Origin of the sequence: Crossiella cryophila, from assembly GCF_014204915.1 — a bacterium.
Classification (GTDB): Bacteria; Actinomycetota; Actinomycetes; order Mycobacteriales; family Pseudonocardiaceae; genus Crossiella; species Crossiella cryophila.
The window spans coordinates 1,137,277-1,193,951 of sequence record NZ_JACHMH010000001.1 but is presented as its reverse complement, the minus strand read 5'-3'; the positions used below and the strand labels follow the sequence as shown (position 1 = coordinate 1,193,951).

Genomic DNA, 56,675 nt, shown 5'->3' with positions numbered 1-56,675 from the left:
CACCGGGTGCGCCAGCAGGTGGAACACCGCGTTGTTGACAAAACGGATCAGCCGCGCGCCTGCCGGGTCCAGCCCGGCGGCGTCGCAGATCTCCCCGAGGGCGGTCCGGAGCTTGGTACGGCTGTACCGTCCGTCCGCGTCGGGGCGAACCCGAACGTTCACGTCATGGTCGTTTCTGCGGGGATCCGGTACGAATCCGAAACTGGCGGACCTCCTCGGCCAGGTCCTTGGCCTCGGCGATGTGCTTGTACCGCTCCGACTCCTGCTGGATGTCGATCATGCGGTCGGCCACCCGGACCGAGTTCACGCCCTCGCCCATGGAGTAGGCGACCCGGCCGACCCGCAGGCCCTCGCCGACATCGCCCGCCCGGATGTGGTTGGCCGCGAGCATGCTGAGCCCGAACACGTGCGTGCGCTTCATGTCCGACTCGTAGCCCTGGGTGCACTTGACCAGCTCGGCCACTGCCAGCGGCGCGTGCTTGGCCCGGAAGTCGTCGTTGGCGGCCAGCGAGTGGTGCACCGAGCCGATCATCCCGTGCAGGTCGTTGACGGTGAAGAAGCGCACCCACTCCGGCGCGTGGTCGAAGTCGGCGCGGGCGAACTCGTCCTTGGTCCGGCCGACCATCTTCATCGCCTGCTCGCGCATGCCCATCATCGCGTAGGCCCATGCCTCGTTCGCGCAGAGCACGGCCACCGTCAGCGCGGAACCGGAGTCCTGCGCGGCGAGCTGGCCCAGCTGGAACAGCTTGAGCGCGTCGTTGGGCTCGTCGTAGTGCAGGTAGACCCGGCCCATCCGGTACAGGATGTTGGCCACCAGGTCGTTCTTCTCGCACTGCTTGGCGTACTCCAGCGCCTTGCCGAAGTGGTTGCGCGCCGGGTCGAGCATGCCGGTGTCGAACGAGGTCCAGCCGGCCAGGCTGTGCAGGTCGGCCAGGGCCAGCCGCAGTCGGCGGCGCACCGGGTCGATCGCGTCCGCGCGCAACAGCTGCTCGGCCCAGGACAGCTGGGCGATCACCGCGTCCCGGCAGGTGCCGCCGCCGTACTGGTAGTCCAGTGCGCGCAATGCCTTGGTCGCGGCCTCGACCTGCATCACATCGGTCTTGCCGATCTTCTCCCTGGCCGGGGTCTGCGCCACGGACGTGATCCACTGCCCAGGATCCCCGGGCATGGACACAACGCCCATGGTCACCGAAGCGGCGTGCTGAAGGAACCTCCTCCGCTTCACCGACTCATCCTCCTCGGACAAGGGGTCGTCAGCGACGCCGACCACCCGGACTGCGGTGGCTCCGTCGTAGGCGAGGCCCATGTAGCCGCGCGGAACTTGGAGCCCGTCAGCGATCCGGGCAAGCACGTCATATGCCATGACCTGGCGGCCCTTGAGGATCTCCGACACCTCTGACTGTGACTGCCCGGTGCTGGCCGCGATCTGGCGCTGTGACACCCCCACTCGGCGAAGAAGCCGGTACACCGTGCTGATGTCCCGGGCTGCCAAGGCGTCCCGCATCTCCCGTTGCTCCCACGTGTCTGGAGTAACGAGCGGTGGCTGGGATCCGATGGTGTCCATTGCGCCCCCTTACGGTCCGCTGGGCGTCAACCGCAGAGTAAGGGCAGTTCCCGGCGGTGGTGAAGTCCCCATCGGTGAGGCTGATCGGCCCGACTGAACTTGGCCTACCGCTCACCGTGTCACTTACACCGATCGGCGCTGAAACTCCCCGTTCTGGTTCGACTCGGCCCAATCTTAGTTTCGGTAAGGGATCGAGCACGGAGGGAAGTCGGAACCGTGGCGTTGACCGAGTCACCCAGCGTTGCCTCAGGCGACGGAGCAGCCCCCATCGGGCAGCTCCCGGCGCCGTGGCAGGGCACGGGTGAGCGGCGACGGTGGTGGCGAGTCAGCTGCCGCGACTCGGTGAACCGGCGTCGGTTCCTGACCGTGCTCGTTGACCGAGACAGGGTTCTCCTCGTCGGGCCTCCCGGCGAGACCGCAGTGCTGTCGGCTGGACAGGTTGGCCAGCTCAAGACAGCTCTGCGCGAGGCCGCCGACCAGGCGGGAAGGTGACGGTGACGTCAGGTGGACGAGATTCTGGGTCAGGTGCTGCGCAACGCGGTCTGGGAACGGCTCGACATGCTTACCGAGCTGGCCAACCGCGCTGACGCCCCGTCCCTGCTGTCCGTCGCGCGTTCCGAGCTGCCCAGGCTCACTGAGGGCTGGCGCGCGATGCTCGCTGCTCACGAACCCGATGACCGCGGCAACTGCCCCGAGTGTTCGACCCGCTGGCGCCAGCAGAAGGCACCGTGTTCGGTGTGGCGCGCGGCGTATGAACACCTCGTGGCCGGTGGCCTCGCTCCACGTCCGGCCAGGCATCTTCGTTCCGCGAAGGTGTCCTGACCCGGGACTGACGTCTCTCGCGGCCCTCGGGCTCTTCCCCGAACCGGGTCAGCCGCGGCAGCCGTCATGTGGCCGGTGGTCCGGGCCGGGCGAACCCCCGACCGCTCCGGGCCGGACCGCCGTGCCAGCTCCAATTGAAAATTAAACAGAGACTTCCGCGGGCCGGTGCTGTAGCACTCCCCTCCCCCCGACCGGCACCGGTCCGCGGATTCCAAAGCCACCCCTCGGGTGGTCTGCCCCTCCCGCGCAGACCATCCGAGGGGTTTCGAATTTCCGGACTTTCGCTCTTTTGAGTGAAAGTTGTCAGGCCACCGCGCGAATTTTGAAGATCACGAATGTGCCGATCAACGTCAGCACCGCGGAAACCACGAACAACGCGGGGTATCCGCCGAAGCCGGCCAGGATCGGCGTGGCCACCAGCGGGGCCAGCACCTGCGGCAGGCCGTGGGTGAGGTTGACGATGCCGAGGTCCTTTGCCCGGTCCTCCGCGGCCGGCAGCACCTCGGTGACCAGTGCGGTGGACACCGCGAGGTAGGCGCCGAAGGCCGCGGCCAGGATCACCGAGCTGACCAGCAGCATCGGCCAGTCCAGCAGCGGGACCAGGATGGCCGAGGACACCGCGACCGCCAGACCTGACCAGAAGATGAACTTGCGCCGCCCACCCCTGCGGTCGGACAGACCGCCGAAGTACACCGCGGCCGGCACCATGATCACCGCGTTCAGCACGTTGAGCAGCAACAGGTCCGCGTGCGCGTCCGGCCTGCGGATCGCGTCCTGCAGGATGTAGAGCGTGTAGAGGGTGGCCAGCACGAAGCCGAGGTTCATCAGCAGCCGGTTGAGCATCGCCCAGGCGAAGTCCGGGTGCTGCCGCGGCGAGACGTAGAACCCGCGCAGCACCTGGCCGAGCCCGCTTGCCGGCCGCTGTTCCGGGCGGAGCACCGCCTCGGCGTTGCGCAGCACGAACGGGAGCGTGCAGACCAGCAGCAGACCGGCCAGCGCGAAGTAGCCGGGTGTGGCGGGTTTGACCACGTTCACCAGCAGCACGCCGACCAGGGCGCCGATGGTCTGGCCGAAGCCGACCCAGCCGCCGACCAGCCCGCGCTGGGACACCGGCACCCGGTCGGAGATCGAGGCCAGCAGCGCGGCCAGCATGCCGCCGAAGGCGATCTGCACCCCGCACCAGGCCACGATCATCAGCCCCGGCCCCTCGGCCAGGCCGAGCAGCGCCAGGCTGAGCGCGCCGAGTCCGGCCCCGGCCACCACCCACGGCCGCCGCCGCCCGAAGCGGGAACCGGTCCGGTCGGAGGCGAAGCCGACCAGGATGGTGGTGACCATGCTGACCACCCCGCCGATCGCCGCGGTCAGCCCGAACAACGCCTGTTTGTCCGCCGGCGCGAACTGCTGGGCCTGCACCAGCAGCAGCACCTGCACCGGTCCGAAGTGAACCGCCCACACCCCGAGCACGGCGAGGGTGAGCGCGGCGATCCAGCCGCCGCGCACCCGCTCGACCGGCTCGGCCAGTGCGTCCGGCACCGTCATCGTCATGCGCTCGACGCTAACGAGCCCGCCTCGGCACGGACAGGCATCGACCGCTAACTGACAGTTCGAATCTTGAGAGTGAGCAGGCCGCCGAGCAGGGCACACACCGCGGCCATCAGGAAGATCATCGAGTAGCCGAAGCCGTCCGCGGCGGTGAGCAGCGGCGCGGCCATCACCGGTGCGACGAACTGGGGCAAGGACTTGCTGATGTTGTTCACGCCCAGGTCCTTGGCCCGGTCGTCCGGGCTGGGCAGCACCTCGCTGGCGATGGCCAGGTCCACCGAGTTCGCCATGCCGAGGCCGAGGCCGAGCAGCACCGAGCTGAGCACGTACAGCTCCCAGGTCGGGTCGACCACCAGGATCGCCGAGGACAGCGCCATGACCACCCCGGCAGCCACCGCGAACATCTTGCGCCTGCCGAGCCGGTCGGAGATGTGGCCGAAGACGGCGGCCGCGCACAGGGTGCCGATGGTGGTGATGATGGAGGCCGTCGCGGTGCCGGCCACCGGGTCCTCGTGCCGGATCACGTCGGTGAGATAGAACAGCGTGTAGAGGCTGGCGAGCACGAAGCTGATGGTGATCAGGAACTGGCTGGCGATGGCCCACATGAAGTCGCGGTTCTTCCGCGGCGAGATCCACAGCGACCGCAGCACCGGGCGGCGTCCTGGCGGCAGCACCGGGTCCCGGTTGAGCAGCAGGAACGGCAGCACGGCCAGGATCTGCAGCACCGCGCAGAGCCCGTAGCCGGTGAGCGGGTCGGCGGTGATCGCGATGACCATGCTGCCGACCAGCGAACCACCGGCCTGGGCCAGCCCGACCAGTCCGCTGATCAGGCCGCGCTGGCTGCTGGGCACGTGGTCGGGCATGGCGGCGAGCAGTCCGCAGAAGATCGCGGCCGAGCCGAGCTGCACCAGGCACCAGCCCACCAGCAGGCCGGTGACCGTGTCCTGCTGGCTGAGCAGCAGCATGCTGACGGTGGAGACGGCCACGCCGCCGACGATCCACGGCTTGCGCCGGCCGAACCTGGAGGTGGTGCGGTCGGAGGCCAGCCCGAAGAGGATGTGCGCGACCATCAGCACCAGCGCCCCGACGCCGGTGATCAGCCCGAGGCTGTTCTCCTTGTCCTCCGGCGCGGCGTGCGCGGCCTGGATCGGCAGCAACAGCACGGTCGGTCCGAAGTAGACGATCCACATGCCGAGCGTGGCCGCGGTGAGCGAGCCGATCCAGGCCGGACCGACTCTGCGTTCGGGTTCTACCAAGGATTCCGGTGCGGTGATCGTCATGGGTGGCCCCCCAGTACTAGCTGCGCTGACCGGGGCACACTAAGAGCCCACCAGGCTCGTGAACAGGCAGAACAAGGAATCTGTAGGGCAATGGGCAGAATGGTTACGCAGATGTCACGCCACGCCGCGGATCCGACTCACCAGTAGCCCGCCGACCAGGGTCACCAGGGCGGCCAGCCCGTACAGCGCGGGGTAGCCACCCAGGTAGGCCAGCACCGGCGCGGCCGCCGCCGGGGCCAGCACCTGCGGCAGCGCCGAGGCGATGTTGATCATGCCGAGGTCCTTTGCCCGGTCCTCCTCAGCCGGCAGCACCTCGGTGAGCAGGGCGAAGTCCACCGAGGTGTAGACGCCGAAGCCCAGCCCCAGCACCACCGTGCCGACCAGCACCGCGGGCCACACCGGCCAGAGCATCAGCACCGCCAGCGCGGCGGCCATCACCACCGCGGCCGCGGTGACGAAGACCTTTCGTCGCCCCACCCGGTCCGACCAGCGGCCGGCCAGCACCGTGGTGGCCACCATGCTCACCCCGTAGATCGAGGTCAGGATCAGCACGCCGGTGCTCGGATCGGGGTGCCGGACCGCGTCGGTGAGGAAGAACAGCAGGTAGAGGGTGCCGAAGGCGTTGCCGAGGTTGAGCAGGAACCGGGTCAGCCAGGCCCAGGCGAAGTCCGGGTGCGCCCGCGGCGAGACCCAGAACCGGGCCAGAGTTCGGCCCGGCCGAAGTCTGGGTTTCGCCGCCCCGCCGGGATCCCGGCTGCGCACGACGAACGGCAGCACCGCGGCGACGAGCAACGTCGCACATCCGAGGTAACCCCACTGGATCCCGCCGATCGCGGTGGCCAGCGCGGTACCGCCGAGCACACCCAGCATCTGGGCCAGACCGACCCAGCCACCGACCACGCCGCGCTGGTCCACCGGCACGTGGTCGGGCACCTCGGCGGTCAGCGCGGCCAGCGCCACGTTCACCGCGGCCTGCACCAGGCACCAGCCGATCGCCATGGTCAGCACGCTGTTCGCGCCCGAGAGCAGGACGAGCGCGGCGGCGCCTGCCAGCGCGCCACCCAGGGTCCACGGGTGCCGCCGCCCGAACCGCCCCCTGGTGCGGTCGGACAGTGCCCCGGCCAGTGGGTTGGCCACCACCGACACCGCCGCGCCCAGGCCGGTGACCAGCGCGAGCACGTTCTCCTTGTTGCCGGGTGCGAACAGCGCCGCCTGCTGACCGAGCAGCAGGTTGAGCGGTCCGAAGAAGGCCGCCCACACCCCGACGTTGGCCAGGGTGAGCAGGCCGATCCAGCCGCCGCGCACCCGCCGCCGCGGCGCGAGCGTGGTCATCCGCGCTTCCCGAGCTGCTCCCGCAGCCAGTGGAAGGAGTCCTTGCGGGTGCGCTGCTGGGTGGCGAAGTCCACGTGCACCAGCCCGAACGGCTGGCCGTAGCCCTCGGCCCACTCGAAGTTGTCCAGCAGGCTCCACACGTAATAACCGCGCACGTCCACCCCGGCCTCGATCGCCTGGGACAGGGCGTCGAGGTGCCCGGTCAGGAAATCGATCCGGGGCTGGTCGTGCACCTGGCCGTCGACCAGGTCCTCGGCGAAGCTCGCGCCGTTCTCGGTGATGTAGACCGGCGGCAGCGCGGTGCCGTACCGCTTCCGCAGTTGGACGAGCAGTTCGCGCAGCCCGTCCGGCACGATCGGCGAGCCCATCAGCGTGGCCGGGTGCTCGGGGATCTCGCCAAGGTCGAACGGCAGCGGGTTGCCCGGCGACGGGGCGCCGATCCGGGTGGGGTTGTAGTAGTTGACCCCGTAGAAATCGAGCGGCTCGTTGATGATCCGCAGGTCCTCGGCCGGGATCTCCAGGCCGGGCAGGTGTTCGGGCACGGTGCCGAGCAGGATCGGGTCGGCGAACAGGCCGTTGTGCAGGGCGTCGTAGGCGGCGGCCGCGGCCAGCGTCTCCGGCCGGTCGTCCGCGGCCCACACCGGGGTGTGGTTGTTCGCGGTGCCGATCGAGTTCGCCCCGCCCGCTCGCAGCGCCCGCACCGCGAGCCCGTGCGCGAGCAGCTGGTGGTGCGCGGTGGGCAGCGCGTCGAAGAGCAGGGTCTGGCCGGGCGCGTGCTGGCCCATGCCGTACCCCAGCAGGGTGATCATCGCGGGCTCGTTGAGCGGCACCCACATCGCGACCCGGTCGGCGAATGCCTCGGCCAGCACCGCGGCGTAGTCGGCGAAGCGGGCGGCGATGTCCCGGTTGAGCCAGCCGCCCTCGTCCTCGAGCACCTGCGGGGTGTCCCAGTGGTAGAGCGTGGCCATCGGCGCGATGCCGTGATCGCACAGGGTGTCGATCAGCCGGTCGTAGAAACCGAGGCCCTCCCGGCTGAGCGTGCGGCCGTCCGGCTGGATCCGCGGCCAGGCGAAGGAGAACCGGTAGCTGTCCAGGCCCAGCTCGCGCATGAGCGCGATGTCCTCCGGATACCGGTGGTAGTGGTCGCAGGCCACCTCGCCGGTCTCACCCGACCGGGTCTTTCCGGCCGTCGCGCTGAAGGTGTCCCAGGTGGAGGGCCCACGGCCGCCCGCGGTTACGGCACCCTCGATCTGGTACGCGGAGGTGGCAACCCCCCACACGAAGCCATCGGGAAAGGTCACCGAGCCTCCTCAGGCTAATGTGAATCCGATTCGCATCTTAGGCGTGTCGCGGTTCACACGAAAGAGCATCGCAGTCGATCACGCCAGAATGGACGCCTGTCCGCCGCCGAATGCCCCAGGGAGCCGCCCGTGTCAGCAGATCTCACCCCGCTCCGGCGGCGCCCGGTCCAGCAGCGCAGCGCGCAGCGGGTCGAACGGATGCTGGACGCGTGTGCCGAACTGGTCGCCGAGCTGGGCTACGACGGGGTCACCACCACCCTGATCGCCGAACGCGCGGGCGTCGCGGTCGGCTCGCTCTACCAGTTCTTCCCGGACAAGCGGGCCGTGGTGCAGGCGCTGACCATGCGCAACCTGGACCGCTTCCTCAGCAAGGTGCTCGAACGCCTGGCCGAGGTCGAGCTGGCGCACTGGTGGGATGTGGTCGACCGGGCCTTCGACGTCTACATCGCCATGCACCGCGAGGTGCCCGGCTTCCGCAAGGTGCACTTCGGCGACGCGGTGGACGTGCGGCTGCTCGATGACGGCAAGGACAACAACACGGTGATCGCCGACCGGCTGGCGCAGCTGATCACCGAGCGGTTCGGGCTGCCGCTCAGCGAGGTCCAGCTGCCCATGGCGGTGGCCATCGAGGCCGCGGACGCGGTGCTGCACCTGGCTTTCCGGCACGACCCCGACGGCGACCCGCGAGTCGTCGCCGAGGCCAAGGCGCTGGTCAGGGATTACCTGGGCAGCCGGATCCGCTAGCCGAAAGCCCGGCCCTCGCCGCGGTAGGTCGGCGCGCTCAGGCTGACCTGGTCGCCGTCGATCAGGTGGAACTCGGTGAAGCGCTCGGCCAGCTCCCCCGCCTTGGCGTGCCGGAACCAGACCCGGTCGCCGATGGCCAGCCCGTCGGCTGCCTTGCCGACCAGCGGGGTCTGCACCTCGCCCGCACCCTCCATCGCGTTGAGCTTGAGGCCCCTCGGCAGATAGGGCACCGGCACCCGGTCCGGCCCCACCGGCCCGGAAGCGAGATAGCCGCCGGCGAAGACGGTGGCGGTGTCCCTGGTCGGCCTGCGCACCACCGGCAGCGCGAACAACGCGGCCGGCCGCAGGTGCAGATGCTCGTAGTTGTCGAACAGGGTGGGCGCGAGCAGGCCGGAACCCGCGGTCAGCTCGGTGACCGCGTCCTCGGCCGCGGTCCGCTCCAGGCTGCCGGTGCCGCCGCCGTTGACGAACTCCAGCTCGGCCACCGAACGCACTCCGGCCACCGCCAGCGCCCGCCGCTCGGCCAGTTCGGCCAGCGACTGCTTCTGCATCCAGCGCACCGCGAGCCCGCGCACCGGCCTGCCGATCGGCTTGTCGCCGAGCCCGGCCACCTGGGCCTCGTAGGACATGATCCCGACCAGCGCGAACCCCGGCCTGCGCACGACCTCCACCGCCAGCGACCTGGCCTGCGCCGGAGTGTGCACCGGCGAGCGCCGGACCCCGACGTGCACCGCGCCGGAGAGCGGCCGCCAGGAGGCGTCCAGTTCCAGGCAGACCCGGATCTCCGGGTGTCCCGGCCCGAGCACCTCGGTGATCAGGTCCAGGTGTGCGGGATCATCGATCATCAGCGTGATCGCGGCCCTGGCGCCGTCGTCGGCGGCCAGCTTCTGCAGCGCGGCGCGGTCGACGGTCGGATAACCGATGAGCAGGTCGTCACTCACCCCCGCGCCGTGCAGCCACAGCGCCTCGTTGAGGGAGTAACACATGAGACCGGCGAAGCCCGGATCGGCGAGCGCGAGCTTGAGCAGCTCGCGCACCCGCACCGACTTGCTGGCCAGCCGGATCGGCCTGCCGTGCGCACGGCGGACCAGCTCGGCGGCATTGCTGTGGAACGCCGCGAGGTCGACCGCGGCCAGTGGCGGGTCGAGATGCGCGGTCGCGGCGTCGAAGCGGGACCTGGTCTGCGTGGCTAGCACACTGCAACGGTAAGCCGAAAACCTTGAAAGGTGAAACCTCTTCACGTACGTTCACCAACATCCGCCCCGAAGATTGCGGAGGGTAGCCTTGCCGCGACAGAGTGACACTGGCTCGTGGACCAACTGGGCCCGGACCGCCACCGCGCGGCCGGCCCGCACCGCTCGTCCCAGGGACGTCGAGGAAATCGCCGCCGCGGTGAAGGCCGCGGCCCGGGACGACCTCACGGTGCGCCCCCTGGGCAGTGGCCACTCGTTCAGTGCGGTCGGTTCACCCGAAGGTGGCCTGGCCCTGGACCTGTCCGAGTGGCGCGGGGTGATCGCGGCCGACCACCAGACCGGCCTGGTCACCGTGCGCGCCGGCACTCCGCTGCACCAGCTCAACCGCGAGCTGGACCAGCTCGGCCTGGCCATGACCAACCTGGGCGATATCGACCGGCAGACCGTGGCCGGCGCCATCTCCACCGGCACCCACGGCACCGGCGCGACCTTCGGCGGACTGGCCACCCAGGTCAAGGCACTGGAACTGGTGCTGGCCGACGGTTCGCTGCTGCGCTGCTCGGCGACGGAGAACCCGGCCGAGTTCAGCGCGGCCAGGGTCGGCCTCGGCGCGCTGGGTGTGCTGACCACGGTGACCCTGCAGTGCGAACCGGCGTTCGCGCTGCAGGCCGCGGAGTACCCGGCGGGCCTGGACGAGACGATCGAGTGCTTCGACGAGCTGACCGCGGCCAACGACCACGCCGAGTTCCACTGGTTCGTGCACACCGACCGGGTCATGGTGAAGCGGAACAACCGGCTGCCGGTGGACGCACCCCGGCAGCCACTGCATCCGGTGCGCCGGTTCTTCGAGTACGAGGTGCTGGAGAACGCCGCGCTGGCCGCGGTCTGCCACACCGGCCGGGCGATCCCTGGCCTGGTCCGCCCGCTGAACCGGCTGTGCGCCAAGGTGCTGGGCGAGCGCAGTTACAGCGACGCCTCACATCGGGTGTTCACCACGCCGCGCCGGGTCCGCTTCACCGAGACCGAGTACGCGATCCCGCGGGAGCACCTGCGCGAGGTGCTCACCGAACTCCGCGCCGCCTCCGAGCGCCTTGAGCACCCGGTGAACATCCCGGTCGAGGTCCGGGTGGCCGCCGCCGATGACATCTGGTTGTCCACCGCGACCGGCAGGCCGACCGCGTACCTGGCCATCCACCAGTTCCTCGGCATGCCCTACCGGCACTGGTTCGACACGTTCGAGCAGATCGCCTATGCGGCGGGTGGCCGTCCGCACTGGGGGAAGATGCACAGCCAGACGGAGGAGTCCCTCCGCGGCCGGTATCCGCATTTCGCCGACTTCCAGGCCGTGCGCGCTGCCCTGGACCCGCACGGCCGCTTCCGCAACCGGTACCTGGACCGGGTGCTGGGCACCACTAGCTGACCGTGGTGGCCAGGATCCGGTCGTAGACCACCTCACGCAGCCACCGCACGGTGACCTCCTGCTCGATCGGGAAGTCCTGCGGCGGACGGCCGCGCAGGGTCAGCTCGACCGATCCCTGGTCCTGGGCTGTGGCCACCGACACACCGTAGTGACCGGCCCGCATCAGGCAGTTCGCCAGGAAGTCATCGCCCTCGGCCACCGCCGACGGCACCACGACGGCCGTGTTGGTGAACCGGGAGAAGGGCACCACCGAGGTCAGCGCGGTGCGCCAGTGCCGGGACAACGCGATCGCGCCGACCAGGCGGACCGCGGGGGCGGGCACCATGCCGGCCAGTTCGGGCCAGACCCAGGTGGAGACGGTGGTCCGGTCGGTCACCGGCGGACACCCCAGCGCGAGCCGTTCGGCGTGCGCGTCGGTGATCAGCTCGGCGACCATGACCACCCGGCGGCCCAGCAGGGTCATCGGCGGCAGCATGACCCCGCCCCAGCCCAGCAGGTCGGCGGCCCTGGCGGCCAGATGTTCCGGCGGAGCGGGTAACTCGACCGGGGCGATTGATCGGGCCGGAATGACAGGCAGTCCACCCTGGACTGTCGGCTGGCCCGTGGTGCGGCTCACGATCTTCGCCTCCCTGCGGCTTCACCTCCGTGGTCACCCACAGCGGCGTTCTTGGCGTTCCGGAGCTGGTTCGTTCGCTGACGCCTTAACTGATTTACCAGGTCAGGGCCCTACCGCAGGGAATGCCCATACCCAGTTGCGACCGGCGGCCGAAGTCAGTCGGTAACCGGTCGGTGCACGGTCAAGCACTTCAGCCCGGCAGTGCGGCCGTTCGTGTGAGACCGACACGCTCACCGCTCACCGCGCCCCAAAGCCCGCCAACCGCCCCCAAAGAAGGACCTGAGCCAAGCCTGAAGAATCTTCGCTCTAGGTCACAGAGAAATAGGCCACGGCAAAGGCGGCCATATAAGGCGGCAACAAAGGCAGGTGACCACGCTGGTTCAGCACCAGCCGCACCGTGGGGGTCCGGGGGCTCGGGCCCCCGGTGTGGACGTAAAAGAAGACCCCGGCGCAGCGCGCCGGGGTCTTCTTTTACGTGGGCAAGGAGGGAGTTGAACCCTCACGTCCTTTCGGACACACGGACCTGAACCGTGCGCGTCTGCCATTCCGCCACTTGCCCCTTTCGGGGGCTCCCTTTTGGGGTGCGGCGGAAGCCTAGCACGGTCAGGGGACTGGCTTACAACTCGGCCCCTCCCTTGCCCCCAGACCCGGATACGATCGGGGTGAGCGACCGGACACGGAGCCGAACCAGCTGCACCGCACGACCACGTTCGGTGCCCGGCGCTCACTGGACTGGACCGGAAGCGGAAGGGTGGGACATGAGCCTCGTGCAGCGCTTCGAGCGCAAGCTCGAAGGCCTTGTCGGCAATACTTTCGCGCGCGTGTTCGGTGGCAACGTAGTACCCCAGGAGGTGGCGCAGGCCCTGCAACGAGAGGCCGAACGCAAGGTCAAGGAGCTTGCCGGCGGCCGCCTCCTCGCACCCAACCACTACACCGTGACACTCGGCCCAGCCGACCACGACCGGCTAGCCGGCGACGAGCAGCGGATCACCGATCTGCTCGCCGACTGTGTCGGAGAGCATCTGACCGAGCACGGGTGGGACACATACGGTGACGTCGTAGTCTCCTTGGAGCGCTCTGAGACGCTGCACACCGGACAGTTCCACACGAGCTCGTCAGTCGACCCAGACGCATCGCCGCGCCGACGGCCGGCACCACCTCGCACCGCAGGAGACCGACCCATGAGCCAGCCACCCGGCCAGTACCCCGAGGGAGACCGCTACGCCCAGCAGCAGCAGGGGCAGTACGGCTACGACCAGCAGCAGCAGCCTGGCTACGGCCAGCAGGGCTACGACCCGAACTACGCCCAGCAGCAGCAAGGCGGGTACGGGCAGCAGGGTTACGACCAGGGTTACGCCCAGCAGCCGCAGCAGCCTGGCTACGACCAGCAGGGCTACGGCCAGCAGCCGCAGCAGCCTGGTTATGACCAGCAGGGCTACGCCCAGCAGCCGCAGCAGCCTGGCTACGGGCAGCAGGGTTACGACCAGGGCTACGCCCAGCAGCCCGGTTACGACCAGCAGGGCTATGGCCAGCAGCAGCAGGGTTACGACCAGGGCTACGCCCAGCAGCCCGGCTATGACCAGCAGGGTTACGGCCAGCAGCAGGGTTACGCCCAGCAGGGCTACGACCAGGGTTATGGCCAGCAGGGCTACGCCCAGCAGGGCGGCTACGCCGACCCGAACCAGCAGGGATACGCTCCGCCCGCCGTGCAGACGGGGCCGCGCACACTGACGGCGACCCTCCAGCTCGACGACGGCTCCAACCGGACCTATAGCCTCAAGCAGGGCAGCAACGTGATAGGCCGTGGCCAGGACGCCGATTTCCGCCTGCCGGACACCGGGGTCTCCCGCCGGCACCTGGAAATCACCTGGGACGGTCAGAACGCGATGCTGGCCGACCTGGGCTCGACCAACGGCACGACGGTCAACTCCAACCCGGCCCAGGCCTGGCAGCTCGCCGACGGCGACGCGATCAGGATCGGGCACTCGACGTTGGTGTTCCGGTCCCAGGGCTGACCAGGACGACATCGCAAGGCGGGAGCGGTCACAGCAGGTGCCAGAACTTGTGATGCAGCTAACCAGAGCAGGGTTTCTCGCCCTGCTCTGGTTGTTCGTGCTGGCTGCGCTCCGTGTCGTTCGCTCTGACCTTTACGCGGCCTCCGGGCTGCGGGTCGCCCTACCCGGTTCCCGACGGACCAGTGGGCGGCAGTTGCGGGGCAACAAAGCCGCCCGGCAACTCGTGGTGACCCACGGCGCGCTGGCGGGTACTCGCATCGCGCTGGACGGCCGCCCTATTCTCATCGGCCGTGCCGACGACTCCACCCTCGTGCTCGACGACGACTACGCGTCGACGAGGCACGCCAGACTCTCTCTTCGTGGAACGGACTGGTACGTGGAGGACCTAGGCTCCACCAACGGCAGTTATCTAGACCGGGCGAAGGTCACGGCACCCACCCGGGTCCCGCTCGGCGTTCCGATCCGCATCGGTAAGACGGTGATCGAGCTGCGCTCATGACCCTCGTCCTTCGTTACGCGGCCCGCAGCGACCGGGGCCTGGTACGTGCCAACAACCAGGACTCCGTGTACGCCGGCCCCCGACTGCTCGCGCTCGCCGACGGCATGGGCGGCCATGCCGCCGGTGAAGTCGCCAGCAAGGTGGTCATCGCCGCACTAGCCCCCCTCGACGACGACGAACCCGGGGAGGACCTGCTCAGTGATCTGCGCGGGTCGATGCTCGGCGGCAACTCGGCGATCGCCGAACTCGTCGCGAGCGATCCCGACCTGGAGGGGATGGGCACCACGCTGACCGCGGTGCTCTTCGCCGGCAACAGACTGGGTCTCGTGCACATCGGCGACTCGCGCGCCTACCTGGTCCGGGACGGAAACCTGTCCCAGATCACCCACGACGACACGTTCGTGCAATCCCTGATCGACGAAGGCCGGATCACTCCGGACGAGGCGCTCACCCACCCGCAACGGTCGCTGCTGCTCAAGGCGCTGACCGGGCACGAGGTGGAGCCGAGCCTGGCGATCAGGGAAGCCCGCAACGGCGATCGGTACATGCTGTGCTCGGACGGGCTCTCCGGGGTGGTGTCGGCGGAGACGCTGGCCGAGGCCCTGGCCATCCCCGACCCGAGGACCTGCGCCGACCGGCTGATCGAGCTGGCGCTCAAGGGCGGCGGCCCGGACAACGTGACGGTGATCGTCGCCGATGTGGTGGACGTCGACTTCGGGGAGAACGCCCCGATCGTCGGTGGCGCCGCCGGCGACGGCAGCGCCGATCCGCCACCGCCGGACTCCCCTGCCTCCCGCGCGGGCGCGCTCAACCCTGGCTGGCAGCAACAACAGCAGCCACGCCCGGACCCGACCACCCCACCGCCGGACCCGCCACGGGGCAGGCGCTGGCTGCGCACCCTCTCGGTCGTGCTGCTGGTGCTGGTGCTCTTCGGCGCGGCCGGGTTCTTCACCCGGTACTGGGTGCTGCAGCAGTACTACGTCGGCGCGACCGAGGACGGCCGGGTGGCCGTCTTCCAGGGCGTGCAGGGCAATGTGCTGGGCATCCGGCTGCAGCGTGAGGTCGAGGGTTCCTGCGCGCCGAACTCGGCGAGCTGTGACCCGGAGCCGATCCTGGTCTCCGACCTGACCTCCTCCGGCAAGGAGATCATCACCAACGGGATCACCGGGCTGGACGGGCTGGAGGGCGCGCGCAACGCGATCCGCAGGCTGCGCACCGCCCAGCTGATGCCGCCGTGCCCGCCTGCCACCGGCACTCCTGGTGGCACCGGCACGCCGACGACCAGCACGAGCACGCCGCCCCCTGACCCGAACGCGCCCACGACCTCGGACGTCACGCCGTTGCCGCCGCCGACGCCGAAGCCCGGGGTGGAATGCCGGACGGTGCGCTGATGGCTGAGTCGGCCGCGACGACCACCGGGCCACTGCCCGGGGGGCCGCCAGCTCAGCCGCCACCCACCGCGACCAGGCGCGGCACCGAGTTGATGCTGCTCGCCTTCGCCGCGGTGCTGGTCACCGGTGCGCTGATGCTGGTGGAGATCAACCAGGAGCAGGAGCTGACCAATGCCCTGCTCTACTACGGCGCGGCCTACCTCGGCCTGTTCGGGGTGGCGCACGTCGCGGTGCGGATCTGGGCGCCCTACGCCGATCCGCTGATCCTGCCGTGCGTGGCCCTGCTCAACGGGCTTGGCCTGGTCATGATCCACCGGATCGACCTGGCCGAGGCCGAGCGGGCCGAGCTGACCGGCCGGGTCTTCAGCGCGGACGTGCCCCGCCAGATCATGTGGACCACGATCGCGCTGGTGCTCTTCGTCGCGGTGCTGGTGCTGGTCAAGGACCACCGCACGCTGTCCAAGTACGGCTACACCGCGGGCCTGGCCGGACTGGTCGCGCTGGCGCTGCCGGGCATCCTGCCGAATGTCATCGCACCGGAAATCAACGGTGCGAAGATCTGGCTACGTATACCTGGTGTGTTCTCCATCCAGCCCGGTGAGTTCGCCAAGATCCTGTTGATGGTCTTCTTCGCCGCGTTCCTGGTCTCCAAACGGGACCTGTTCATGGCGGCTGGCCGCAAGGTGCTCGGGATGGAGCTGCCGCGCGCCCGCGACCTGATGCCGATGCTGTTCGCCTGGTTCGCCTCGCTCGGCGTGCTGGTGCTGGAGAAGGACCTCGGCACCTCGCTGCTGTTCTTCGGCATCGTGCTGGTGATGCTCTACGTGGCCACCGAGCGGGTCGCCTGGCTGGTGCTGGGCATGACCTTCTTCATCGGCGGCTGCCTGGTCGCCTATCAGATCTTCGACCACGTGCAGGTCCGGGTGACCACCTGGCTGGACCCGTTCGCGGACTTCTTCAACAAGGGCCGTCAGCTCGGCCAGGCGCTGTTCGGGCTGGGCACCGGCGGGATCGGCGGCACCGGTCTTGGCGCCGGACGGCCCGAGCTGGTGCCGCTGGCCAAGAGCGACTTCATCATCGCCGCGATCGGTGAGGAGCTGGGCTTCGTCGGCCTGGCCGCGCTGCTGATGCTCTACACGCTGCTGGTGATGCGCGGTATGCGCAGTGCGCTGGCGGTGCGCGACACCTTCGGCAAGCTGCTCGCCGGTGGTCTGTCCTTCGCGGTCGGCCTGCAGGTCTTCATCGTGGTCGGCGGCGTCACCAAGCTGATCCCGCTGACCGGTCTGACCGCCCCCTTCCTGTCCCTCGGCGGATCGTCGCTGGTGGCCAACTACGCCCTGGTCGCGCTGTTGCTGCGGATATCCGACGGCGCGCGCAGACCGGCCGTGGCGGCCAAACCAGTGGTGCCGCAGGCGCCGATCGCGGAGGCGCACACCGTGCTTGTGGAGCGGCCCTCATGAACGCACCACTGCGCCGGGTGGCGCTCGCCGTCATGGTGATGGTCCTGATGCTGCTGGCCAACGGCACCTACATCCAGGTGATCAAGGCCGACACCTACCGCAACGACCCGCGCAACAGCCGGGTGCTGCTGGAGGAGTACTCCCGTCAGCGCGGCCAGATCAGCGCGGCGGGCGGTCAGCTGATGGCCACCGTGGAGAACACCACCGGCCGGCTGAAGTACCTGCGCAAGTACCCCGAGGGACCGATCTACGCGCCGATCACCGGCTACTACTCCTCCAACTACGGCGCGACCGGGCTGGAGAAGGCGCAGGACTCGGTGCTCAACGGCTCCGACCCGCTGCTGTTCGGCCGCAGGCTCTCCGACCTGATCACCGGCCGGGACCCGCGTGGCGGCAGCGTGCAGACCACGATCGTGCCCAAGGTCCAGCAGTTCGCCTACAAGGCGATGTCGGACAAGAAGTTCAGCGGTGCCGTGGTGGCGATGGACCCGAAGACCGGCCGGATCCTGGCCATGGTCTCCACCCCGTCCTTCGACCCGAACGTGCTCTCCGCGCACGACACCGAGGCGCAGCAGAAGGCCTGGGGCGAGCTGACCAAGGACCCGAAGAAGCCGTCGATGAACCGGGCCGTCGGGGAGACCTACCCGCCCGGCTCGACCTTCAAGATGGTCACCGCCGCGGCCGCGCTGGAGAACGGGTTCACCAAGGACAGCCCGCTGACCGCGGCGCCCACGATCACCCTGCCTGGCACCAACAACCAGCTGGAGAACTTCAACGGCAACCGCTGCGGCGGCGGCGAGACCGCGCCGTTGATCGAGGCGCTGGCCCGCTCCTGCAACACCGCGTTCGTTGACCTGGCCATCCAGCTCGGCGAGACCAAGCTGCGCCAGCAGGCGGAGAAGTTCGGCATCGGCGAGCAGGGCCAGAAGATCCCGATCGGCGTGGCAGGCTCCTCCCTCGGCGACATCCCGGACAAGGCGGCGCTCGGCCAGAGCGGCATCGGCCAGCGTGACGTCCGGCTGACCCCGCTGCAGGACGCGGTGGTGGCGGCCACCATCGCCAACGGCGGGGTGCGGATGGAACCGCAGCTGGTCAGCCAGATCCTGCGCGATGTCACCGTGCTCCAGGAGAACGACCCGGTCCGCTCGGGCACCGCGATCTCCTCGGCCACCGCGGCCACGCTCAAGGAGATGATGATCCAGTCGGAGTCGCGGACCGCCGGTGGCGGCAAGATCTCCGGCGTCACCATCGCCTCCAAGACCGGCACCGCCGAGCACGGCGCCAACCCCAAGGCGAACAACCCGCACGCCTGGTACGCCGCCTTCGCCCCGGCCGAGGACCCGAAGATCGCGGTCGCGGTGATCGTGGAGAACGGTGGCGACCGCGGGCAGGACGCCACCGGCGGCACGGTGGCCGCGCCGATCGGCCGCGGCGTCATCGGCGCCTTCCTCGGAGGTGGCTGAGCATGCTCACCTCCGGCCAGCTGCTCGCCGACCGCTATCGCCTCGCCAGGCGGATCGCGGTCGGTGGCATGGGCGAGGTGTGGGAGGCCGCCGACACCAGGCTGGACCGGCGGGTCGCGATCAAGGTGCTCAAGCCGGAGCTGACCGGGGACGCGGAGTTCCTGCACCGCTTCCGCACCGAGGCCAGGATGACCGCCTCGCTGAACCACCCGAACATCGCCGCGGTGCACGACTACGGCGAGACGGCCGCCGTGCCCGACGGCCCGCAGGACACCGCTTACCTGGTGATGGAGCTGGTCGAGGGCGATCCACTGGCCGCGATCATCGCCGGGCAGGGCAGGCTCAACGCCGAGCGCACCATGGACGTGCTGGAGCAGGCGGGGCACGCGTTGCAGGCCGCGCACGAGCGCGGGCTGGTGCACCGTGACGTCAAGCCCGGCAACATCCTGGTCACCCCGCACGGCAAGGTGAAGCTGACCGACTTCGGCATCGCCAAGGCCGCGCACGCCGCGCCGGTCACCCGCTCCGGCATGGTGATGGGCACCGCGCACTACATCGCGCCGGAACAGGCGCTGGGTTCGGAGGCGGAGCCGGCCAGCGATGTGTACTCGCTGGCCGTGGTCGGCTACGAGTGCCTGGCCGGGCATCGCCCGTTCCTGTCCGACAACTCGGTGACCGTGGCCATGATGCACATCAGGGATCTCGCCCCGCCGCTGCCGCCGGACGTGCCACCGGGTCCGCGGGCGCTGATCGAGGCGACCCTGATCAAGGACCCGAGACGGCGGTATCGCAGCGGCGGCGAGTTCGCGGTCGCGGTGGCCGCGGTGCGGGCCGGGCACCCGCTGCCGGTGCCCTCCGGACTGACCATGCCGCAGGCGCCGGTCGGCGTTCCGGTCGGCCAGCCCCAGCTGGGTCCGGGCGGACCCATCACCCCCATGTCCTCACCGGGGATCCCGGTGCTCGGACACGGGACGGGGCAGTTCACCCCGGCGGGCATGGGTCACCACCCAGGTCCGGTGCGCACCCGCCGGACCGGCCTGTGGCTGGTGATAGCGGTATTCGCGGTGGCGGCACTGGTTTTGGCAGCATGGGTGATCAGCGAGATCATGCGCACAGCCAGCCAGGGGTCGGTGCAGGTGAATCCGACTGAGTACGTGGGACGGGCGGCTTCGGAGGCGGCCGACCGGCTCACGAAATCCGGTCTGCACAGCGAGGTGTGGACCAAGGACGGCCGACGGCCTGCGGATCCGGCGCGGTGCGTGGTCACCGAGGTGACTCCGGTCGGCGAGCTGTCCGCGGGGTCGGACGTGACCCTGCGCTGCACCCCGCACGAGGACGGTTGACGTGCGGCCGCAGCAGCTACATGACATGAACAGACCACCGTCGACGAGGAGCGGGACAAGGCACCGATGAGCACTCCGCGACTGCTCTCCAACCGCTATGAGCTGGGCGAAACGCTCGGCTATGGCGGTATGTCCGAGGTCCACAAGGGCCGGGACGTTCGTCTGGGTCGCGACGTGGCGGTCAAGGTGCTGCGCGCCGATCTCGCCCGCGACCCGCAGTTCCAGCTGCGCTTCCGCCGGGAAGCGCAGAACGCCGCCTCCTTGAACCATCCCGCGATCGTCGCCGTGTACGACACCGGCGAGACGCAGACCGAGTACGGCCCGCTGCCGTACATCGTGATGGAGTTCGTCGACGGCAAGACGCTGCGCGACATCGTCAAGACCGAGGGCCCGCTGCCCGCGCGCCGGGCCATGGAGGTCATGGCCGACGTCTGCGCGGCACTGGACTTCAGCCACCGGCACGGCATCGTGCACCGGGACGTGAAGCCGGCCAACGTGATGATCACCAAGTCCGGCGCCGTGAAGGTGATGGACTTCGGCATCGCCAGGGCCGTGCACGACGGCCAGGCCGCCGTCACCCAGACCGCCGCGGTGATAGGAACCGCCCAGTACCTCTCCCCGGAGCAGGCCCGCGGCGAGGCGGTGGACGCGCGCAGCGACGTCTACGCCACCGGCTGCGTGCTCTTCGAGCTGATGACCGGCGAGCCGCCGTTCACCGGTGACTCCCCGGTGGCCGTGGCCTACCAGCACGTGCGCGAGGACCCCAAGTCCCCCTCGCAGGTCAACCCGCAGGTGCCCGCGGTGCTGGACGCCATCGTGCTCAAGGCGATGAGCAAGAACCCGGCCAACCGCTACCAGTCCGCCGGCGAGATGCGCGGCGACCTGGTGCGGGTGCTCTCCGGGCAGCGGCCGCTGGCGCCGATGGTGATGTCGGAGGACGAGCGCACCTCGATCGTCGGCGGTGGCGGCGCCACCCAGGTGATCCAGGGCAAGCACCGGCCGGAGGCATTGGCCGACAGCGACGACGAGGAGGAGCGCCGGGAGAAGCGGCGCAAGACCATCTTCGTCTCGGTGGCGGTCGCGCTCGGCGTCGCGCTGCTGATCCTGCTCGCCTTCCTGCTGGGCCCGCTGCTCAGTGGGAACTCCGGCAGCAGCGGCGACACCGCGACGGTCCCGAAGGTCTTCGGCAAGACCGAGGTGCAGGCGCGGCAGGACATCGCCAGCGCCGGGTTCACCAAGACGCCGAACCTGCAGAAGGTCGTCTCCAAGCCGGAAGAGCTGAACCGGGTGGTCTCGGTCAACCCGGCCGAGGGCTCCGCGGTGAAGAAGGACGCGGAGATCACGCTGAACATCGGCAGCGGTCCGGAGGAGGTGACCGTCCCCGACCTCAAGGGCAAGACGCCGAGCGAGGCCGAGACGATGCTCACCGCCGCCGGGCTCAAGCTCAGCGCGAACCCCACCGAGACCACCGTGGATGACACCAAGCAGGTCGGCAAGGTGCAGTCGCAGACGCCGTCGGCCAACAGCAAGGCGCCGAAGGACTCGCTGGTCAGCATCACCGTCGGCAAGGCGCAGGACCGGATCACCGTGCAGAACGTGATCGGCCAGTCCAACAGCGCCGCGCGCGGCAACCTGGAGGGCCTCGGCCTGCGGGTGGAGATCAAGGAAGTCAGCTCCAACAAGCAGCTGAACGAGGTGATCGCGCAGACCCCGGCGGGCGGCACCTCGGTGCGGCCCGGCGCCACGGTGACGCTGAGCATCTCCAAGAACGACCAGTTCACCATGCCCAACATCGAGGGCATGACCGAGACCGAGGCGCGGTCGAAGCTGCAGGAGTTCGGCTGGACCGGCAGCTTCAGCAAGGTCGAGGTGAGCGGCAGCATCAGCGAGTTCGGCCGGATCATGGACTCCAAGCCGGTCGCGGGCGACCCGGTGTCGAAGACGCAGACCATCCAGATCCAGGTCGGCAAACTCGGCGGCGGCGGACCGACCAGCACCACGCCCAGGGGCGGCGGCTGATCCCGTAGCAACGACAACGGCCCGGCACCCCGTCACGGGGGCCGGGCCGTTGTGTGTTCTGGGCTGCTCAGCGAGCGGCGGCCGCGGCCACCTCGCGCATGCCCTTCTCCAGGGCGGCGACAGTGGGTTCGGGCACCGGGTGCCCGGCGATGGCCAGCCAGTTGGCCAGCATCCGGTGGCCACCGTCGGTGAGCACCGACTCGGGGTGGAACTGCACGCCGTGGATGGGCAGCTCGCGGTGCCGCATGGCCATCACCACGCCGGACTCGGTCCGCCCGGTCACCTCGAACTCGGCCGGGATGGTCTCCTCCAGCACGGTCAGCGAGTGGTAGCGGGTGGCGGTGAACGGATCGGGCAGCCCGGCGAGCACGCCCGCACCGGTGTGGTGCACCTGGCTGGTCTTGCCGTGCAGCAGCTCCGGCGCCCGATCCACGGTCGCGCCCCAAGCCACGCCCATGGCCTGGTGGCCAAGGCAGACGCCGAGCGCGGGCTTGGTCAGCTCGGCGCAGCGCCGGATGACCTCGATGGTCCGGCCCGCCCGCTCCGGGGTGCCCGGTCCAGGACTGAGCAGCACACCGTCGGCCTGGTCGACCTCGGCCAGCTCCACCGAGTCGTTGCGCCGGACGACGCACTCGGCCCCGAGCTGGGCCAGGTACTGGACCAGGTTGTAGACGAAGCTGTCGTAGTTGTCGACCACGAGTACCCGCACGCGGCCAGCTTACGGCGCGCGTCGAACGGGATTCACTGCCCGGTGGTGACCTGGTTGAACGGCAGCATCGGTTCGATCCACGGGAACACCACGAACAGCAGCAGTGCGACCACGCCGACGATCAGGACCGCTGCCAGCAGCAGTCGCAGCGGCAACGGCCCAGGCAGGTGCCGCCAGATCCAGCTGTACACGAGGCCAACCGTACCTTTCAGCCGGTCTGGAACTCGGCTGGCACGGCCTTGGGATCCTTCGGATCTTTCGGCTGGCTGCGGACCAGGACACCGTGCACGATGAGCCGCTGCCGGGCGGAGAACCGCGGGTGGCAGGTGGTCAGGGTGATCAGCTTGGCCTGCTGGCCCTGCGGCACGGCGTTGTTGCCCCGCCACGGCACCGGCGCGATGACCTCGCCCTGCTCCGGCCGCACGATCTCCTGGCCGACGGTCTTGGCGTAGGGATCGTCCTTGCCGCCCTTGCCCTGCGGCGCGACGCCCTTGCACTTGGCGTCCTTGCCCTTGCCGGCTGCCCAGTCCTTGACCTCGTCGGACTTGGGCAGCATCCGGTAGACGAACCACTCGTTCTGGGTCTCCACCACGATCGCGTCGCAGGACTCGAGCAGGTCGATGTCGTTGAACGGCGCGCCCTTGCCGACCCGGTGCCCGGCCACGGCGAAGTTGCCCGGCTGGCCGGGGTAGGCGGTGCCCTTGTAGTGCCCCGGCCCGACCTCGAGGATCTTGTCCGTGGTCCCCTCCAGCACGGTGTAGACCCAGTCCGGCCCGAACGCCGGCACGAAGACCTTGGCGAAGCCCTCCCCGTCACCGACCTGGAACTGGTTGGTCCGCTGCGGTTCGTTGTTGTTGACCACGCTGGGGTTCTTCCACCGGTCGTCCATGGCGGTGGTCGCGTTGGCCTGCTTGCCCGCGGAGAGCCAGTCGGTCACGTAGACCTCGTAGACCACGAACAGCAGCACCACCAGCCCGGCGGTGATCAGCAGCTCCCCGAAGGTCCGCACCACGACCCGCCCCGGCTCCCGCCGCTGCGCCGGCACCGCGGCCGCCTCGGCCTCGGGTTCCGGCTCGGGGTCGGCCGCGACCAGGTCCGAGTAGTCCTCGTAGTCCTCGACCCGCGGGATGAGTTCGGTCTCCGGCTCGTCCAGCCGCGGCCGCGCGGGGATGCGCGGGATCGGCATGGTCAGCTCTTCCGGCGTGGGCGGCGGCGCCACGGCTCGCGGGGGCGTGGGCGGCGGGGCGTCCGGCCGGATCGGCGGGATGAGCTGGGTCTGCTCGGCATCCGCTGGCGGCGGCGCGGACGGGCGGGCGCCCCGCGGCGGCTCGGCTCGCGGCGGCTCGGTCCTGGGGCGCATCGGCGGACGGGGCGGCTCGTTCAGCCCCTCCCCCGGCATCCGCGCTTCCTGCGGTGGGCGCGGCGGCTCGAACCGGGCGGCCTCGCTGTGCCCACGCGGATCCTGCGGAGGCTCGAAGCGGGGCGGCTCGAACTGGCCTGGCACGCCCGGTGCCCTCAGGTCCGGGCGCGGCGGCTCGGCAGGCTGGCGGGGCTGGTCGGACCGGGGCGGCTCGCCCTGGAAACGAGGTGCCCCCTGATGCCCTTCGCCGGGCGGGGTGTCACCGGGGGCCACCCACACCTGCGGCGGCTCGGGGCGCCGAGGCGCCTCCGGCGGCAGCTCGGCCCGACGCGGTGCGTCCGGCGGCAGCTCAGCCCTGGGCGGCTCCGCGCGGCGCGGTGCGTCTGGCGGCACCTCCGCCCTCGGCGGTTCCGGGCGCCGCGGCGCCGGGCGGGCTTCCGCGCCCGGCTCCGACCACCACTGCTCCGGGCGCTGGTCCCTGGGCTGGCGGTGGTGGATCTCCTGGGTCGCCTCGGTGCCGTCCTCCGGCTGTGGAGTGCGGGGGTCGGTCATCGGGGCACCTCCTGTGCCTTGTCCAGTCGTAACGCCCCGCCATAGCCGGGCACTCGCACCACATCGGGTCGCTGGACCCGGTAGCCGAGGCCGTAGCTCTGGGCGTACTGCCGGAAGATTCGCACGCCTTCAGCGGCGTCCAAAGCGGAGTTCAGCTTGTCTGGGTCGCCGATGGCGCTGATCACATACGGCGGGGAGTAGGTGCGGCCGTGCAGCAGCAGCGTGTTGCCGATGCAGCGCACGGCCGAGGTGCTGACCAGGCGCTGGTCGGCAACGGCGAGCGCTTCCGCGCCCCCGGCCCACAGCGCGTTCAGCAGGCTTTGCAGGTCCTTCTGGTGCACCACCAGCGCGTCCACCGGGACGTCGGCCGGGTAGCGGCCGTCCGGGCCGCGGGGCGCGTCGCTGATGGTCACCACCAGCCCGGTGCCGCGCAGTGGGTTCAGGCCGGCCGGGTTGGCCAGGTTGGCCGCGGTGCCGCGGGCCTTGCCGACCCGCTCGTCCGAGCTGGCCGCGCCGCGTTCGAGGGCCTCCAGGTCGGTGCGCAGCCGACCGAGCGCGGCTTCGGCCTCGTGTACCCGGCCTTCGGCGTCGCGGACCAAACCGTGCAGTTCGGTGTTGCGGCCGCCACGCAGGTCATGGCCGTCGGCCACGTTGTGGCTGACCGCGAAGATCAGGCCCGCGACCAGGCACATCACCGGCGCGGCCACCCGCCAGCCGTCGAGCCTCCGCACGCCTCGTGTCCTCTCCTACGCCGTCCGTGGGGTAAGCAGGGGTAAGTTGCCTCTCCTCCACACTCTTCGGCTACGTTAACGTGTTCGTCGGGCCGGAGTTTCGTTTTCGCTGTGCCGAACGCGCTCCGCGAACAGACACAGCCATCGGATCCAACGTCAGGCGAGGACAGAATGCCGAAGTCCAAGGTCCGCAAGAAGGACGTTTACACGCCGCCGGCGGACCGGCGCACGCCGGTCAAGCTGAAGGCCAAGGGGCCCTCACACCCGATCTACATCACGGTGATGCTGCTGGTGATGCTGCTCGGACTGGCCTGGCTGGTCGTGTACTACCTCGCGGGCCAGGACATCCAGTTCATGGCCGACCTCGGCTCGTGGAACTTCGCGGTCGGCTTCGCACTGATGATCACTGGTCTGCTGATGACCATGCGCTGGCGCTGACCAGCGCAAACACCCTGAGTATCGCGGCCCGGACGGCACCACACGTCCGGGCCGCACCCTGTTCACCACCCGTTTGGCGGACAGTCACTGAACCACACGGATGTAAGTCATCCCCAGTGGGGACAACTCCTGTGGATAACTTTTTCCACAGGCACCCCATAGCCGGTCTGCGGCCACTGGGGCACACAACATGATGTGGTTGCGCCGCTGGGCGCAGCGGGGCTGACGGAACGCGCTCGAACGGGCAAGCTGGACTGGTGGAAGAACAGATGCCCTGGTCAACGGGTCAGAGTCGACAACTTGCCTGGTCAGCGGACCCCGCGCTGGTGAGTGTCGGCTGGGTGCTGGCCGCCGGTGCGACGGTGTGGCTGGTCTTCACCACGGATCCGGCCGGACGGGTGATCGCGGCGGTCGCCGCACTGGTCCTGGCCTTCGCCGCGTTGTTCGGCAGCATCGCCCGGCCGAGGCTGGCCGCCAGCCCGATGGGGTTGTCCGTCCGTGGCCTGTTCCGGACCGAGGAATGGTCCTGGGCCGAGGTCAGCACCAGGGTCCTGCACACCCAGCGGCTGGGCCGCCGGGTCGCGGTGCTGGAGATCGAGGTCACCAGGGACGAGCTGGAGCGCCTGTTCGTACTGGGCAGGCTGGACCTGGGCGCCGATCCCGAGGACGTGGCCGCGCAACTCGGCGAGTTGCGCGGCCCCGCCTAGTTCGGATCGACCGGCCCGCACAGGATGCGCGCGCCCGGCGGATCGCACTCGTACCGCGGCATCTCGTAGTACTGGAAGATCGCCAGCCCGATGACGGCCGCGGTGATCGCCACCAGGTTGATCGTCTGCCACAGCTTCCGGCTGGCCACCGGCACATAGATCAGCCCGGCCGCCACCAGCGCGCCGACGACCAGGCCGCCACCGTGGCCGACCCAGGACACGTTGCCGATCACCAGGCCGAACACCACGTTGAGGCCGAAGACCATGAGCAGTGGCTGCAGGCTCTGCCGCTTCCGGATGAACACCACCACGACCGCGCCGAGCAGGCCGAAGATCGCGCCGGAGGCGCCGACCGCACCCTCGGAGAAGAGGAACACGGCCACCGAGGCGCCCACCGCGGAGAGCAGGTAGAGCAGCAGGAACCGGATCCGCCCGAACATCGGCTCCAGCTCCTGGCCGAGCATCCACAGCGACAGCATGTTGACCGCGAGGTGCCACGGCGCCACATGCAGGAACTCGCTGGTGATCAACCGCCACCACTGGTCGCCGGCGACGGCGAGGTTCCACATCGCACCGTTGTCATAGACCCAGGAGGCGGCCAGGTCGTTGAAGGTGCCAGCCTGGACCACGGTGATCGCGAACATGACGATGTTCAGTGCGATCAGCACCGGCATCACGATCGGGCGAATGTGCTCGTCCTCGTTGCCGACCAGGTTCACCCCGCGGCGCTGGCTCTTCTTGCCCTGGGCCACGCATTCCGGGCACTGCTTGCCGACCGAGCCATCGGTCAGGCACCGGTAGCAGTACGGCTTCTCACAGCGGATGCAGCTCAGCCCGGTCGGCGTCTCCGGGTGCCTGGTGCAGCCGGGCAGCGTGTGCGGCTGGGTCATCGATGCGGGCTCAGCGCTCGACCGAGACCGAGACGCGCTCGATGGTGATCTCCTTGATCGGCCGGTCCTGCCGGTCGGTCTCGGCCTGCGCGATGGTGTCGATCACCGAGCGGGACGCCTGGTCGGCGACCTCGCCGAAGATGGTGTGCTTCATGTTCAGGTGCGGGGTCTTGCCCACGGTGACGAAGAACTGCGAGCCGTTCGTGCCCGGACCCGCGTTGGCCATGGCCAGCAGGTACGGGCGGTCGAAGCGCAGCTCGGAGTTGAACTCGTCGGCGAAGGTGTAGCCGGGGCCGCCGCGGCCGGTGCCGGTCGGGTCGCCGCCCTGGATCATGAAGCCGGCGATGACCCGGTGGAACACCGAACCGTTGTAGAAGGGCCCGGACCGCTCCCCGGCGGCGTTCTCGGTGGTGTAGGGCTTGGAGCCGTCCGCCAGTCCGACGAAGTTCTTCACCGTCTTGGGTGCGTAGTCCGGGAACAGCTTGATCCGGACCTCGCCTTCGGAGGTGTGCAGGGTCGCGATCACGGTCGCCCCAACGAGCGATTCAGTGCTGTCAGCCACCGAACCATCGTGCCATCCACGGCGGGATCGTGTGAGAAGGGGCAGGATGGGGTAACGCGTTGACGAGGCATTCGTCACGCTCGGGAGGCAGGCATGGACGAGGTACGGACCCTGGCCAGAGCCGGTGAGCAGGTCGGGCGCGCACTGGGCACCGGTATCCACGTGGTGCGCAAGCGCGCTGAACGAGCCGGTGCCGACGGGCTCAAGGCCACCAGGCGAGCGAGCAGGCGAGCGGAGAAGAAGCTGGCCAAGCGTGGACTCACCCCGCACCAGCTGGCCCAGAACGTCGCGGACACCGCCGAGGAGTTCAGCCAGGAGATCGGCAACCGCGGTCGCCGGGCACGCAAGGAGCTGGCCAAGGCCACCAAGCAGGCGCGGAAGGACCTGGGCCGTCGCGGCCGCAAGGCCAAGAAGCGGCTGGCCGACCGGTTGGACCCGAAGCCGAAGCGCCGGAAGTGGCCCTTCGCCGTGCTGCTGCTCGGCGCGGCTGGCGCGGTGGCCGCGGTGCTGCTGGCCAGGCGGCCGCAGGAGGTCAAGCCGGTGGTCGAGGAGACCGAGGACAAGCGCGAGGAGCGCCCGGCAGGCAGCCCCTCCGACAACGGGCACCGGCCGGCGACCGCGCACCAGAAGTGAGCTGAACCGGTGGGGCCGGGCGAGTCTCGCCCGGCCCCACCGTTGTTCACAGCTTCAGATTGCCCGCCGTGACGGTGGCGATCCGCTTGGCCGCGATGGTGCGGTCCTGGTTCGTGGTGACCACGATCGCGTACTCGCCCTTGGCCACCGCGAACACCGCGCCGGTGTCGGTCTTCTTCGACCCGCCCTTCCACCCACCGGGCAGGTCGGCCGGTGACGAACCGGCCACCGGCACCTGGGTGTCGACGAGCAGTTTGGCCACCTCGGCGGATCCGCTGTAGATCCACACCATGGCCTGCACCGACTTGTTGTCGGCGCGGTAGAAGAAGCAGGCCGGGTTCGGCTTGCCCTCGGAGATCCGGACCTTGCCGACCCCCTGGCCGTTGGCCGCCCGCACCTCCTCCTTGTCCAGGTACGGGCACGGGCCGTCCGCGGACGGCTCCGGCACCGGCGGTGGTTTGGCCGGCGCCGCCGAGGTGGGCTCCTGGGCCGGGGCCCCGGAGCTGGTCGGCGGGGTCGAGTCCGCCGGGGCGCCCCCGCAGGCGGAGAGCACCGCGAGCGCGGGCAGCACGAGCAGCAGTGGTCGTCTCATAACGCGGCCCACCCTAGAGCCACTCGCGCCGCCACGTCAGCGCTTGAAGTCGATGATCACCAGGTGTCCCTGGTGCTTGACCGTGTAGCCGGCGTCCCGCTCAAGGCCGATCGAGACCTCCATGCTGCCGCCGTGCCCGGCGTCGTTCACCACCGCGCCGCGCACCAGCGGCAACGGGTAGTTGACCACCCGCTTGCCGATCACCTCGACGTACGGTTCGGCCCCTTCCGGCGAGGGCAGCGCGAGCTTGAGGAACCGGTTGCCCCACAGCTCGGTGACCCGCAGGTCGCTCTGCCCCCAGTACGGCCGCTCCCCGTCCAGCTGCTGGAAGAGCACCGACCCCGGCGCCTTGGCACCCACGAACTCGAAGACCACCCGGTCGAACCCGTCGTGCGAGCCCGCCCGGAACTTGACCCCTGGCGGCGCCGCCACGGCGGCCACCGCGACGGCCGGTGTGATCACCGCCACCACCGCGAACAACGACGTGACAACTACCGCCAACCGGCGGAGAACAGACATCGGTATGCACCCCTGTGAAGATCGTCAATCCCTGACGACTCCCAGACGCGAGATTCACCCACCAGGTTGCACACCGACGAGTGAGGAAGAAACACCCACGGAAACAAAGAAGGCGACACCCACAGGGGATGCCGCCAAACAATGCAAACGATTTCCAGAGCAGGGCCGCCGCGTCAGCAGGGCGACCCCGATCGGTCGTGGAGACGAGGGGAATCGAACCCCTAACCCCTGCCTTGCAAAGGCAGTGCTCTGCCAATTGAGCTACGTCCCCGCAGGACAGTTGGCGAGGCCGCCGGTACCTGGACGGCCACGCCTAGTCCCTCGGTTCGTTCGACTCAGCCCTCGGTCGGAGCAGTGGCTTCACGCCACAGGTCCGCCTCAGCCTTCGCAGAACGGTTGCGCTTGACAAAGAAGAGCACGACGCCAGCAACAGCGGCAAGTGCCAGAAGCTTCTTCACGTACGTTCGCCTCCCAAAGCGGCACGCGGTTGGTGCCCGATACGGGTGCCCCCCTGAGGAGCAGCGGGCAGTGGGCCTAGGAGGATTTGAACCTCCGACCTCTTCATTATCAGTGAAGCGCTCTAACCAACTGAGCTATAGGCCCCCGTTGCGAGATGAACACTACCGGAAGGGGTGCCGCCGACCCAAATCGGGGGGCACCCCTCCCGGCAGTTCTACTCGCGTTCGGAGAGGGTGACCTCCACGCCGCCGGCCAGGTCGGCCGAGACGTTGTAGACGAAGGCGCTGACCGTGGCCAGCGCGGTGAACAGCACGATGTTGACGACGCCCACGACCGCGGCGACGCCGAACACCCTGCCCGCGCTGATCAACGGCTCAGCGCCGCCGTCCGCGTTGGTCACCAGGTCCTTGTAGGTGTTGTTCAGCGAGTCCCAGACGCCCATGCCCTGGAGTACGCCGTACAGCACACCGACCGCGACCAGCCACACGAAGAACAGGGCGACCGAGAGCACCAGCGCGAGCTTGAGCACCGACCACGGATCGACCCGCTTCACCTGCAGGGCGGCCCGGCGCGGGCCCCTGCCGGTGCGGCGGGCGCTGGGTGCGGCCACCGCGGGTCGCGGCGTGGTCGCCGCTGCGGAGAAGTTGACCGTTTCCCGGCCCAGCGCGCCCAGCCCGTTGTCGGGCTGGTGCACGCCCGCCGCGGTCCCGAACACCGTGGGTGCGTCGAGATCGGGCTGCGGCGGCGGGGAGTGCTCGACCGGAGCCGCCGGCCGGAACGCGGCCGTCGGCTGGTCGATCGAACTCTCCTTGACGGGCTCGGGAGCGGGCGGTGCGCTCTGCTGGTTGGTCACGGTCACCCGTTGCCACGGCGGCGGAGCGGCCGATGCCTGCGCGAACTCCTCGGCCGGCGGTGCCGCGGGCGCGGGCTCGCCGGTGTTCCCCGACGCGCCCGCGGCACCGTCCGGTTGCTTCGGATCGGTGATCACGGTTGCCTCGTCAGCAGGCTTGTTCGCCTGCTGCCCGGGGGTGTCCGGTTGGTTCGGTGAAGTCATCAGCAGTCCTAACCGACGGTGGTGTCCGTCGAAGAGACGCGTTCAGGCGACTATTCGTTGCTCTGCTCGGTGTCGTTCTCGTTGGCGGAGTCGATTTCCGCCTCGGCGCCGGTCTCCGGCACCGAGCCGTCCTCCGACTCAAGACCATTCTCCGGCTCGGCTTCCTGCTCGGCACTCCGGGCCACCGCCAGCAGCGTTGTGCCCTCGCCGAGGTTCATCAGCCGCACGCCCTTGGTCTGCCTGCCTGCCTTGCGGATCTCGGCCGCCGTGGTCCGGATCACACCACCCGTTGAGGTGATGGCGAAGATCTCGTCCTCCAGCTCTACCACGAGTGCGCCGACCAGGCGCCCGCGCCGGGAGTCGTGCTGGATGGTCAGCACGCCCTTGCCGCCGCGGCCCTGCACCGGGTAGTCCTCGATCGGAGTCCGCTTGGCATAGCCGCCGTCGGTGGCGACCAGCACGAACCGGTCCTCCTCCACCACGGCCATGGCCAGCAGCTCGTCACCGGAGTTGAACCGCATGCCCAGCACGCCGGAGGTGGCCCGGCCCATCGGCCGCAGCGCCTCGTCGGTGGCGTGGAAGCGGATGGACTGACCGCCCGCGGAGACCAGCAGCAGGTCCTGCTCTGCCGAGCAGAGCACCGCGCCGACCAGCTCGTCGTCCTCGCGCAGGTTGATGCCGATCAGGCCACCGCTGCGGTTGGAGTCGAAGTCGGCCAGCTTGCTCTTCTTGACCAGACCGTTCTTGGTGGCCAGCACCAGGTACGGCGCGACCTGGTAGTCCTTGATCTGGATCGCCTGGGCGATGTGCTCGTCCGGCTGGAAGGCCAGCAGGTTGGCCACGTGCTGGCCGCGCGCGTTGCGGTTGGCCTCTGGCAGCTCGAAGGCCTTGGCCCGGTAGACCCGGCCCTGGTTGGTGAAGAACAGGATCCAGTCGTGGGTGGAGCAGACGAAGAAGTGCGCCACGATGTCGTCCTGCTTGAGCGCCGCGCCCTGCACGCCCTTGCCGCCACGCTTCTGCGCCCGGTACAGGTCGGTCTTGGTGCGCTTGGCGTAGCCGGTGCGGGTGATCGTGACCACCACGTCCTCGACCGCGATCAGGTCCTCGAGGGACATGTCGCCGTCGAAGGGGATGATCCGGGTGCGCCGGTCGTCGCCGTACTTCTCCACGATGGCCATCAGCTCGTCGCGGATGATCTGCCGCTGCCGCTCCGGGTTGGCCAGGATGTCCTCGAGGTCGGCGATGGTGACCTCGATCTCGCCGAGTTCGTCGACGATCTTCTGCCGTTCCAGCGCGGCCAGGCGGCGGAGCTGCATCTCCAGGATCGCGTTGGCCTGGATCTCGTCCACGTCGAGCAGCTCGATCAGCCCGGTGCGGGCGATGTCCACCGTCGCCGAGGAGCGGATCAGCGCGATCACCTGGTCGAGCATGTCCAGCGCCTTGACCAGTCCGCGCAGGATGTGCGCGCGTTCCTCGGCCTTGCGCAGCCGGTACTTGGTCCGGCGGACGATGACCTCGATCTGGTGTTTGACGTAGTACCGGATCATCTGGTCCAGCCGCAGCGTGCGCGGCACGCCGTCGACCAGGGCCAGCATGTTGACGCCGAAGGAGGTCTGCAGCTGGGTGTGCTTGTAGAGGTTGTTCAGCACCACCTTGGCCACGGCGTCCCGCTTGAGCGCGATCACGATCCGCATGCCGCTGCGGCTGTTGGACTCGTCCGCGATGTCGGCGATCCCGGTGAGCTTGCCGTCCCGGACCAGGGTGGCGATGTTCTCCACCAGGTTGTCCGGGTTGACCTGGTACGGCAGCTCGGTCACCACGAGGATGGTGCGCCCCTTGGCGTCCTCCTCGACCTCGACCACCGAGCGCATCCGGACCGAGCCGCGGCCGGTGCGGTAGGCGTCCTCGATGCCCTGGGTGCCCAGGATCAGGCCCTTGGTCGGGAAGTCCGGGCCCTTGATCCGCATCATCATCGCGGCCAGCGTTTCCTCGTCGCTGGCCTCGAAGTTCTCCAGCGCCCAGACCACGCCCTCGGCCACCTCGCGCAGGTTGTGCGTGGGGATGTTGGTGGCCATGCCCACCGCGATCCCCTGGCTGCCGTTGACCAGCAGGTTGGGGATGCGGGCCGGGAGAACCCGGGGTTCCTTGGTCTTGCCGTCGTAGTTGTCGGCGAAGTCGACGGTGTCTTCTTCGATGTCGGCCAGCATCTGCATGGCCAGGTGGGTCAGCCGGGCCTCGGTGTACCGCATGGCCGCGGCCGGGTCGTTGCCTGCCGAGCCGAAGTTGCCCTGGCCGTCCACCAGCGGGTTGCGCATCGACCACGGCTGGGCCAGGCGGACCAGCGCGTCGTAGATCGAGGTGTCACCGTGCGGGTGGTAGTTGCCCATGACGTCGCCGACCACGCGCGAGCACTTGACGTAGCTGCGGTCGGGGCGCAGGCCGGTGTCGAACATCGAGTAGAGCACCCGGCGGTGCACCGGCTTGAGGCCGTCGCGCACGTCGGGCAGCGCCCGGCCGACGATCACGCTCATCGCGTAGTCGACGTAGGAACGCTGCATCTCCTGCTGGAGATCGACCGGTTCGACGCGGTCGCCCGTCGGCGGCAGGGTGTCGGTCACGACCAGAAATCCCTTCTAAACGGCGGGCAGTTGTGGTTGTGCTCGCCGAGATCAGACATCGAGGAAGCGAACGTCCTTGGCGTTGCGGGTGATGAATGCACGCCGGGACTCGACGTCCTCGCCCATCAGCACGCTGAAGAGTTCGTCGGCGGTGGCCGCGTCGTCCAGGGTGACCTGGCGCAGCACCCGGTGGGCCGGATCCATGGTGGTGTCCCACAGCTCGTCGGCGTTCATCTCGCCGAGACCCTTGTACCGCTGGATCGCGTCGTCCTTGGGCAGCTTGCGCCCGGCCTCGACGCCGGCCTGGATCAGGCCGTCGCGCTCGCGGTCGGAGTAGGCGAACTCGGGCTCGATCCGCGGCCACTTGATCTTGTAGAGCGGCGGCTGGGCGAGGTAGACGTGCCCGTGCTCGATCAGCGGCCGCATGAACCGGAACAACAGCGTGAGCAGCAGCGTGGTGATGTGCTGGCCGTCCACGTCGGCGTCGGCCATCAGCACCACCTTGTGGTAGCGCAGCCGGGCCAGGTCGAACTCGTCGTGGATGCCGGTGCCCAGCGCGGTGATCAGGCTCTGCACCTCGGTGTTCTTCAACACCTTGTCGATGCGGGCCTTCTCCACGTTGATGATCTTGCCCCGGATCGGCAGGATCGCCTGGAAGCGCGACTCCCGGCCTTCCTTGGCCGAGCCACCCGCCGAGTCGCCCTCGACGATGTAGAGCTCGCACTCCTCCGGGTTGTTGGAGCGGCAGTCCTTGAGCTTGCCCGGCAGGCCGCCGATCTCCAGCGCGCTCTTGCGCCGGACCAGCTCGCGCGCCTTGCGCGCGGCCGCGCGCGCCTGCGAGGAGGAGATGGCCTTGCTGATGATGATCTTGGCGTCGGCCGGGTTGGCGTCGAACCAGTCGGGCAGGTGCTCGTTGCAGGTCTTCTGCACGAACGACTTGGCCTCGGTGTTGCCCAGCTTGGTCTTGGTCTGCCCCTCGAACTGGGGCTCCTTGAGCTTGATCGAGACGATCGCGGCAAGACCCTCGCGCACGTCCTCGCCGGAGAGGTTCGGGTCCTTCTCCTTGAGCAGCTTCTTCTCCCGCGCGTACTCGTTGATCACGCGGGTCAGCGCGGCGCGGAAGCCCTCCTCGTGGGTGCCGCCCTCGTGCGTGTTGATCGTGTTGGCGAAGGTGAAGACCGACTCGGAGTAGCCGGTGTTCCACTGCATCGCGACCTCGACCTCGAGGCCCTCCGCCTTGGCGCCGAAGGAGATGATCTTCTTGTGCACCGACTCGCGGGTGGCGTTGATGTGCGTGACGAAGTCCTCGAGGCCACCCGGGTAGCAGAAGGTCCGCTCCTTGATGGCGGCCTTGACCCCGTCGGCGTCGGCGACCTCGTCGGCCTCGCTGACCCGCTCGTCCCGCAGCGTGATGATCAGGCCCTTGTTGAGGAAGGCCATCTCCTGGAGCCGGCGGGAGACCGTCTCCGCGCTGTAGGTGGTGGTCTCGAAGATGTCCGGGTCGGCCCAGTAGGTGATGATCGTGCCGGTCTTGTCGGTGGGCTCGCCCTTGACCAGCGGGTGTGCCGGCGCGGACTTCTCATACCGCTGGGTCCAGACGAAACCGTCCCGGCTGATCTCCACGTCCAGCCGGGTGGCCAGCGCGTTCACCACGGACACGCCAACGCCGTGCAGACCGCCGGAGACCGCGTAGGAGTCGCCGCCGAACTTGCCGCCCGCGTGCAGGGTGGTCAGCACGACCTCGACCGCGGGGCGCTTCTCCACCGGGTGCTCATCGACCGGGATGCCACGGCCGTCGTCGACCACCCGCACGCCGCCGTCGGCGAGCAGCACGACCTCCACCTTGGTGGCGTGCCCGGCCATCGCCTCGTCCACCGCGTTGTCCACGACCTCCCACACGAGGTGGTGCAGGCCACGCTCACCGGTGGAGCCGATGTACATGCCGGGACGCTTGCGGACGGCCTCAAGGCCTTCGAGCACGGTGATGGACGACGCGCTGTACTCGTTGTTCGTATTGGCAGCCACAGGCCACTGTCTCCTCAGCTTGACGGCGTGCGCTTGGGTGCGGAGCACAACCTCGTCAATCCTACCGGGCCACCCGGACAGGAATGACCCTAGGACACCCCTGAGACGGTCGCAGAGGACCGAAGAACAACTTGTTCGGGTCCGGAGCGCGGAGAATCGCTGTCAAGGGTTCTGTGCGAAAACCAGCCGCGCCATGTCACCCATAGGTGTCGCGCGGGCCGCGACCGGACACGTGCCGGGGCCCGTAGCGCCAGCTCGGCGCGGCCGGTCCCTGCACCCGCAGGCGTTTGACCACGTCTTTGCCCACCCCGGCGCGGATCTGACTGAGCAGCTGACGCTGCAGCAGTTTGAGCTGGGTGGCCCAGGCGGTGGAGCTGGCCTGCACGGTCAGCTCGCCGTCCTTGAGCGCGATCGGGGTGGCGTGCTCGGCGACCTCGGCGCCGACCAGCTTGGCCCAGCTGCCGAAGACGGTGCCGCCGGAGAGCTTGTCGCTCCAGCCGCGGTCGCTGGCGATCCGGGCGGCCAGCGCGCCCAGCGGCTGCGGGTCCCGGTTGTCCACCCCGGGCCCGGACCACCGGCGGCGGCGTTGCGCATTGGCGCCACCGGCTCGCGGGGCCTGGGCGGCCTTGGCCGCGTCCCGTTTGACCTTGTTCGCGGCGCGGGCCTCGGCCAGGGCCATCTTGGCCAGGTCGACCCCTCGCAGACCGTGTTCACCCTCCGCGTTGAATCCACCTGGAGAGGTGACAGAGGGTCGATCGATCCCCGGGTCAGGTGGTGGCAGACCCCCACGCGTGACGGAGTTATCCACATTATCCACAGGGTTGTCCCCAGGAGTGCGACGCGTCACACCCGGTTGACCTCTTGTCACCGGACACGCTGGACCTTCCCTTCACCCACCTCGTAGCGGGCGCCAGCCAGCTCGGTGGGCACGTCCTCGGCCACCGCGGCGGTGACCAGTACCTGCTCCGCGGCGGCGGCGACCTCGGCCAGCCGCTGCCGTCGCCGCCGGTCCAGCTCGGCGAACACGTCGTCGAGGATCAGCACCGGTTCGACGTCCTCCGCACGCAGCAGCTCGAAGGCCGCCAGGCGCAAGGCGAGCGCGAAGGACCAGGACTCGCCGTGGCTGGCATATCCCTTGGCGGGCGTGCTGCCCAGGATCAGCTCCAGCTCGTCCCGGTGCGGCCCGATGAGACTGACCCCGCGGTCGATCTCCTGGGTCCGCACCTTGGCGACCTCCTCCAGCAGCACCGCTTCCAAGGTCGCGATGTCCGCAGGCGGACCGCCCGCCACACCGTATCCCGCCGGCAGGGTCGCACCCAGGCAACTGCGGTACTTCACCTCGGCGGGTCGCGACTCCGGGGCCACCCCGGCGTAGGCCGCGGACACCAGCGGCTGCAGTGCGGCGACCAGGTCCAGCCGCGCGGCCAGCAGCACCGCGCCGTGCCGGGCCAGGTGCCCGTCCCACACGTCCAGGGTGCGAATATCCCCGCTCTTGCCCGCCCGGCGCGCCGCACCAGCGGTTTTCAGCAGGGCGCCGCGCTGCTTGAGCACTCGTTCATAATCCGCGCGCACTCCGGCGAACCGCGGCGCGCGCAGCACCAGCAGGTCGTCCAGGTACCGCCGCCGCTCGCCGGGATCGCCCCGGACCAGTGCCAGGTCCTCCGGCGCGAACAGCACGGTGCGCAGGATGCCGAGCACCTCCCTCGGCCTTGGCACCGGCGCCCGGTTGATCCGGGCCCGGTTCGCCTTGCCGGGGGTGATCTCCAGCTCGACCAGCAGCTCCCGCCCGTGGTGCACCACCGCGGTGCGCACCACCGACCGCGGCGCGCCAAGGCGGACCAGTGGCGCGTCGGTGGCCACCCGGTGCGAGGACAGGGTGGCCACGTAGCCGATCGCCTCGACCAGGTTGGTCTTGCCCTGGCCGTTCTGGCCGACCAGCACGCTCGGACCGGGTTCGAAGACCAGGTCGGCGGACTCCCAGGAGCGGAAGTCGGCGACCTGGAGCGCTCGGACGTACAACGACTTACTTGACCTGCTGTACCGCGTGGCCGCCGAACTGGTTCCGCAGCGCGGCCACCGCGCGCATGGCGGGCGAGTCCTCCTGCCGCGAGGCGAACCTGGCGAACAACGCGGCGGAGATCACCGGCGCGGGCACCGCGTGGTTGATCGCCTCCTCGACGGTCCACCGGCCCTCGCCGGAGTCCTCCACATAGCCCCGCAGGTCATCCAGCTCCGGATCCGAGTCCAGCGCCCTGACCAGCAGGTCCAGCAGCCAGGAGCGGACAACGGTGCCGCGCTGCCAAGCCTTGATCACCGCGGGCGCGTCCTCGACCACGGTGGAGGCGTCCAGCAGCTCGAAGCCCTCGGCGTAGGCCTGCATCAGGCCGTACTCGATGCCGTTGTGCACCATCTTGGCGAAGTGGCCCGCACCGACCTTGCCCGCGTGCGCGAAGCCCTCCTCGCGCGGACCCTCCGGCCGGAGCGAGTCGAAGATCGGCATGGCCCGCTCGACGAAGGCCTGGTCGCCGCCGACCATCAGGCCGTAGCCGTTCTCCAGCCCCCACACCCCGCCGGAGACACCGCAGTCCAGGTAGCCGATGCCGTTCTTCTCCAGCAGCGCGGCGTGCTTCTGGTCGTCGGTGAACCGGGAGTTGCCGCCCTCGATGATCAGGTCACCCTCGGCCAGCAGGTCGTTCAGCTCCTCCACGGTGGCCTGGGTGGGCGCACCGGCCGGAACCATGATCCACACGATCCGGGGAGCGGCCAGCCGCGACACCAGGTCGGCCAGCGACTCGCTGTCGCTGACCTCCTGGTTGCGGTCGTACCCGATCACCTCGTGGCCGGCGCGGCGCAGTCGCTCGCGCATGTTGAAGCCCATCTTGCCCAGGCCGACGAGTCCGAGCTGCACCACAGTTACGACCTTTCCTGACTACGAAGCGTTCGGGGTGGGGAGGACTCAGCCGGGCAGCCGGACGGGCATCAGCAGGTAGATGTAGCCGGGCTCGACCTCGCCCTCGGCGTCCACCGGCTTGATCAGCGCGGGGCGGCTGGGCGTGGTGAAGGTCAGCTGCGCCCGGCTGGTGTGCATCGCGCCGAGGCCGTCGAGCAGGTAGCCGGGGTTGAACGCGATGGTCAGCCCGTCACCGGTCAGCTCGACTGGCAGCTCCTCCTCCGCGCTGCCCTCGTCATCGCCACCGGCGGAGAGCCGGAGCGAGGACTCGGAGAACTCCAGCCGGACCTGGGTGCCGCGCTCGGCGACCAGGGAGACCCGCTTGATCGCCTCGACCAGCGGGGCCACGTCGATGATCGCGGCCGCGGCGTGCTCGCTGGGCAGCAGCTGGCGGTACTTGGGGAACTCGGCGTCGAGCAGCCGGGTGGTGGTGCGCCGCCCGGAACCTGACAGGCCGAGCAGGCCGTCACTGTCGCCGAGGGAGAGTTCGATCTTGGAGCCGGAGCCGCCGAGGGTCTTGGCCGCGTCGGCGAGGGTCTTGGCCGGGACGAGCAGCGCGGTCGAGCCGACCTCGCCGCTGGGCTCCCAGGTGAACTCGCGCAGGGCGAGCCGGAAGCGGTCGGTGGCCACCAGGGTGACCTTCTCGTCCTCGATCTCCATCCGCACACCGGTGAGCATCGGCAGCGTGTCGTCCTTGCCTGCCGCGATGGCGACCTGGGCGACGGCCGGGCCGAAGCTGTCCGAGGGCAGGTGCCCGGCGAGCTGCGGCATGGCAGGCAGCTGCGGGTAGTCCTCCACCGGCATGGTGGGCAGGCTGAACTTGGCGCTGCCACAGGTGATCGTCACCCGGGCGCCGTCCACCGCGATCTCCACCGGGTGGTTGGGCAGCGCCCTGGTGATGTCGGCCAGCAGCTTGCCGGAGACCAGGGTGCGACCGGCCGCGGAGATGGTGGCCGGCACGCCGATCTGGGCCGAGACCTCGTAGTCGAAACCGGAGACGGTCAACGTCTCCCCGTTGTCGCCGTCGGCTCCGCCCGCGTCCAGCAGCACTCCACCGAGCACCGGCACCGGAGGCCGGGAGGGCAGGCTGCGGGCGACCCAGGCGACGGCGTCGGCAAGGCCGTCCCGCTCGACGCGGATCTTCATGGCAGGTCCTTTCGGAAATTCGACGCGACCGTCATGGGCTCGGGCTGGGCTGGTCGTTCGCCGTCGGTCGTGGGCCACGACGGCCCGGGGTTGGCGCAGCGACGCATCGAGGTCCGAGCGAAGTGGCTCCACCGTAGAGGCTTCCGGGCCTGCTCGTCATCTCGGCCCGCCCTCGACCGTGAGCCGTCCATCCCCAACTTCGCGCCGCTTGTTCATCTTTTGATTTTTACTTCTTCGAAAGATCAAGACAGCAGTAGTAGTAAGGGCTGTGAGTTGTGTGGACAAGGTGAGTCTGCGCAGCTCAAGTGGTTTCTGAGGGTGTGGACTACGGCTGTGGGCAACTGGTGAGAAACCGGGGGTGCCCGTGGACAACTCAGCTGTTGGCAAAGAGCATCCACAAGATCTCCGAGCTGTCCACAAGGTTGTCCCCAGCTGTGGGTGCGTTCATACCCAGCCTCTACACAGGCCGAGCGTGGTCCGGGTCTCCCTGGATGGGGGACAACTCGCCGAAACTTTCTCCAGAGTTGGTCCGATCGGGCGCTCCACACCGTCAGAAAAGTTCCGCACCTCAGTGCGGGGCCGACCGGTGTCCTGCCCCGGGTCGCCCGACTTTTCTCAGCTTGTGGGGCGCGCGGCGGGGCATCGCCGAGTCAGAAACATCGGCGTGCGGCAGCCATACCCGGGCATCCCAGGAGTCATCGGCCACGGGGGCGGGGCACACAAGAGAAGACGCCCGCCGGAGGGACTCTCCGACGGGCGTCTACGGCGTGCTGGGGGTCAGGCGCGGGCCCGCTGCTTGATCCGCGAGGTCAGCTCCTGGACCTGGTCGTAGATACGGCGGCGCTCGGCCATCTCCTTGCGGATCTTCTTGTCCGCGTACATGACCGTGGTGTGGTCGCGGCCGCCGAAGGTCTGCCCGATCTTCGGCAGGGACAGGTCGGTCAGCTCGCGGCACAGGTACATGGCGATCTGCCTGGCCTGGGCCAGCGCCTTGGTCTTACCGGGGCCGCACAGGTCGTCGATGCTCACCGTGAAGTACTCCGCGGTGACCGCCATGATCGTGGGCGCGGTGATCTCCGGCGCCTGCGAGTCCGGGATCAGGTCGCGCAGCACGATCTCGGCCAGCGGCACGTCCACCGGCTGCCGGTTCAGCGAGGCGAACGCGGTGACCCTGATCAGCGCGCCCTCCAGCTCGCGGATGTTGCGCTCGATCCGGGCCGCGATGAACTCCAGCACCTCGGCGGGCGCGGCCAGCCGGTCCTGGGCGGCCTTCTTGCGCAGGATCGCGATCCGGGTCTCCAGCTCGGGCGGCTGGATGTCGGTGATCAGGCCCCACTCGAACCGCGTGCGCAGCCGGTCCTCCAGGGTCTCCAGCCGCTTGGGCGGCCGGTCCGAGGACACCACGATCTGCTTGTTCGCGTTGTGCAGGGTGTTGAAGGTGTGGAAGAACTCCTCCTGCGTGCCTTCCTTGCCCTCCAGGAACTGGATGTCGTCGACCAGGAGCACGTCGACGTCCCGGTAGCGGCGCTGGAAGGCGACCTTGCGGTCATCACGCAGTGAGTTGATGAAGTCGTTGGTGAACTCCTCGGTCGAGACGTACCGCACCCGCATGCCCTGGAAGAGCCGCTGGGCGTAGTGCCCGACCGCGTGCAACAGGTGGGTCTTGCCCAGACCGGACTCGCCCCAGATGAACAGTGGGTTGTACGCCCTGGCCGGCGCCTCGGCCACGGCCACCGCCGCGGCGTGCGCGAATCGGTTGGAGGCGCCGATGACGAAGGTGTCGAAGGTGTACTTCTCATTCAGCCTGGTCTGCGGGTTGCTCGGCGAGCGAGCGGGCTGACCGGCCGAATTACCGGAGTACTTGGGCCATATCTCGTGCACCGCGGCGAGGGCTTCGCGCTCCTCGTCCACCTCGTCCTCGGTGTCCCCGCCCTCGGCCAGGCCGTTGGGCAGTGCGCCGAGCTGCGACAACCCTGGACCGGAGATCGGCGAGGTGGCCATCCCGTTGGGCAGCGGGGCCAGCGGCAGCGGGATCGCGGGCATCGTCGGCTGTTCCAGCGACGGGCCCGAGTGCGTTGGTGGGCTGACCGGCGGCGGGGCCACCGGTTTGGGCGGGGCGGGGCTCAACGGCGCGTTGTCCACCTTCACCGCGAGCGAGACGTCCCGGCCGAGGTGGCGGGAGAGCGCGGCGGTGATCGGTTCGCGCAACGCGCGTTCGATGGCGTCCTTGGCAAAATCGCTCGGGGCGGCCAGCAGGGCCGTTCCGTCGAGCAGGCCGATCGGGCGGGTCACCCGCATCCAGGCTCGCTGCTGAGGAGACAGGGTGCCGGAGGACAACTCCTGCACCACACGCTCCCATACGAGTCCCAGCTCGGCGTGGGTGTCGGACACTTGCTCCGCTCCCCTCCCCTCGTGTCAGTGCCGCGCGGACACCAAACGTGAGATGTCCACAGAGTTGTCCACAACTGTGCACGAAGGCAGGACGGGCCGCACATGGACCCCCCTGTAACCGCGGAAGGGGCAACCTAACAACACTGGACACCGCCCACAAGACCCGGATGGCGACTGCACTGGAGTGGGCGGCAGGCTTGCCCGTGGTGGTGGAACGGGGGGCGGATTTGAGATGACGGCGGGTGATAAGTACCCTCGAACGGTCTCCCGCGTACCGACGGGTGCGTTTGCCGTGCCTGTCATGGTCGTCTGATCTTGACGAACGCGACGGAGACAACCCTAGACCTGCTACACCCATGTACCGGGAGAACCGACCGTGAGCAAGCGCACCTTCCAGCCCAACAACCGTCGTCGCGCGAAGACCCACGGCTTCCGGCTGCGGATGCGCACCCGTGCCGGTCGCGCCATCCTGGCTGCTCGCCGCCGCAAGGGCCGCGACGAGCTGTCCGCCTGAGACACCCGCCGCCGTGCTCCCCGCGGCTGCCCGGCTCACCCGTAGCCAGGACTTCGGCCTGGTGGTACGCCGGGGCCGCCGCGTTGGGCGACCCCGGTTGGTGGTGCACGCGCAACTGTCGAACCCGCCCACCCCTGGCGAGTCCTGCTCGCCGCGGGTGGGTTTCGTCGTGAGTAAGGCCGTGGGCAATTCAGTCGTCCGGCACCGGGTCTCCCGCCGGCTCCGGCACCTGATGCGGGACCGGCTCGACCGGTTCCCGCCGGGCAGCGCACTCGTGGTGCGCGCCCTGCCCGCCTCGGCCGAGGCCACCAGCGACCAGCTCGGTGGCGATCTCGACTCGGCCTTCCGCAAGCTCGGTCTGCCCGTCCACGGTGGTGCGGCGTGAGCGCCGGGCGTGCCGGACCGGTGGCCACCGTGTTGTTGTGGCCGATCCGGTTCTACCGCCGGTTCATCTCCCCCGCCCTTCCCCCGACGTGCCGCTTCTACCCGAGCTGCAGCACCTACGCGGTGGAGGCGCTGACCACACACGGCGCCTTCCGCGGGTCGTGGCTCACCGTGCGCAGGCTGTTGCGCTGCGGACCCTGGCACCCTGGAGGCCTGGACCCCGTTCCGCCGCCCCGCGACCGTGCTTCGGAGCGGGCTTCGTGCAAATCCGCTGAGGAGTAGTTCGTGCTCGACTTCATCAACTACCCCGTGTCAGCCATCATGTGGTTCTGGCACAAGGTGCTCAGCTATGTCATCCCGGAGACCAGCGGGGTGAACTGGGCCCTGTCGGTGATGCTCCTCGTGTTCACCCTGCGCGGGCTGCTGTTCAAGCCGTTCGTCAAGCAGGTGCGCTCGATGCGCAAGATGGCGGAGTTCCAGCCCCAGCTCGCCAAGCTTCGCGAGAAGTACGGCAACGACAAGCAGCGCATGGCCCAGGAGATGCAGAAGCTCCAGGCCGAGGGCGGGTTCAACCCGCTGGGCGGCTGCCTCCCGATGCTGGTCCAGATGCCGGTGTTCCTTGGTCTGCTCAACGTGCTCCAGGGCTTCAAGCCCGGTGCCACGAGCAACTACATCTTCGGCCAGCCCGAGGTCAGCTCCTTCCTCGCCTCGAAGCTGTTCGGCGTGAACCTGTCCGCCGCGATCCGGATGAGCGGCGCGGACCTGGCCACCATCGGCACCGACCGCACCGCCCTGCTGCTGCTGGCCATCCCGCTCATGGTGCTGGCCTCGGCGCTGACCCACCTGACCGCGCGGCACTCGGTGGCCCGCCAGTCGGCGACCGCGGCGGCCAACCCGCAGTCGGCGATGATGAACAAGCTGATGCTGTACTTGTTCCCGCTCGCGGTGCTCGTCGGTGGCCCGTTCTTCCCGGTCGCGATGCTGCTCTACTGGCTGAGCAACAACACCTGGACCCTCGGTCAGCAGTACGTGGTGTACCACCGCATCGACCGCGAGGAAGACGAGAAGAAGGCCGCCGCCATCGAGAAGCGGCAGAACATCGGCCCCAAGCCCGGCCTGAAGCCGCAGCCCGGCCAGAAGCCGGTGCGCAAGCGCCCGGCCAACACCGCCCCGCCTGCCACCTCCTCGGCCGACAAGAACAAGGACACCTCCGCCTCGACCGGGTCGGAGAAGAGCACTGCCCCGCGCAACGGTTCGGACGCGGCCAAGTCCACGGACTCCGCCGCCCCCAAGCCCGGTGAGGTCCCCGGGATCATCCAGAGCCGGTCGACGGGCAAGAAGCAGACCCGCAAGCGCCGCTGAGGCGACTGCAATATGGAAGGAGACACCGTGTCGGAGACCTTGCAGGCGACCGAACAGGAAGCGGACGCCGCTACTCCGGACGCCGGCAACGACGAGAGCCTGCTGGTGCGCGAAGGCGACGTCGCGGGCGACTACCTGGAAAAGCTGCTCGACCTGCTCGACTACGACGGCGACATCGACCTGGACGTCGAAGCTGGCCGCGCGATCGTGAGCATCGACGGCGGCGAGGACCTGGAGAAGCTCGTCGGTCGCCGCGGTGAGGTCCTGGAATCCCTCCAGGAGCTGACCCGCCTCGCGGTCCAGCAGTCCACCGGCAGCCGCAGCCGCCTGATGCTCGACGTGGCGCAGTGGCGCGCCGACCGCCGCGCCGAGCTGAGCGAGCTGGGCAAGTCCACGGCGGAGAAGGTGCTGGAGACGACCAAGCCGATCCGCCTGCGCACCATGACCCCGTTCGAGCGGAAGGTCGTGCACGACGCGGTCGCCGCCGTCACCGGGGTGCACAGCGAGAGCGAGGGCGAGGAGCCGCACCGCCGCGTGGTGGTCTTCCCGACTAGCTGACCAAGAACACGCAGAACGCCCGGCCGGGGCTTCCCCGGCCGGGCGTTTTGTTTTGGGGTGGGGCGGCCGGAGAGATGGGCGGGGAGATCGGCGGTTGGACGGACCCGGGTGGCGGGTCCGGGCTCGGCTGGAGTGAGAGGCCGAGGAGAGGTCGGTGCCCGGTGCCCGCCCGCAGCGCTTGCGCGCGGGCGGGAAGCGCGGGCGGGAAGCGCGGGCGGGAAGCGCGGGCGGGAAGCGCGGGCGGGAAGCGCGGGCGGGAAGCGCGGGCGGGAAGCGCGGGCGGGAAGCGCGGGCGGGAAGCGCGGGCGGGAAGCGCGGGCGGGAAGCGCGGGCGGGAAGCGCGGGCGGGAAGCGCGGGCGGGAAGCGCGGGCGGGAAGCGCGGGCGGGAAGCGCGGGCGGGAAGCGCGGGCGGGAAGCGCGGGCGGGAAGCGCGGGCGGGAAGCGCGGGCGGGAAGCGCGGGCGGGAAGCGCGGGCGGGAAGCGCGGGCGGGAAGCGCGGGCGGGAAGCGCGGGCGGGAAGCGCGGGCGGGAAGCGCGGGCGGGAAGCGCGGGTGTGGTGGGGGTGGGTTGTGGGGAACTGGGGGTGAGTGGCGGCCGGGTGGGGCGGGGGTGAGTCTTGGTTCGTGGTCTTATTGGGCGTCTGGGTTTTGGTGGTCGTTTCACGTGAAACGGCGACTGGAGGGATGGGGAGTGGGCGTGGTTTCACGTGAAACGGTGCCGGTGCCGGAGTTGGCGGCGCGGGTGTTCGGGGATCGGTTCGACCTGGCGGTGCGGTTCGCCGATCTGCTCATCGAGCACGGCGTGGAGCGTGGGCTGATCGGGCCCCGTGAGGTTGAGCGGGTCTGGGATCGGCACATGCTCAACTCGGCCGTGGTGGCCGATCTGCTGCCGCCTTCGGTGTCCGTGGTCGACGTCGGCTCTGGGGCCGGACTCCCCGGACTGCCGATGGCGATCGCTCGGCCCGACGTCTCCATCACCCTGCTGGAGCCGATGGCTCGCCGGGTCGCCTGGCTGACTGAGGTCGTCGAGGAACTGGACCTCGACGTCGAGGTGGTTCGGGGACGTGCTGAGGAGAAGGCCGTTCGGGAACAGCTCGCTGGTGCCGATGTAGTGACTGCACGCGCCGTCGCGCCGTTGGCGAAGCTGGCCGGGTGGTGTCTGCCGTTGGTTCGGCCCGAAGGGCAACTGCTGGCGCTCAAGGGGTCGAGTGCGGCGGAGGAGTTGGAGCGGGACGCGCAGGCGGTGGCGGCGGTTGGGGGCGTGAACGGTCGGATTGTGGTGTGCGGGGAAGGGGTTCTTGAGGTGCCGACGACGGTAGTTGTGGTCGATCGCGCTCCAGGGCGTGACGGGAAGCGTCGGAGAAGGAAGGATCGGGGATGAGGCCGGAGTCGCCCCAGTTTTCACATTCGGAGCGCGAAACGGCCCACGTTCCACGTGAAACACTCGCACCGGATTCGGTGACACCCCACGCGCCCGAGGAGAGCCCCGTGTGGACCCCCATTGCCGAGGAAGCCGAGCGCGCTACCCGCGTGCTGCACCCCGACGCCCTGCAGTTGCCCCGCCCGGCCCGTCGCCGCGTGCTCACCGTGGCCAACCAGAAGGGCGGCGTCGGTAAGACCACCAGCACGGTGAACCTGGCCGCCGCGCTCGCCCTGCACCACCTCAAGGTCCTGGTGATCGACCTCGACCCGCAGGGCAACGCGAGCACCGCCCTGGGTGTCGAGCACCGGTCCGGCACCCCCTCCATCTATGAGGTGCTGATCGGCGAGATCTCGCTCGCCGACGCGGCCGCGCCGAGCAACCAGACGGACAACCTGGTCTGTGTCCCGGCGACCATCGACCTGGCCGGCGCCGAGATCGAGCTGGTCTCGATGGCCGCCAGGGAGTCCCGGCTCAAGGAGGCCCTCTCCCCCGAGGCGCTGGACTCCCTGCAGCCCGACTACGTCTTCATCGACTGCCCGCCCTCGCTCGGTCTGCTCACGCTGAACGCGATGGTGGCGGCGCAGGAGGTGCTCATCCCGATCCAGTGCGAGTACTACGCGCTGGAGGGACTGAGCCAGCTGCTCGGCAACATCGAGCTGGTGCAGCAGCACCTGAACCCGGACCTGGACGTCTCCACCATCCTGCTCACCATGTACGACGGCCGCACCAAGCTGGCCGACCAGGTGACCACTGAGGTGCGCAACCACTTCCAGGAACGCGTCCTCAAGACCGTGATCCCTCGTAGCGTGAAGGTGTCCGAGGCGCCCGGCTTCGGGCAGACGATCATCACCTACGACCCGGGTTCGCGGGGCGCGATGAGCTACCTCGACGCAGCCAAGGAACTCGCCGTACGCGGCGCCGAGATGGGAACCACATGACAGAACGAAAGGGCGGGCTCGGTCGAGGTCTCGCCGCACTGATCCCCAGTGGCCCGCCGCCCGGTGCGGCGGGTGCCTCCTCCCCCACCGCCACCGCGGTGGCCGCCCGGACCAAGGGTGAGGTGGAGCCGGAGACCTCGGTGGCCGGTGCGGTCTACCGCGAGGTGCCGACCGCGGCGATCAAGCCGAACCCGAAGCAGCCCCGGCACGTCTTCGACGAGGACGCGCTGTCCGAGCTGGAGCACTCGATCCGCGAGTTCGGGCTCATGCAGCCGGTCGTGGTGCGGGAGCTGGGCAAGGGTCAGTACGAACTCGTCATGGGTGAGCGGCGCCTGCGGGCGACGCAGCTGGCGGGGCTGGACCGGATCCCGGCCATCGTCCGGCAGACCGCCGACGAGGCGATGCTGCGGGACGCGTTGCTGGAGAACATCCACCGGGTGCAGCTCAACCCGTTGGAAGAGGCGGCCGCCTACCAGCAGCTGCTGGAGGAGTTCGAGGTCACCCACGAGGAGCTGGCCGGCCGGATCGGCCGCAGCCGCCCGGTGATCACCAACACCATCCGGCTGCTGAAGCTGCCCCTCCCCGTGCAGCGCCGGGTCGCCGCCGGCGTGCTCTCCGCCGGACACGCCCGCGCGCTGCTCGGCCTGGACGACCCTGGCCGTCAGGAGGACCTGGCCGCCAAGATCATTGCTGAGGGGCTGTCGGTCCGGGCGACCGAGGAGGCCGTGGTGCTCGCCAAGAGCGAGCTGCCCGCCAAGGCCAAGCCCGCCGCGCGCAAGCCGATCCAGGCCCCCGGTCTGCAGGACCTGGCGGAAAAACTGTCGGACGCCTTCGACACCCGGGTCAAGGTCGAACTCGGCCGCCGCAAGGGCCGGATCGTGCTCGAATTCGGCTCCGTGGACGATCTTGAGCGGATCGTGGAGCTGATGGGACATAACGGGGCAAAACGGTCACAGCAGAGCGACTAGCCAGGGTATTGCCGACTTATGTCACGGTGACGTTTTCGGATGGAAACGCAAATCAGCTGCGGGCGAGCGCTCGCTCGACCAGGGTGCCGAACACCTCACCGAGCGAGCGCCCGGCGGCCTCCACCGCCATCGGCAGCAGCGAGGTCTCGGTGAGACCCGGCGAGACATTCACTTCCAGGAAGTGCGGCGTGCCATCCGGCGTCACGATCGCGTCGGTCCGGGAGATGTCGCGGAGGCCGAGCAACTGGTGCGCGGCCACCGCCAGCTCCCCCACCGCCCGCTGGGTCTCCGGCGAGAGCCGGGCCGGGGCGTGGAACGTGGTGAGTCCCGCGGTGTACCGGGCCGAGTAGTCGTACACGCCGTTCTCCGGCTGGATCTCCACCGCCGGCAGGGCCAGGGGCCCCTCGGCGGTGTCCACGACCGCCACGGCCACCTCAACGCCCGCAACGTAGGTCTCCGCGAGCACGGTGTCCCCGTAGGCCAGGCAGTCCACCATCGCGGCAGGCAGGTCCGCGGCGTCCCGGACCACGGTCGCGCCCAGCGCGGAGCCGCCCTGGTCCGGCTTGAGCATCAGCGGCAGGCCGAGCCGGTCGACCAGCGCGTCCAGCACCGCCTGCGCGCCGAGCACCCGGAACGTGCTGTGCGGCAGCACCACCCAGTCCGGCGTGCTCAGCCCGGCCCTGGCCAGCTCGCCCTTGGCGGTCGGCTTGTCCCAGGCGCGCCGGCAGGCCCTCGGGTCGGTGCCGACATAGGGCACGCCGAGCATCTCCAGCACCGACTGCACCGCGCCGTTCTCGCCCTCGCCGCCGTGCAGCGCCACCACCGCGGCATCGGGCCGGTGCTGCCGCAGCCGCTCCAGCAGGGCGCCGTCGGCGTCCCACTCCTCCACGGTCAGCCCGGTCTCGCGCAGCGCGGCGGAGAGCCTGCGGCCCGACCGCAGCGAGACCTCCCGCTCGTGGGACAGCCCACCGGCCAGCACCGCGACCCAACGATCAGACACTGCACAGCTCCTCGCCTGGAAAGTGCCGACGGTCCACTGTGATTGTCCACAGTGGACCGTCGGTGAAAACGTTGCGGGATAAGGCCGGTCAGGCCGTGTCCGGGGACGGCGACTGCGGGCCGGTCGGCTGGCGGCGGACCACCTGGCCGAAGGTGCTGATCAGCTCCAGCTCACCCTCCAGCACGGTGGCCAGCCTGCGCACGCCCTCCCGGATCCGCTCCGGCGTCGGGTAGCAGAAGGACAGCCGCAACTGGCTGTTGCCGGTGCCGTCGCCGAAGAAGGCGGTGCCCGGCACGAAGGCCACCCGCTGGGTGACCGCGCGCGGCAGCATCGCCTTGGTGTCAATGCCTTCCGGCACGGTCAGCCACACGTAGAAGCCGCCGTCCGGCCTGGTCCAGCGGCAGCCGGCGGGCAGGTGTGCCTCCAGCGCGCCGATCATGGCGTCCCGGCGCTCCCGGTACACCTCGCGGTAGGTCTTGATCTGGCCCATCCAGTCGTGCTGGGCCAGGTACCGGGACACCACGGCCTGGGTGAAGGTGGGCGGGCACAGCGTGGCCGATTCCGCGGCCAGCACCAGCTTCTCCCGCACCGCGTGCGGGGCCAGTGCCCAGCCGACCCGCAGCCCCGGTGCGAAGGTCTTGGAGAACGAGCCGAGGTAGACCACGTTCTCCGACTCCATCGAGCGCAGCGCCGGGTAGGTCTGGCCGTCGAAGCCGAGCATCCCGTACGGGTTGTCCTCGACCACCAGCACACCGTGCCGGGCGCAGATCTCCAGCACCTCGGCCCGCCGGTGCACGGCCAGGGTCACGCCAGCCGGGTTGTGGAAGTTCGGGATCGTGTAGAGGAACTTCACCCGTCGCCCGGCCGCGGCCAGTGCGCTCAGCGTGCGCTCCAGCTCCGCCGGGATCAGGCCCTCGTCGTCCAGCGGGACGTGCACGACCTCGGCCTGGTAGGCGGTGAAGGTGCCCAGCGCGCCCACGTAGGAGGGAGCCTCGGCCACCACCACGTCGCCGGGATCGCAGAAGATCCGGGTGACCATGTCCAGGCCGGACTGCGAGCCCACGGTGACCGTGACGTCGTCCGGGTGGGCCGAGATGCCCTCCAGCGCCATGATCTGGCAGATCTGCTCACGCAGTGCCGGGATGCCCTGGGCCGAGCCGTACTGCAGCGCGGTCTGGCCCTCGGTGGCCAGCAACTGGGCCACATCGGCCGAGAGCGTCTCCAGCGGCAGCGCGGCCAGGTAGGGCATGCCACCGGCCAGTGAGACCACCTCGGGCCTGCTGGCCACCGCGAACAGGGCCCTGATCTCCGATGCCGTCATGCCGGCCGTGCGTGCCGCGTAGCGCCGCAGGTGGGTGTCCAGGCTGCGCCCTGCTGCCGCCGCGGCCGGGACAGCGGACGGATTTTGCTGTTCGGGCTTGGGGGCAGGTAGGTTCATGGCGCGCTCCGGTATCGGCGATCGTCCGAGTCAGTCTAGGCCGCCGGCAGGAGCGATGGCGCCGAGTGTGATCCGGCCTCCCTGTCGAAGCCGGTGCGCTGCGCCTATGCTGGTTCACGGTGCCCGTGGTGCGCGGGCATGCCGTTCTTGCTGGGAGGTCAGGTGTCGCGACGCGTAGTCGGCGTCACGCTGGACAACCTCGACCACCTGTCCCGGCATTCCCGGGGCTGTGTGTTCTGGGAGCTGGCTCCGCATATGAAGGAGCAGTCAGAGGAGTTCGGCCAGACCGAATTCGACAAGGAAGCCTGGATCTCCGCGGTCCTGCTGGAGTGGGGTTCCTGCGGCCGGATCATCTACGCCGACGGGGTGCCCGCCGGGCATGTGCTCTATGCCCCGCCCAGCGTGGTGCCAAGGGCCTCCACCTTCCCCACCTCACCGGCCAGTCCGGACGCGGTGCTGATCACCGCGTTGCAGGTGCTGCCCGAGTTCACCGGTGGCGGTCTGGGCCGGGTGCTGGTGCAGGCGGTGGCCAAGGACCTGACCCGGCGTGGGGTCAAGGCGATCGAGGCCTTCGGCGATGCCACCCCGGATGAGCCCAACTGCGTGCTGCCGGCGGACTTCCTGCTCAGCGTCGGGTTCAAGACCGTGCGCCCGCATCCCAAGTGGCCGCGGATGCGCCTGGAACTGCGGACCGCGCTGACCTGGAAGGAAGACGTGGAGGCAGCGCTGGAGCGGCTGCTGGGCACGGTTTCCATCAGTGCCACCGCCGGGACCAAGGAACCGAGCTTCCGGCCCGTCTGAGACGTACGAGAAAGGCCCCCGACCCGGGAAACCGGGCGGGGGCCTTTCTCGTGGCTGGGGTCAGGCCGTCTCGGCCTTGGACAGCTCGTACTTGAGCAGGTCGTCGAAGGTGAAGGTGCCGGTGGGCTGGTCGTTCTTGCCCAGCAGGTACAGCCGCTTCACCGCGACCAGGATGCCCTCGGCCACCACGTCCCGGAACGCCGGGTCGAGCAGCCTGCGGCGGTCCTCCGGGTTGGTCAGGTAACCGGTCTCCACCCGGACCGCGGTGCAGCGGGTCAGCCGCAGCGAGTCCCAGGTCTTGGGGTGGGTGCCGCAGTCCAGCATGCCGGTGCGGGCGGTCAGCTCGCGCTGGATGAAGCCGGCCAGGGCCTCACCGACGGTGGAGCTGGTGCCGTGGCCACTGCTGCCGAAGTGGAAGGTGGCCACGCCGCGGGCGTGCGGGGAGGCGTTCGCGTCCGAGTGCAGGGACAGGAACAGGTCCGCGTTGGCGTTGTTGGCGAACTGGGCGCGGTCGGACTCCGGCGGGCACACCTGCGGACCCCTGGCCAGCAGGGCCTCCATGCCGGTGGCCACCATGCGGCCCTCCAGCCGCCTGGCCAGGTCCCACATCAGGTCGGCCTCGGCCACCCCGTCCACCACGATGCCCCGGTCGCCGCCACCGTGACCGGGGTCGATCACGATCCGCTTGCCGGACAGGCGCGGGCCGGACCGGTGCAGGTGTTCCTGCTCACGCAGGAAGACCGGACGGCCGCCGCGGACCTTGGGCGCGAGCTGGCGCAGTGCGCGCAGCGTGCCCGGTCCGCACATGCCGTCCACGGCCAGGCCGTAGTCGCGCTGGAAGTTGCGCAGCGCGTGCTCGGTCTGGTGGCCGAAGAGACCGTCCGCGCGGCCGGCGTTGAAGCCCAGCTCCAGCAGTCGCTGCTGCAGCGTGAGCACATCGTCGCCGCTCATCGGCTGGGAGATCAGGTAGGCCAGGTTGCGGTCACCGAGCTGCCAGCGGGCATCGGTGAGCGCGCGGTAGGTGTTGGGGCCGACGATGCCGTCCGTGATCAGCCCGCGTTGCTGCTGGAAAGAGCGGACTGCGTGCTCGACCTCGCCATCGAAGTTCGTGGGCCTGGCGTGGCCGTTGGTGGCCGGTAGCAGCCCCAGCTTCACGAGAGTCGCCCGGATCTCGGCGACGGCTGGACCGTCATCACCCCGGCGGAGCAGCAGCATGCACCCCTCGCATGACTCGGGCGCCGGAAAATTCGTTTCGGCGCACAGTTAGAGACGTCCTATTGTGCCTTGCGGTCCGAGCAGCCACGTGCGGGGCTACTCCCAGCAGTCGTTCGGCCACCAAAAAGCACAACCCCGGATCTCGGATCCGTCGTCCTGGTGGCAGAACCACTCAGCAGGATGACGAAGAACCGCGAACCGGGGTTGCACGATCCAGCAGGGGACTTTACGCCAGGTTCACCTGAACTGACTCATCGCACAGGTCAGGGCATTGGCGTGGTACCCGGCATAGGACTCAGATCACGTCGCGCAGGTCGGTGAGGATCGCCGCCTTGGGCTTGGCGCCCACGATGGTCTTCACCGGCTTGCCGCCCTGGAAGAGCATCATGGTCGGCACCGACATGATCTGGTAGTCCCGTGCGGTCGCCGGGTTGGCGTCGATGTCGAGCTTGACGATGGTGATCTTGTCGGCGTGCTCGCCCGCGATCTCGTCGAGCACCGGGGCGACCATCTTGCACGGTCCACACCAGGTCGCCCAGAAGTCCACCAGCACTGGCTTCTCGCTCTGCAGGACGTCCTCGACGAAAGTCGCGTCGGACACGACCTTGGTGTTGTTGCCCATCGTCACTCCTTGGTTGTGGGGCAGGTGATTCGGGTCTGCGGGGGTGCTCAGTGGCTCGCGGCCGCTGCGACGGTCTCCGGTTCGGCTTCCTGCCTGGCCAGCCAGCGCTCGGCGTCCATGGCCGCGGCGCAGCCGGAGCCCGCGGCGGTGATCGCCTGGCGGTAGGTGTGGTCGACCAGGTCGCCAGCGGCGAACACGCCGTCGATGTTGGTGGCGGTGCCCGGCGCGGCGACCCGCACGTAGCCCTCGTCGTCGGTGGTGATCTGGTCCTTGACCAGCGCCGAGCGCGGGTCGTGGCCGACCGCGACGAAGAAGCCGGTCAGCGGCAGCACGGTCTCCTCGCCGGTGACGGTGCTCTGCACCCGCACACCGGTGACGGAGGTCTCCCCGATCACCTCGGTGACCTTGGTGTCCAGCAGCCAGCGGATCTTCTCGTTGGCGCGGGCCCGCTCCAGCATGATCTTGGAGGCGCGGAACTCCTGCCGCCGGTGGATGATCGTCACCGACCGGGCGAACCTGGTCAGGAAGGTGGCCTCCTCCATCGCGGAGTCGCCACCGCCGATCACGGCGATGTCCTGGTCGCGGAAGAAGAACCCGTCGCAGGTGGCGCAGGCGGACACGCCGCGGCCGAGCAGGCGCTGCTCACCGGGCACGTCCAGGTAGCGGGCTGCCGCGCCCATGGCCAGCACCACGGACTTGGCCTGGTAGGTGACCCCGTTCGCGGTGACCGTCTTGACCGGCCCGGACAGGTCAACGGCCTCGACGTCCTCGGCCCGCAGCTCGGCGCCGAAGCGCTCGGCCTGGGCACGCATCTGCTCCATCAGGTCGGGACCCATGATCCCGTCCTTGAACCCCGGGTAGTTCTCCACCTCGGTGGTGGTCATCAGCGCGCCGCCGAACTGGGTGCCCTCGAAGACCAGGGGGTTGAGCTGCGCCCGCGCCGCGTAGGTGGCCGCGGTGTATCCCGCTGGGCCGGAGCCCACCACGATCAGGTTGCGTACCTGCGATGACACCTGGGGACCTCCGAGGCCTGAGTCGACGTATGCCGGCTTCGTACCGGCACAACGCGATCCTAGGTGCGGCTGTTCCCAGGTGACTGCGACGTCACATCCGAACTACCTGCCGACGGTCGTGTCCTTCAACACCGAGCAGTCCGCGCTGACCACCAGGATCCGCTGCTGACCGGGTTTGTTGCTCATCAGCAGCAGCACGCCCGGCTTGCCGTCGAGGGTGATCTGGCGCGCGGCCAGCTGGGCGAACCCGCCCGTGTTGTGGGTGGCCAGGCAGGCCTTCAGCTTGGCCGGGTCGGTGAACGGTCCGTAGTCCTTGGACCCGGCGATGCCTCCTGGCACCGACTTGCCGTCCAGGTCCGAACCCTTCAGCGCCAGCACCCCGCCATCGGGGGCGGACGGGGTGGTCACGGCGCTGGTGGGCTGGGCGGTGCCGACGGTCGGCGCCTGGCCCGGCAGCGTGGCGAAGATCAGTCCGGTGGCCGCGGCCAGGCCGACCACCGCGCCGATGCCCCATCCGATGGTCTTGTTGCGCCTGCGGCGGGCGGACGCAAGGTCGACCACCTGGGCCATGGGCTGCGGCTGCGGTGGCTGCTGGTGGAACTGAGGGGGTGCGGGCGGGGCCAGCGGGGCCGCGCCGGGGCGGGCGGCCATGGCCAGCCGCACCTCGTTCTCGATCGCGGCCTCGATCCGGCTCGCCACGTGCTCGGGCATCCGCAGCGGGGGCAGGGCGGCGAGTTCGGCCTGCGTCTCATCCAGCGCGGCGAGGATCTCCCGGGCTTCCGGGTCGGCCTCGATCCTGGGTCGCAGTTGCGCGGCCACAGCGGGGTCGAGGACCCCGGCGTGCAGATCGGCGATGAGATCAACAGACCACGGCGGGCCGTCCGGCACACCGGGCCGGCGCTCGTTGGTGGTCATCGTCCCTCCCGTGGACGCCGCGGTGCCATTGCTCCAGCGTCAGGTGAGACGTTCGCACTTGCATCGGGGTTCCGCAGGTGCCCGAGAAGTTTCGCCAGCTTCGCCCTACCGCGAGCACATCTGCTCTTCACGGTACCTTCGGCGATCCCCAGGATCTGCGCGGACTCGGCTACCGAGTATCCCTGCACGTCCACCAGGATGATCGGCGCGCGCTGCTCCTCGGGCAGTTCGGCGAGGGCGTCCTGGACGGCCAGCGAGGTGACCCGCTCGTCCATCACGTCCCTGGGCGCCACCGGTTCGCGGTGCGGCTCCTCGGGCATCGGCACGGTCGGCCGGGCCTGGCGGCGCCTCACCCGGTCGAGGCATGCGTTCACCACGATCCGGTGCAACCAGGTGGAGACCTGTGACTCGGCACGGAAGGAGGCCGCGGCGCGGAAGGCGGAGATGAACGCCTCCTGCAGCGCATCGGCCGCTTCCTCCGGATCACGCAATGTCCGCAGGGCCACCGCCCACATGCGATCCCGATGACGCCGCACGAGCTCGGTGAACGCGTGTGGGTCGCCGGCAGCATGGGCCGCTATGAGGTCCCCGTCCGAGCTAGCCGCGGCTGTCACGCGGCAGAGAATAGCGTCAGCTCATCCGTGCCTATGACGGGCGTTCACCCGGCACGGACGAAGGTCAGCTCGGACAGCTCGGAGACGTTGCGGTCGCCGCTGCCACCCAGACCGGTGATCCACAGCAACACGAACTTCGTGGCGTCACCGGCTTCCAGGCTGATCTCGGTGTCGCCCTTCTGCAGGGTCCCGGTGCCCAGCACCGTGGTCTCGTCCAGATCGGCGCTGCCAGAGGGCGCGCTGCGCACCTCGATCTTGGTGCCGGCACTCGGCGAGTCGATGACCACCTTGGCCAGCTTGGCCGCCTCGGCCAGGGTGATCATGATGCCCACGCCCGGCTTGCCCCTGGGGAACTGCTGCCGGTAGGTCATGGTCTTCCAGGTCGAGCGCGGATCGCCGTCGACCACCCGCTTGATCCGGTGCGGGTTGTCCGGCTCGCCCTGCACGTTGTAGACGTTCACGCTGGCCACATCGACGGTGCCACCGGACTGGGGCTGCTCGCTCTGCGGCGTGCTCGGCTGGGTGCTGCTGGTCTGACCCGGCGGCGGGGGCGTGGTGGGCGTGAGCGCC

55 protein-coding genes and 3 tRNA genes (2 of these 58 only partly in view) are annotated in these 56,675 nt (G+C 69.6%); 22 read left to right on the top strand and 36 right to left on the bottom strand.

The window, feature by feature from the left end:
* Positions 1 to 162, bottom strand: the 5' end (the start) of a protein-coding gene (locus HNR67_RS05670) for a phosphotransferase enzyme family protein (RefSeq protein WP_185001053.1). The gene continues 750 nt to the left of window position 1, outside the view; 162 of the gene's 912 nt are visible here — the first part of the coding sequence; the start codon lies at positions 160 to 162; its stop codon lies beyond the left edge, outside the window.
* Between the two features lies 1 nt (position 163).
* Positions 164 to 1,564, bottom strand: coding sequence for a helix-turn-helix domain-containing protein (locus tag HNR67_RS05665; protein WP_185001052.1), 1,401 nt, complete (start codon positions 1,562 to 1,564; stop codon positions 164 to 166).
* A gap of 504 nt (positions 1,565 to 2,068) precedes the next feature.
* On the opposite strand from HNR67_RS05665, the gene HNR67_RS05660 reads away from it, so the two are divergent.
* A complete protein-coding gene (locus tag HNR67_RS05660; protein ID WP_185001051.1) occupies positions 2,069 to 2,386 on the top strand; it encodes a hypothetical protein in 318 nt (105 codons plus the stop codon).
* A 303-nt stretch (positions 2,387 to 2,689) separates the two neighbouring features.
* On the opposite strand, the gene HNR67_RS05655 is transcribed toward HNR67_RS05660, so the two are convergent.
* The 4 genes from HNR67_RS05655 to HNR67_RS05640 all read right to left on the bottom strand — a co-directional run bounded on the left by HNR67_RS05655 (position 2,690) and on the right by HNR67_RS05640 (position 7,841).
* Entirely contained in the window at positions 2,690 to 3,931 is a 1,242-nt protein-coding gene (locus HNR67_RS05655; protein WP_185001050.1) for an MFS transporter, read from the bottom strand.
* A gap of 47 nt (positions 3,932 to 3,978) precedes the next feature.
* The gene (locus HNR67_RS05650; RefSeq protein ID WP_185001049.1) at positions 3,979 to 5,208 is read right to left on the bottom strand and encodes an MFS transporter; all 1,230 of its coding nucleotides are present in this window, start codon (positions 5,206 to 5,208) and stop codon (positions 3,979 to 3,981) included.
* 114 nt (positions 5,209 to 5,322) lie between these two features.
* Positions 5,323 to 6,540 (bottom strand): MFS transporter, encoded by a 1,218-nt coding sequence (locus tag HNR67_RS05645; protein WP_185001048.1) that lies wholly within the window; start codon positions 6,538 to 6,540, stop codon positions 5,323 to 5,325.
* The gene (locus HNR67_RS05640; protein WP_185001047.1) at positions 6,537 to 7,841 is read right to left on the bottom strand and encodes a GH1 family beta-glucosidase; all 1,305 of its coding nucleotides are present in this window, start codon (positions 7,839 to 7,841) and stop codon (positions 6,537 to 6,539) included. Before HNR67_RS05640 ends, HNR67_RS05645 begins: the two co-directional genes overlap by 4 nt.
* 129 nt (positions 7,842 to 7,970) lie before the next feature.
* Here HNR67_RS05640 and HNR67_RS05635 point away from each other — a divergent pair, with 129 nt between their 5' ends.
* Entirely contained in the window at positions 7,971 to 8,585 is a 615-nt protein-coding gene (locus tag HNR67_RS05635) for a TetR family transcriptional regulator (RefSeq protein ID WP_247765912.1), read from the top strand.
* Here HNR67_RS05635 and HNR67_RS05630 read toward each other — a convergent pair.
* Entirely contained in the window at positions 8,582 to 9,781 is a 1,200-nt protein-coding gene (locus HNR67_RS05630; RefSeq protein ID WP_185001046.1) for an amino acid deaminase/aldolase, read from the bottom strand. The genes HNR67_RS05635 and HNR67_RS05630 overlap by 4 nt on opposite strands.
* Positions 9,782 to 9,869: 88 nt before the next feature.
* Between HNR67_RS05630 and HNR67_RS05625 the strand changes: the two genes are divergently transcribed.
* Complete coding sequence (locus tag HNR67_RS05625) at positions 9,870 to 11,198, top strand: D-arabinono-1,4-lactone oxidase (RefSeq protein WP_185001045.1); 1,329 nt, start codon at positions 9,870 to 9,872, stop codon at positions 11,196 to 11,198.
* On the opposite strand, the gene HNR67_RS05620 is transcribed toward HNR67_RS05625, so the two are convergent.
* Together HNR67_RS05620 and HNR67_RS05615 are read right to left on the bottom strand one after the other, a co-directional pair.
* Complete coding sequence (locus HNR67_RS05620; protein ID WP_185001044.1) at positions 11,191 to 11,814, bottom strand: hypothetical protein; 624 nt, start codon at positions 11,812 to 11,814, stop codon at positions 11,191 to 11,193. The genes HNR67_RS05625 and HNR67_RS05620 overlap by 8 nt on opposite strands.
* Positions 11,815 to 12,290: 476 nt before the next feature.
* Positions 12,291 to 12,373: transfer RNA gene (locus tag HNR67_RS05615), tRNA-Leu, on the bottom strand.
* A gap of 199 nt (positions 12,374 to 12,572) precedes the next feature.
* Between HNR67_RS05615 and HNR67_RS05610 the strand changes: the two genes are divergently transcribed.
* The 7 genes from HNR67_RS05610 to pknB all read left to right on the top strand — a co-directional run bounded on the left by HNR67_RS05610 (position 12,573) and on the right by pknB (position 22,004).
* Positions 12,573 to 13,829, top strand: a complete 1,257-nt coding sequence (locus tag HNR67_RS05610) for a DUF3662 and FHA domain-containing protein (protein WP_185001043.1) — start codon at positions 12,573 to 12,575, stop codon at positions 13,827 to 13,829.
* 37 nt (positions 13,830 to 13,866) lie between these two features.
* Positions 13,867 to 14,328, top strand: coding sequence for an FHA domain-containing protein FhaB/FipA (locus HNR67_RS05605; RefSeq protein ID WP_185001042.1), 462 nt, complete (start codon positions 13,867 to 13,869; stop codon positions 14,326 to 14,328).
* Positions 14,325 to 15,719, top strand: coding sequence for a PP2C family protein-serine/threonine phosphatase (locus tag HNR67_RS05600; protein WP_185001041.1), 1,395 nt, complete (start codon positions 14,325 to 14,327; stop codon positions 15,717 to 15,719). The genes HNR67_RS05605 and HNR67_RS05600 overlap by 4 nt, the downstream gene beginning before the upstream one ends.
* Positions 15,719 to 17,179, top strand: a complete 1,461-nt coding sequence (locus tag HNR67_RS05595; RefSeq protein WP_185001040.1) for an FtsW/RodA/SpoVE family cell cycle protein — start codon at positions 15,719 to 15,721, stop codon at positions 17,177 to 17,179. Before HNR67_RS05600 ends, HNR67_RS05595 begins: the two co-directional genes overlap by 1 nt.
* Entirely contained in the window at positions 17,176 to 18,642 is a 1,467-nt protein-coding gene (locus tag HNR67_RS05590) for a peptidoglycan D,D-transpeptidase FtsI family protein (protein ID WP_185001039.1), read from the top strand. Before HNR67_RS05595 ends, HNR67_RS05590 begins: the two co-directional genes overlap by 4 nt.
* 2 nt (positions 18,643 to 18,644) lie before the next feature.
* On the top strand, positions 18,645 to 19,985 hold the full coding sequence (locus HNR67_RS05585) for a serine/threonine-protein kinase (protein WP_185001038.1): 1,341 nt from the start codon (positions 18,645 to 18,647) through the stop codon (positions 19,983 to 19,985).
* A gap of 66 nt (positions 19,986 to 20,051) precedes the next feature.
* Positions 20,052 to 22,004: a Stk1 family PASTA domain-containing Ser/Thr kinase gene (gene pknB / locus HNR67_RS05580; RefSeq protein WP_185001037.1), complete on the top strand. Its 1,953-nt coding sequence runs from the start codon at positions 20,052 to 20,054 to the stop codon at positions 22,002 to 22,004.
* Between the two features lie 67 nt (positions 22,005 to 22,071).
* Here the strand turns inward: pknB and HNR67_RS05575 are convergent, their stop codons facing one another.
* From HNR67_RS05575 to HNR67_RS05560, 4 genes are read right to left on the bottom strand one after another with little or no spacing between them, the layout of a single operon-like run.
* On the bottom strand, positions 22,072 to 22,713 hold the full coding sequence (locus tag HNR67_RS05575; protein WP_185001036.1) for an aminodeoxychorismate/anthranilate synthase component II: 642 nt from the start codon (positions 22,711 to 22,713) through the stop codon (positions 22,072 to 22,074).
* Positions 22,714 to 22,745: 32 nt separating this feature from the next.
* Positions 22,746 to 22,904 carry a hypothetical protein gene (locus HNR67_RS05570; RefSeq protein WP_185001035.1) on the bottom strand — a complete coding sequence of 53 codons (159 nt, stop codon included), beginning with the start codon at positions 22,902 to 22,904 and terminating at the stop codon, positions 22,746 to 22,748.
* A 17-nt stretch (positions 22,905 to 22,921) separates the two neighbouring features.
* Positions 22,922 to 24,625 (bottom strand): class E sortase, encoded by a 1,704-nt coding sequence (locus HNR67_RS44130; RefSeq protein WP_246492464.1) that lies wholly within the window; start codon positions 24,623 to 24,625, stop codon positions 22,922 to 22,924.
* Positions 24,622 to 25,356: a DUF881 domain-containing protein gene (locus HNR67_RS05560; RefSeq protein ID WP_221489782.1), complete on the bottom strand. Its 735-nt coding sequence runs from the start codon at positions 25,354 to 25,356 to the stop codon at positions 24,622 to 24,624. The genes HNR67_RS44130 and HNR67_RS05560 overlap by 4 nt, the downstream gene beginning before the upstream one ends.
* Before the next feature lie 171 nt (positions 25,357 to 25,527).
* Between HNR67_RS05560 and crgA the strand changes: the two genes are divergently transcribed.
* Together crgA and HNR67_RS05550 are read left to right on the top strand one after the other, a co-directional pair.
* The gene (gene crgA / locus HNR67_RS05555) at positions 25,528 to 25,794 is read left to right on the top strand and encodes a cell division protein CrgA (RefSeq protein ID WP_185001034.1); all 267 of its coding nucleotides are present in this window, start codon (positions 25,528 to 25,530) and stop codon (positions 25,792 to 25,794) included.
* Between the two features lie 326 nt (positions 25,795 to 26,120).
* The gene (locus HNR67_RS05550) at positions 26,121 to 26,501 is read left to right on the top strand and encodes a PH domain-containing protein (protein ID WP_312986514.1); all 381 of its coding nucleotides are present in this window, start codon (positions 26,121 to 26,123) and stop codon (positions 26,499 to 26,501) included.
* Here the strand turns inward: HNR67_RS05550 and HNR67_RS05545 are convergent.
* Together HNR67_RS05545 and HNR67_RS05540 are read right to left on the bottom strand one after the other, a co-directional pair.
* On the bottom strand, positions 26,498 to 27,391 hold the full coding sequence (locus HNR67_RS05545; RefSeq protein ID WP_185001032.1) for a rhomboid family intramembrane serine protease: 894 nt from the start codon (positions 27,389 to 27,391) through the stop codon (positions 26,498 to 26,500). The genes HNR67_RS05550 and HNR67_RS05545 overlap by 4 nt on opposite strands.
* Before the next feature lie 10 nt (positions 27,392 to 27,401).
* Positions 27,402 to 27,953, bottom strand: a complete 552-nt coding sequence (locus HNR67_RS05540) for a peptidylprolyl isomerase (protein WP_185001031.1) — start codon at positions 27,951 to 27,953, stop codon at positions 27,402 to 27,404.
* 93 nt (positions 27,954 to 28,046) lie between these two features.
* Between HNR67_RS05540 and HNR67_RS05535 the strand changes: the two genes are divergently transcribed.
* Positions 28,047 to 28,586 carry a hypothetical protein gene (locus HNR67_RS05535; protein ID WP_185001030.1) on the top strand — a complete coding sequence of 180 codons (540 nt, stop codon included), beginning with the start codon at positions 28,047 to 28,049 and terminating at the stop codon, positions 28,584 to 28,586.
* Positions 28,587 to 28,632: 46 nt separating this feature from the next.
* Here HNR67_RS05535 and HNR67_RS05530 read toward each other — a convergent pair whose 3' ends face one another.
* The 13 genes from HNR67_RS05530 to dnaA form a co-directional block, all read right to left on the bottom strand.
* Positions 28,633 to 29,178: a DUF2020 domain-containing protein gene (locus HNR67_RS05530; protein ID WP_185001029.1), complete on the bottom strand. Its 546-nt coding sequence runs from the start codon at positions 29,176 to 29,178 to the stop codon at positions 28,633 to 28,635.
* A gap of 36 nt (positions 29,179 to 29,214) precedes the next feature.
* The gene (locus tag HNR67_RS05525) at positions 29,215 to 29,697 is read right to left on the bottom strand and encodes an AMIN-like domain-containing (lipo)protein (RefSeq protein WP_185001028.1); all 483 of its coding nucleotides are present in this window, start codon (positions 29,695 to 29,697) and stop codon (positions 29,215 to 29,217) included.
* Positions 29,698 to 29,895: 198 nt separating this feature from the next.
* Positions 29,896 to 29,968 (bottom strand) — tRNA-Ala (locus HNR67_RS05520).
* 64 nt (positions 29,969 to 30,032) lie between these two features.
* Positions 30,033 to 30,155: a DLW-39 family protein gene (locus HNR67_RS43405; RefSeq protein WP_209707217.1), complete on the bottom strand. Its 123-nt coding sequence runs from the start codon at positions 30,153 to 30,155 to the stop codon at positions 30,033 to 30,035.
* 71 nt (positions 30,156 to 30,226) lie between these two features.
* Positions 30,227 to 30,300, bottom strand: a tRNA-Ile gene (locus HNR67_RS05515).
* A gap of 70 nt (positions 30,301 to 30,370) precedes the next feature.
* Complete coding sequence (locus HNR67_RS05510; RefSeq protein WP_185001027.1) at positions 30,371 to 31,210, bottom strand: DUF3566 domain-containing protein; 840 nt, start codon at positions 31,208 to 31,210, stop codon at positions 30,371 to 30,373.
* Between the two features lie 50 nt (positions 31,211 to 31,260).
* Positions 31,261 to 33,828: a DNA gyrase subunit A gene (gene gyrA, locus HNR67_RS05505; RefSeq protein WP_185001026.1), complete on the bottom strand. Its 2,568-nt coding sequence runs from the start codon at positions 33,826 to 33,828 to the stop codon at positions 31,261 to 31,263.
* Between the two features lie 51 nt (positions 33,829 to 33,879).
* Entirely contained in the window at positions 33,880 to 35,853 is a 1,974-nt protein-coding gene (gyrB, locus tag HNR67_RS05500) for a DNA topoisomerase (ATP-hydrolyzing) subunit B (protein ID WP_185001025.1), read from the bottom strand.
* Between the two features lie 196 nt (positions 35,854 to 36,049).
* Entirely contained in the window at positions 36,050 to 36,532 is a 483-nt protein-coding gene (locus HNR67_RS05495) for a DciA family protein (RefSeq protein ID WP_185001024.1), read from the bottom strand.
* A 185-nt stretch (positions 36,533 to 36,717) separates the two neighbouring features.
* The gene (gene recF, locus HNR67_RS05490; RefSeq protein ID WP_185001023.1) at positions 36,718 to 37,872 is read right to left on the bottom strand and encodes a DNA replication/repair protein RecF; all 1,155 of its coding nucleotides are present in this window, start codon (positions 37,870 to 37,872) and stop codon (positions 36,718 to 36,720) included.
* A 4-nt stretch (positions 37,873 to 37,876) separates the two neighbouring features.
* Complete coding sequence (gnd, locus tag HNR67_RS05485; protein WP_185001022.1) at positions 37,877 to 38,764, bottom strand: phosphogluconate dehydrogenase (NAD(+)-dependent, decarboxylating); 888 nt, start codon at positions 38,762 to 38,764, stop codon at positions 37,877 to 37,879.
* A gap of 45 nt (positions 38,765 to 38,809) precedes the next feature.
* Positions 38,810 to 39,949 carry a DNA polymerase III subunit beta gene (gene dnaN, locus HNR67_RS05480; RefSeq protein ID WP_185001021.1) on the bottom strand — a complete coding sequence of 380 codons (1,140 nt, stop codon included), beginning with the start codon at positions 39,947 to 39,949 and terminating at the stop codon, positions 38,810 to 38,812.
* A 777-nt stretch (positions 39,950 to 40,726) separates the two neighbouring features.
* A complete protein-coding gene (gene dnaA, locus HNR67_RS05475) occupies positions 40,727 to 42,340 on the bottom strand; it encodes a chromosomal replication initiator protein DnaA (RefSeq protein ID WP_185001020.1) in 1,614 nt (537 codons plus the stop codon).
* Positions 42,341 to 42,716: 376 nt separating this feature from the next.
* Between dnaA and rpmH the strand changes: the two genes are divergently transcribed.
* The 8 genes from rpmH to HNR67_RS05435 all read left to right on the top strand — a co-directional run bounded on the left by rpmH (position 42,717) and on the right by HNR67_RS05435 (position 48,487).
* Entirely contained in the window at positions 42,717 to 42,854 is a 138-nt protein-coding gene (rpmH, locus tag HNR67_RS05470) for a 50S ribosomal protein L34 (protein ID WP_088287484.1), read from the top strand.
* Positions 42,855 to 42,867: 13 nt separating this feature from the next.
* Positions 42,868 to 43,239, top strand: coding sequence for a ribonuclease P protein component (gene rnpA / locus HNR67_RS05465; RefSeq protein WP_185001019.1), 372 nt, complete (start codon positions 42,868 to 42,870; stop codon positions 43,237 to 43,239).
* A complete protein-coding gene (yidD, locus tag HNR67_RS05460) occupies positions 43,236 to 43,520 on the top strand; it encodes a membrane protein insertion efficiency factor YidD (RefSeq protein WP_185001018.1) in 285 nt (94 codons plus the stop codon). The genes rnpA and yidD overlap by 4 nt, the downstream gene beginning before the upstream one ends.
* Before the next feature lie 3 nt (positions 43,521 to 43,523).
* Positions 43,524 to 44,600, top strand: coding sequence for a membrane protein insertase YidC (gene yidC, locus HNR67_RS05455; protein WP_185001017.1), 1,077 nt, complete (start codon positions 43,524 to 43,526; stop codon positions 44,598 to 44,600).
* A 27-nt stretch (positions 44,601 to 44,627) separates the two neighbouring features.
* Positions 44,628 to 45,158 carry a Jag family protein gene (locus HNR67_RS05450; RefSeq protein ID WP_247765885.1) on the top strand — a complete coding sequence of 177 codons (531 nt, stop codon included), beginning with the start codon at positions 44,628 to 44,630 and terminating at the stop codon, positions 45,156 to 45,158.
* A 691-nt stretch (positions 45,159 to 45,849) separates the two neighbouring features.
* Positions 45,850 to 46,539, top strand: coding sequence for a 16S rRNA (guanine(527)-N(7))-methyltransferase RsmG (gene rsmG / locus HNR67_RS05445; RefSeq protein ID WP_407645111.1), 690 nt, complete (start codon positions 45,850 to 45,852; stop codon positions 46,537 to 46,539).
* Entirely contained in the window at positions 46,536 to 47,519 is a 984-nt protein-coding gene (locus HNR67_RS05440; RefSeq protein ID WP_185001015.1) for a ParA family protein, read from the top strand. The genes rsmG and HNR67_RS05440 overlap by 4 nt, the downstream gene beginning before the upstream one ends.
* On the top strand, positions 47,516 to 48,487 hold the full coding sequence (locus tag HNR67_RS05435; RefSeq protein ID WP_185001014.1) for a ParB/RepB/Spo0J family partition protein: 972 nt from the start codon (positions 47,516 to 47,518) through the stop codon (positions 48,485 to 48,487). Before HNR67_RS05440 ends, HNR67_RS05435 begins: the two co-directional genes overlap by 4 nt.
* A 52-nt stretch (positions 48,488 to 48,539) precedes the next feature.
* Here the strand turns inward: HNR67_RS05435 and HNR67_RS05430 are convergent, their stop codons facing one another.
* Positions 48,540 to 49,487, bottom strand: coding sequence for a D-alanine--D-alanine ligase family protein (locus tag HNR67_RS05430; RefSeq protein WP_185001013.1), 948 nt, complete (start codon positions 49,485 to 49,487; stop codon positions 48,540 to 48,542).
* Positions 49,488 to 49,575: 88 nt separating this feature from the next.
* On the bottom strand, positions 49,576 to 50,925 hold the full coding sequence (locus HNR67_RS05425) for an aminotransferase-like domain-containing protein (RefSeq protein WP_185001012.1): 1,350 nt from the start codon (positions 50,923 to 50,925) through the stop codon (positions 49,576 to 49,578).
* 162 nt (positions 50,926 to 51,087) lie between these two features.
* Here HNR67_RS05425 and HNR67_RS05420 point away from each other — a divergent pair, with 162 nt between their 5' ends.
* Positions 51,088 to 51,726 carry a GNAT family N-acetyltransferase gene (locus HNR67_RS05420; RefSeq protein WP_185001011.1) on the top strand — a complete coding sequence of 213 codons (639 nt, stop codon included), beginning with the start codon at positions 51,088 to 51,090 and terminating at the stop codon, positions 51,724 to 51,726.
* A gap of 60 nt (positions 51,727 to 51,786) precedes the next feature.
* Here the strand turns inward: HNR67_RS05420 and HNR67_RS05415 are convergent, their stop codons facing one another.
* From HNR67_RS05415 to HNR67_RS05390, 6 genes are all read right to left on the bottom strand, one after another.
* Positions 51,787 to 52,941, bottom strand: coding sequence for an N-acetylmuramoyl-L-alanine amidase (locus tag HNR67_RS05415; protein ID WP_185001010.1), 1,155 nt, complete (start codon positions 52,939 to 52,941; stop codon positions 51,787 to 51,789).
* 295 nt (positions 52,942 to 53,236) lie between these two features.
* Positions 53,237 to 53,563, bottom strand: a complete 327-nt coding sequence (trxA, locus tag HNR67_RS05410; RefSeq protein WP_185001009.1) for a thioredoxin — start codon at positions 53,561 to 53,563, stop codon at positions 53,237 to 53,239.
* Between the two features lie 47 nt (positions 53,564 to 53,610).
* Positions 53,611 to 54,576, bottom strand: a complete 966-nt coding sequence (gene trxB / locus HNR67_RS05405) for a thioredoxin-disulfide reductase (protein ID WP_185001008.1) — start codon at positions 54,574 to 54,576, stop codon at positions 53,611 to 53,613.
* 102 nt (positions 54,577 to 54,678) lie between these two features.
* On the bottom strand, positions 54,679 to 55,491 hold the full coding sequence (locus HNR67_RS05400) for a hypothetical protein (protein WP_185001007.1): 813 nt from the start codon (positions 55,489 to 55,491) through the stop codon (positions 54,679 to 54,681).
* Positions 55,488 to 56,105: an RNA polymerase sigma factor SigM gene (sigM, locus tag HNR67_RS05395; protein ID WP_185001006.1), complete on the bottom strand. Its 618-nt coding sequence runs from the start codon at positions 56,103 to 56,105 to the stop codon at positions 55,488 to 55,490. The genes HNR67_RS05400 and sigM overlap by 4 nt, the downstream gene beginning before the upstream one ends.
* Positions 56,106 to 56,149: 44 nt before the next feature.
* Positions 56,150 to 56,675, bottom strand: partial view of a protein kinase family protein gene (locus HNR67_RS05390; RefSeq protein ID WP_312986497.1) — the final stretch only. The gene runs 1,067 nt beyond the window's last position; the window shows 526 of its 1,593 coding nt (coding positions 1,068-1,593); the start codon falls outside the window, past its right edge — the gene reads right to left on this strand; its stop codon occupies positions 56,150 to 56,152.

Bases quoted from the DNA above. Each gene is read 5' to 3' on its own strand.
- HNR67_RS05665 (WP_185001052.1), bottom strand. From the start codon at position 1,564: ATGGACACCATCGGATCCCAGCCACCGCTCGTTACTCCAGACACGTGG.
- HNR67_RS05655 (WP_185001050.1), bottom strand. From the start codon at position 3,931: ATGACGATGACGGTGCCGGACGCACTGGCCGAGCCGGTCGAGCGGGTG.
- HNR67_RS05650 (WP_185001049.1), bottom strand. From the start codon at position 5,208: ATGACGATCACCGCACCGGAATCCTTGGTAGAACCCGAACGCAGAGTC.
- HNR67_RS05645 (WP_185001048.1), bottom strand. From the start codon at position 6,540: ATGACCACGCTCGCGCCGCGGCGGCGGGTGCGCGGCGGCTGGATCGGC.
- HNR67_RS05610 (WP_185001043.1), top strand. From the start codon at position 12,573: ATGAGCCTCGTGCAGCGCTTCGAGCGCAAGCTCGAAGGCCTTGTCGGC.
- HNR67_RS05600 (WP_185001041.1), top strand. From the start codon at position 14,325: ATGACCCTCGTCCTTCGTTACGCGGCCCGCAGCGACCGGGGCCTGGTA.
- HNR67_RS05595 (WP_185001040.1), top strand. From the start codon at position 15,719: ATGGCTGAGTCGGCCGCGACGACCACCGGGCCACTGCCCGGGGGGCCG.
- HNR67_RS05590 (WP_185001039.1), top strand. From the start codon at position 17,176: ATGAACGCACCACTGCGCCGGGTGGCGCTCGCCGTCATGGTGATGGTC.
- HNR67_RS05585 (WP_185001038.1), top strand. From the start codon at position 18,645: ATGCTCACCTCCGGCCAGCTGCTCGCCGACCGCTATCGCCTCGCCAGG.
- pknB (WP_185001037.1), top strand. From the start codon at position 20,052: ATGAGCACTCCGCGACTGCTCTCCAACCGCTATGAGCTGGGCGAAACG.
- HNR67_RS44130 (WP_246492464.1), bottom strand. From the start codon at position 24,625: ATGACCGACCCCCGCACTCCACAGCCGGAGGACGGCACCGAGGCGACC.
- crgA (WP_185001034.1), top strand. From the start codon at position 25,528: ATGCCGAAGTCCAAGGTCCGCAAGAAGGACGTTTACACGCCGCCGGCG.
- HNR67_RS05545 (WP_185001032.1), bottom strand. From the start codon at position 27,391: ATGACCCAGCCGCACACGCTGCCCGGCTGCACCAGGCACCCGGAGACG.
- HNR67_RS05535 (WP_185001030.1), top strand. From the start codon at position 28,047: ATGGACGAGGTACGGACCCTGGCCAGAGCCGGTGAGCAGGTCGGGCGC.
- HNR67_RS05530 (WP_185001029.1), bottom strand. From the start codon at position 29,178: ATGAGACGACCACTGCTGCTCGTGCTGCCCGCGCTCGCGGTGCTCTCC.
- HNR67_RS05525 (WP_185001028.1), bottom strand. From the start codon at position 29,697: ATGTCTGTTCTCCGCCGGTTGGCGGTAGTTGTCACGTCGTTGTTCGCG.
- HNR67_RS05510 (WP_185001027.1), bottom strand. From the start codon at position 31,210: ATGACTTCACCGAACCAACCGGACACCCCCGGGCAGCAGGCGAACAAG.
- HNR67_RS05495 (WP_185001024.1), bottom strand. From the start codon at position 36,532: ATGGCCCTGGCCGAGGCCCGCGCCGCGAACAAGGTCAAACGGGACGCG.
- dnaN (WP_185001021.1), bottom strand. From the start codon at position 39,949: ATGAAGATCCGCGTCGAGCGGGACGGCCTTGCCGACGCCGTCGCCTGG.
- HNR67_RS05440 (WP_185001015.1), top strand. From the start codon at position 46,536: ATGAGGCCGGAGTCGCCCCAGTTTTCACATTCGGAGCGCGAAACGGCC.
- HNR67_RS05435 (WP_185001014.1), top strand. From the start codon at position 47,516: ATGACAGAACGAAAGGGCGGGCTCGGTCGAGGTCTCGCCGCACTGATC.
- HNR67_RS05425 (WP_185001012.1), bottom strand. From the start codon at position 50,925: ATGAACCTACCTGCCCCCAAGCCCGAACAGCAAAATCCGTCCGCTGTC.
- HNR67_RS05415 (WP_185001010.1), bottom strand. From the start codon at position 52,941: ATGCTGCTGCTCCGCCGGGGTGATGACGGTCCAGCCGTCGCCGAGATC.
- trxA (WP_185001009.1), bottom strand. From the start codon at position 53,563: ATGGGCAACAACACCAAGGTCGTGTCCGACGCGACTTTCGTCGAGGAC.
- HNR67_RS05400 (WP_185001007.1), bottom strand. From the start codon at position 55,491: ATGACCACCAACGAGCGCCGGCCCGGTGTGCCGGACGGCCCGCCGTGG.